The organism is Frankia sp. RB5 (assembly GCF_059816245.1).
Map to the genome: position 1 here is coordinate 1 of NZ_JCBATA010000049.1, position 57,671 is coordinate 57,671.

Sequence of the window (57,671 nt, forward strand, 5' to 3'; positions counted from 1 at the left end):
CGGTGCGGGCACGCCGCGCACGCCGACGTGAACGCGGCCGTCAACATCCTCAGGGCCGGGCTGGCCCTTCAGACCGCGGCAACGTCGTCCTGAGAAGCCGCCGGCCTCAGCCGGTGGAGGAGTCACGGTGGTGGTGTACCCGCCGGGAGGCCAGGCGACGAGGTCAGGCGACGAGGTCAGGCGACGAGGATGCCGGGGTTGAGGATGCCGGCGGGGTCCAGGGCGCGCTTGACCGCGCGCAGCACGTCCTCGCCGAGCGGGCCGACCTCGGCGCCGAGCCAGGGACGGTGCTCGGTGCCGACGGCGTGGTGGTGGGTGATCGTGCCGCCCGCGGCGACGATCGCGTCGCCGGCCGCCACCTTCGCCGCCCGCCAGCTACCGATCGGATCGGCGCCCTGGCCGCACACGACGGTGAAGTAGAGCGACGCGCCCGTCTCGTACAGATGGGAGATGTGGCACATCACCACCGGGGACAGGCCGGCGGCGCCGAGCGTGTCGACCAGCGCCCCGCGGACCCCCGCGTAGAGCGCCGGCAGCGCCGACCAGAAGCCGGCCGTCTCCAGCGTCTCGGCGAAGATGCCCAGGTCGAGCAGGGAGTCGCGCAGGTAGGGCGCGCGGAAGCGGCCCTGTTCCCAGTCGGCGCCGGCGTCGGCGTCGAGGCGGCGGGCGCCGCCGGCCAGCAGGACCTCGGCGACCTCGTTGGCCCGCCGCGCGACCGCCGGGCCGGGCCCCTCGTACCCGGTGATCAGATGGCAGCCGCCCGTGGTCGCGTCACCGCCGGGCCCGTCGTCCTGCGCGGCGCGGTCGCGGGCGGCCGGGCGCCGCCTCGGGGGGCGGGCGAGGCCCGCGATGGTCTCCGTCTCGTCGGACAGGCGGCACACGGTCGGGCGCAGGTCGCGGGCGGCGAGGGTGCGCAGCAGCCGGGTGCCGGTGACGAAGTCGGGCACCGACCAGCCCTCGTGGAGGCGCCGCGCGGGCAGCGGCCGCACCCGGCACACCACCTGGGTGATCACGCCGAACGCGCCCTCCGAGCCGAGCATCAGCTGCCGCAGGTCGGGACCGGCCGCCGAGGCGGGTGCCCGGCCGAGATCCCAGCTGCCCGCGGGCGTGGCCACCCGCAGCCCGACGACAAGGTCGTCGAACCGCCCGTAGCCGCCGGACGCCTGACCACTGGACCGGGTGGCGGCGAAGCCGCCGATGCTCGCGTACTCCCAGGACTGCGGCACGTGGCCCAGGGTCAGCCCGTGCTCGGCGAGCAGCGCCTCGGCGCGCGGCCCGCGCAGCCCGGCACCGAGCTCGGCCGTCCCCGACTCGCGGTCCACCCGGCCGAGGCCGTCGAGGCGGGCCAGGTCGAGGGCGATGCCCGGGCGCCCGGGCTGGCCGGTGGGCGCGAGGCCGCCGACGACGGATGTCCCCCCGCCGAACGGCACGACGACCACCCGTTCCCGGGTCGCCAGCCGCAGCACGGCGAGCACCTCGTCATGGTCGGCGGGCAGGACGACCGCGTCGGGGGCGGCGGAGGCGTCGCCGGCGCGCAGGCGCAGCAGGTCGGTGGTGGAGCGGCCGCGGCAGTGGCGCACCCGGGACTCGTCGTCGCCGCGCACGTGCCGGTCGCCGACGATCGCGGCCAGGGCGTCACGCGCGGCGGCCGGTAGCCGCGCCGGGGGCAGGCGGACCTCGGCGAGCCCGACGGGCGGGGTCGGCCGGGAGGGGATGCCGAGGCGGGCCAGCAGCAGGCGGACGCTCTCGGGCAGCGGATCGTGGGCGACCGCCGGACCCCAGCCCCACCAGACCGGCTCCGTCGAGGTGGTTCCGCGCGCTTCGTCGGTACTCGTCATGGTCACCTCGGCCCGCCGGCTCGATACGGCTCGATAGACTCCGACCTGAGACAGTGTGACAGTAGGCGTAACACTGTCACAAGAGCTCGTCCCACGATGGCACACCCGCGGCCGGCGCGCTGCCGGGGACGGCGTCGGGCGGGAGCCGGGTATCGGGCGCAGGAGGGCGGTCGCATGGAACTCGACATCGACCACCGTCACGCGGAGCCGGCGGGTGAGGTCGTCGCCGGCTGGGCGGGCGAGTCGACCGTGCTGGACGCGGCCAAGGCGTCCCTGCTGGCGGTCGGGGTGCGGCGCACCACCCTGACCGAGGTGGCGCGCCGCGCCGGGATGAGCCGGATGACCCTCTACCGTCGCTGGCCTGACCTGCGCTCCCTCGTCGGCGACGTGATGACCCGGGAGTGGAGCGGCGATCTCGACAGCCTCGTCGGCCACATCGTCGCGACCGTCGACGCGTTCCGGACGAACCCGGTCTACCTGCGCATCATCGAGACGGATCCGGAGATGCTTCTCCCCTATCTGACGGAGCGGCGCGGCGCGACCCAGCAGATGGTCGTCGATCTGCTGACCGACCAGCTCGGCGCCGCCGCCGCCCACGGCGTCGTGCGCGCGGCCGACCCGCAGGCACTGGCCGTCATGATCCTGCTGGTGGTGCAGTCGTTCGTGCTGTCCGCGGACGCTCTCGGCGGCGCGGTCCCGGAGCGGACCAGGACGGCCGAGCTGCGCCACCTTCTTCGCGCCTACCTCGCCCCCGCGGGCGGGCGGGCATGACCGGGCCCGGGCCGTTCGCGGCGTCCACGTCCCTCGACGCCCGTCGGCGGGCGCGGGAGCTCGCCGCGCTGGCGGACGGTGAGCGGGTCGACCTGCTCGTGGTCGGCGGCGGGGTGACGGGCGTCGGCGTGGCCCTGGACGCGGCGTCGCGGGGGTTGACCGTGGCGCTGGCCGAGGCACGGGACCTCGCGTTCGGCACCAGCCGATGGAGTTCCAAGCTCGTGCACGGGGGGCTGCGTTACCTCGCCCACGGTGACGTCGCGGTGGCCTGGGAGAGCGCGGTCGAGCGCGACATCCTCATGCGGTCCACCGCCCCGCATCTCGTCCGGGCGCTGCCGATCGTGACGCCGCTGACCCCGGCGGTGTCACCGCCGTCCGCCGCGGTGGTGCGGGTCGGCCTGCAGGTCGGCGACGTGCTGCGCCGGGCCGCCGGCACCCCGCGCGCCGTGCTGCCGGCGCCGCGGCGGCTGACGGCCGTGGAGACGCTCGGGCTCGCTCCCGCGCTGGGCGAGACGGGCCTGCGCGGCGGCCTGGTCTACTGGGACGGCCAGCTCGTCGACGACGCCCGCCTCGTCGTCGCGCTCGCCCGCACCGCCGCCGGCTTCGGCGCGCGGATCCTCACCCGGCTGCGGGTGACGGGCATCGAGCCGGCCGGCTCCGCGGTCGGCCCGGGCCGGTCGTGGTCACGTCAGGGCGGCTTCGTGGTGGCCGCGCGGGACGTCCTCGGCGGCGGCGACGTGGAGATCCGGGCCCGCGCCGTGATCAACGCGACCGGCGTGTGGGCGCCGGCGCTCGCGCCCGGCATCCGGCTGCGGCCGAGCCGCGGGACGCATCTGGTGGTGCGTTCCGAGGCCTTCGCCGGGGGGCGCGGCGCGCTGTCCGTGCCGATCCCGGGCGAGCGGGGCCGGTTCGCGCTCGTGCTCCCGCAGGGTGACGGCCGGGTCTACATCGGGCTCACGGACGTTCCCGTCGACCGGATCACCGATGTTCCCGAGCCGGACGAGGCCGAGATCACCCAGCTCATCGAGATCGTCTCGACGGTGCTGGCCGCACCGCTGGACCGCGCCGACGTGGTCGGCACGTTCGCCGGACTGCGCCCACTGCTCGACGACGAGCACCATGCGGACGGCGAGCACCTGGGCGGCGGAGGGCGGGCGGGGTCGGCTGGCGCGGCACGATCCGGCCGGCACACCGCCGACCTGTCCCGCCGCCATCTCGTCCACACCGGGGACGACGGCCTGGTCACCGTGGTGGGCGGCAAGCTCACCACCTACCGTCGGATGGCCGCCGACGCGGTGGACGCCGCCGTCGCGGCCGCCGGCCTGCCCGCCGGGCCCTGCCGCACCCGGCACCTCGGCCTCGTCGGCGCGGCGCCGCGCGCCCGGCTCGCCGCGATCGCGGCCGCGCGCCGGCTGGTCGAGCGGTACGGGACGGAGGCGCCCCGGGTGCTGGCACTCGCCGACGGCGAGCCGGGCCTGCTCGCCCCGGTCGCCGCGGGGGTGCCGGTCACGGGGGCGGAGTGGTTGTTCGCGGTATGCCACGAGGGGGCGTTGGATCCGGCGGATCTGCTGGACCGCCGTTCGCGGATCGGCCTGGTCCCGGCGGAGCGCCGCGCTGCGCTCGCCGCGGCCACCCGCCTGTTCGACCACGCCGCGTCCCTCTGACCTGGTCGCCGCCCAGGTCGAGGTCGCGCAGGCCGGTCATCGCCGCGAAGGCGTCCCCGCCCGGGACGACCGGCCGCCGCCCGGCCCCGGGCGGGTCCCCGTCGCCCGCGGCGCCGCCGCGCGGGGCGGGCGTCCCCACGCCCACGGCCTCCACCGAGCTCACAGCCTCCGCCAAGCTGACAGCCTTGGCCGAACTCAGGGCACCGGCCGAGGCGGTGGCGCCGGCCGAGGCGGTGGCGCCGGCCGAGGCGGTGGCGCCGGCGGGACCGGTCCGGCCGGCGGTCCCCGCGGGCACGCTGCCGTCCTCCGCGGCGGACCAGTGCAGCTCCACGCAGACGACGCCGTCCGCGATGCTCCCGCCCGCGCGGACAAGGCCCGACCCGGCCGGCCCGAACTCACCGGTCCGGCCGAAGTCGGCGAGGGTCATCGCGCGGCGTGGCGAGCGCCCGCCGCCCCGTCGCTCGCCACCGCCCCGTCCCGCGCGCACCGGAACGGATCGAGCCGCGGGCATCGCACCCGCGCCCGCCGCGGCGGGAGTCGGAGTCGTGGCGGGGGGCGAGGACGGCTCGACGCTCGGCGCGGGCAGGTCGACGCCCGGTGGCAGGGATTCGGGGTCCGGCAGGGCGCCCTCGGCGCCAGACGCCGGTCGGGCGGGGCCCTGCCCGCGGCCCCCGGCCTCGGGCGCGGCACGGTCGGGCTTCGGCGCGGGCCGGGAAGGATAGGTGAGGTAGATGTCCGCGTGACTGTCGGTGAGGTAGCCGGTGAGCACCACCGGGCCGCGGCGGACGGCGGAGAGCACCGCCGAGACCCGCGCGAGGAACTCCCGCGCCACCGCGTCGGGCACGGAGCTGAACTCGCCGGCGGTCTGCACGGTGACGGCGATGCCGCGGGCCTCGACCTCCTCGATCGGGCCGGCGAGGCCCCGCAGCGCCGCGGGCCCGGCGCCGGTGAGGTCACGCCGCAGCGCCCGGGCCCGGGCCGTGCAGCGGGCGCGGACCAGCGAGTCGGCCGGATCCAGCCGGCCGGCCGAGATGTCGCGCAGCAGCGGCAGGAAGCGGGCGTCCAGTTCGGCGAGGCGTCGCTGCCGGTCGCGGCGCAGGGTGCGGTCCAGCACGCGCCCATTGCGCAGCTCGGCGTCGAGATCGTCGGCGCGCGCCCGTTCCTGCGCGCTGGCCCGCAGCACCGGGCCGAACATGGTGACCAGCAGCTGGAGAAGCACCAGCCCGTGCACGGCGGCCACCAGCCGGGACATCACCAGGTTCTCGTACCAGCCGCCGAGCGCGTAGACGATGGCGGCCATCGCGAGCGCCGAGACGGCGGTGGCGGCGTAGCGCTCACGGCGGGGCCGGGACAGGCCGGCCATCGCCACCAGCAGCGGGTTGACCATCGTGGTCCCCCAGCTCACGACCAGCACGCCGGCGTGTTCGGCGGTGTTGGCACCGCCGGCCACCGCCGAGGCGACCGCGAGCAGCACGACGAGGAAGGACTCGGCGCCGGTGAGCGTCCTGCGGGCGGCCACCCGCGCCGTCACGCCGACGACGACGGCGGTGGCCGCCCAGATCCCCACGCCCGCGAGCAGCGAGCGGGACGTGTCCCGATGCAGCACGACCGGGGTGAGCGCCGCGAGCCAGCCCACGACCATCGCCACCGCGAACGAGCGGCGGGCGGCCGCGGTCAGCGACTCCTCGAGCCGCGCGGCGGCCGAGGCGTCGGCGGTAGCGGGCGGCGGCGGGTCCCAGCGCAGCATGACCCGGGTGCCGCGGCCGGGCTCGGACCAGATGTCGGCGGAACCGCCCACCGACCGCATCCGGGCGGTCACCGAGTTACGTAGTCCCAGCCGAGCGCCGTCGGCGGGCAGGCCGGCCGGCGGGAAGCCGCGCCCCCGGTCGATGACGCTCACCCGCAGATGGCCGGGCCCCAGGTCGAGCACGACCCGGGCGTCCACGGTCCCGGCGTGGAGGCGCACGTTGCGCAGGGCCTCGCCGAGCGCGGCGGCGACGGCGGCCCCCACGTCATCGGGCACCCAGGCCGCAGCCGGATCAACGGCCGTCTCGACGGGCGGCGTGGCGTCCGAGCGCTGGATGGCGTCCGAGGGCGGCGCCGGCCGGGGCGCGGGGGCCGGCGGGGCCTGGTGGGCCAGGTCGGACCCGGGCGAGCCCACCAGGGTGACCCGCAGGCCGTCAGCCCGCGCCCCGGCCACCGCCCGGGCGATCCGCTCGGTCACGGAAGGGCCTGGCTCCGGCCGGCCGGCCAGATGGTCCTCGACGGCCCGGACGCTCTCGGCGCACTGGCGGCGCAGGTCGTCGACGGGCTGGTCCTCGCTCATCCCGAGACCGGTGAGCGTGTTGAGGATCGTGTCGTGCAGCAGGCGCTCCTGCTCCCGGGTGTCCCGCTCGCGCCCCTCGGCGACGACCAGCCGGCGCCGGCGGGCGGCGACCTCCCGGTGGTGCAGGTCGGCCCGGACGGCGACCCGGTGCAGCCGCCGGACGGCCTGATGCACCAGCCCGGCGACGACCAGCACGAGCGCGGACGCGGCGAACACCTGTGGCCGATGGCCCGACGCGGTGGCGAACTGGCTGGCGACGAGCGCCGCGACGGCGGTGGCGAACGCCGGGCGGGGCAGCCCGAACGCCGCCCCCACCGTGGCGGTGAGCGCCGCGACGAAGACGAACGACGACGGGTCACCGCGCGCCGCGTCAGGCGTGATCCAGGTGGCGACCAGCGCGGCGAGCACCGCCACGACGACGTCGGCGACGGCGAGCCAGCGGCTCGGCCGCCGGCGCAGCAGCACGACGAACGCCACGCACCAGGCCAGCAGCACCGCCGGGCCGACCAGCGCGAGCGGATGCGCGCGGTACCACCCGTTCCAGACCGCCAGGAACAGCAGCAGAAACACCATCTGCGTGGCCCGCAGCTGGGCGGAGCACCGAATCATCACCGCTGACAACGCCTGCACGGAGCGTCCGTTCATATCGCATAAGTGTGGAGGATCAGGCTGACGGCCACGGCGGCCGGTGCGGGCGATCCGAGCCCGGTCGCCTCGTTCCCGGCCGGCGGCCGAATGACATTTGCGAAATCCCCCCGGACGGCCTTCGCGCGGCGGCCGCGAGCCGCCGCGCGATACCCGGTCAGCGCACCGGACCGACGGTCAGGTGGGCCACCCTGGCATGGTGCTCGCGGGTGTCGCCGAAAGCACCGATCAGGCGTTTGGCGCGTTTGTAGAAGAAATGAGTGTCGTGTTCCCAGGTGTAGCCGGTTCCGCCGTGGTATTGGATCATCGCGGCGGTGGCGTCGCCGGCGGCCTGGTTCGCCTTGCTCTTCGCCACGGCGGTGGCGAGGTCGGCGTCCGGGGCGTCGGTGTCGATCGCGTGCGCCGCGTACAGCACGGCATGCTCGGCCATGGTGACGGCGACGTGCAGGTCGGCGAGATGGTGGGCGAGCGCCTGGAAGGCACCGACCGGCCGGCCGAACTGGATGCGCTCACGGTCGTAGGCGACGGTGCGCCCGAGTGCGACGCGGGCGACGCCGACGAGGTCCGCGGCGGCGAGCACCGCGCCGCGGCGCAGCAGGTCGGCGAACGCCGCCGCGTCCGAGCCCGGCAGGCGGGTGGCCGGCGCGCCGGTGAACGTCAGCGCCGCGAGCCGGGTGGTGCCGTCGAACCCTGCCCGCGGCTCGACCACGACACCCGGCGCCCCGCCATCCACCAGGTACAGCCCGATTCCCGCGCCGCCCTCGGCGGCGACGACGAGTAGCCGGGCGATGGCGGCGTATTCGACGCCGGACGCGACGCCGTGCAGGTGGCCCGCCTCGTCGGCGCGCACGGCGACGCCGTCCGTCCCGAAGCCGCCGCCCGGGCCCCGCAGGGCGACCGTGGCGACGAGGTCGCCGGCGCCGAGCGGGCCGAGGACCGTCGCTGCCTGCTCCGGGCCGCCGCAGCGCCGCACGGCCTCGCCGGCGAGCACCGTCGCCGCCCACGGCCCCGGCACCACCCCGGCACCGAACTCGCGGGCGACGACCTGGGCGTCGAGCAGGCCGAGGCCCAGCCCGCCGTGCTCGACCGGCACGCACACCGAGAGCCACCCCTGCTCGCCGATGGCCTTCCACAGGTCGGGTGGATGGCCGTCGGCGGCCGGGTCGGTGAAGACCGCCCGCACGGCGCTGAGGTCGAAGCGGTCGGCGAGCAGCTCACGGACGGACGCGGCGAGCGCGCGCTGCTCGTCGGTCAGGGCGAAGAACACGGGCGGCGGCCTCCTGACAGCGAGGACGGCAAAGGCGACGAGGACAGCGAAGACGGCGAAGACGGCGAAGACGAGGACAGCGAAGACAGCGAAGGCGCCGTCAAAGGCGGCAGGCGCCCGAGCGTCGCGGGCGATGCCGACGGATGCACGGCGCTCACGAGCCGCGGGGCAGGCCGAGCACGCGCTCGGCCACGATCGAGCGCTGTACCTGCGACGATCCACCCCAGATCGTCACCGACCGGGTCCAGAAGCTCTCCCGCCGCAGGTCGGTGAGGTCGAGATCGGCGAGCGGCCGGGTCAGCGCGACATCGGCGCCAAGCACCTCGTCGAACGTCTCGAACAGCCCCTGGTAGGCCTGGGACCACTGGAGCTTGGTGACCGACGAGGCGGCGCCGAGGTCGCCGCCCCGCTCGACCTCGGTGAGCACGTGCAGGGCGTGGTAGCGCAGGCACTCCAGCTCCACCAGGCGCGCGGCGAGCCGGTCGCGCAGCACCGGGTCGCCGTCGCGGCCCAGCGCCCGGGCGACGTCGACGATCTGGTCGTAGGCGCGCCGGAAGGCGGTGTACTGGCCCAGAGCCGACCCGCCGCGCTCGAACGAGAGCAGCAGCATCGCCGTCGCCCAGCCGTTGCCCAGACCGCCCACGCAGGCCGACGCGGGCACCCGGACGTCGGTGAAGAACACCTCGCCGAACTCGCTGACCCCGCTGAGCTGGCGGATCGGGCGCACTTCGACGCCGGGCGCGCGCATGTCGACGAGCAGCAGGGACAGCCCGCGATGCCGGCTCGACCCCGGCTCGGTGCGGACCAGGGTGAAGATCCGGTCGCCGCGGCCGGCGAACGTCGTCCACACCTTCTGGCCGTTGACGACGAACACGTCACCGTCGCGCTCGCCGTGGGTGCGCAGCGCAGCGAGGTCGGAGCCCGCATCGGGCTCGGAGAAGCCCTGGCACCAGATGACCTCGTTGCGCAGCATCGGGCCGATGATCTCGGTCTTCTGCGCCGAGGTGCCCACGGCCATCACCGTCGGGGCGAGAAAGGTGAGGCCCAGCGTGTTCACCGAGCGCGGGGCGCGGGCCCGGACCAGCTCCTCGTCGGCGATCGCGGCCATCGCCGGGGTGCCGCCGCGCCCGCCGTACTCGACCGGCCAGTCGATCCCGCCGAAGCCGGCGAGCGCCTTGCCCCGCTCCCAGTCGCGTCGCAGGTCGAACGCCGCGTCCTCGTCGAGCGAGCCCCAGAAGCCAGGCGCCGTCCAGGCCGCGGGGACGGACGCGGCGAGCCAGGCCCGAAGCTCCGCGCGGAACTCCTCCGCCTCCGGGGGGTAGGTCAGGTCCACGCGGTCCACCCCATCTGTCGTCAATCTCATCTGTGGACGTCGTCTCCTCCGGCGGGAGGACGCGGCCAGTCAGACCGTAGTACTCCCACAACCCGGCTGTGTGCTTACCGACAACGACCTGCCAGGCACGGCCGGTCGGCGGGCACCCCGGCGCCGTGGCGTCCGCCATCCGACGCCTGCCGTTCACCCACGCACAGGCGCCCGTCACCGTCAGCCGGCACGATGGACACGTCGCCCCGCAGGAGAAGTCGACCGATGGAGCAGGAGGATCGCCATGACGCCGACCAGGCCCGCCGCGCCAACCGCGAGCCTCGATCCCGCCCGCCGCGCCGACGCGCTGCGCCGGATGCGCACCGAGGTGATGGACGTCGCCGTGATCGGCGGCGGCGTGACCGGCGCCGGGGTGGCGCTCGACGCCGCCACCCGCGGCCTGTCGGTGGCCCTCGTCGAGGCCCGCGACCTCGCCGCCGGCACGTCCAGCCGGTCCAGCAAGCTCATCCACGGCGGCCTGCGCTACCTCGAGCAGCTCAACGCCCCGCTGGTCCGCGAGGCGCTGCGGGAGCGCTCGCTGATGCTCGACACGCTCGCCCCGCACCTCGTGCACACCGTCCCGTTCCTGCTGCCGCTGACCCGCCACGGCTGGGAGCGCGCCTACATCGGCAGCGGGGTGCTGCTCTACGACACCCTCGGCCAGGGGCTGGCCCGCATCGGTCCCGGCGGCGACGGCACGATGCCGCACCACCGGCACCTGACCCGCAGGGCCGCGCTGCGGATCTTCCCGTCGCTGCGCTCCGACGCCCTCGTCGGCGCCATCCAGTACTGGGACGGCCAGGTCGACGACGCCCGTCACACCCTGTTCGTCGCCCGCACCGCGGTGCGCTACGGCGCGGCGCTGGCCACCAGCGCCCGGGTCGTCGGACTGCTGCGGGAGGGCGAGCGGGTCGCCGGCGTCCGGGTACTCGACCTGGAGTCAGGCGGCGAGATCGCGCTGCGCGCCGAGCAGACGATCAACTGTGCCGGGGTGTGGACGGACGAGATCCAGGCCATGGTCGGCGGGCGGGGGAAGCTGTCGGTCCGGGCGTCGAAGGGCGTGCACATCGTCGTCCCCCGCGACCGCGTCCACGGCGAGACCGGGCTGATCCTGCGCACCGAGCGCAGCGTGCTCTTCGTCATCCCGTGGGGCGGCCACTGGATCATCGGCACCACCGACACCGACTGGAACCTCGACCTCGCCCACCCCGCCGCCAGCAGCGCCGACATCGACTACCTGCTCACCACCGTCAACAGGGTGCTGCGCACGCCGCTGACCACCGCCGACATCACCGGCGTCTACGCGGGGCTGCGCCCGCTGCTGGCCGGCGAGTCCGAGGACACCTCGGCGCTGTCCCGCGAGCACGCCGTCGTCTCCCCCGCGCCGGGCCTGACGATGGTCGCCGGCGGGAAGTACACGACCTACCGGGTGATGGCCGCGGACGCGGTGGACGCGGCGGTGGCCGGGATGAACCGGGCGGTGCCGGCGTCGTGCACGGAGAAGATCCCACTGCTTGGCGCGGACGGCTACCCCGCCCTGTGGAACGCCCGGGAGACCCTCGCCCGGCGCTTCGGGCTGCACGTCGGCTGGATCGAGCATCTGCTGCACCGGTACGGCACGCTCGCCGAGGAGGTGCTGGAGCTGGCCGCGTCCCGGGCGGAGCTGGCCCGCCCGCTGACCGGCGCGCCCACGTACCTCGCGGCCGAGGTCGTCTACGCGGTCACCCACGAGGGTGCCCTGCACCTGGAGGACGTGCTGACGCGGCGGACCCGCATCTCGATCGAGACGCCCGACCGCGGTGTCGACGCGGCCCGTGCCGTCGCCGACCTGATCGCCCCCACGCTCGGCTGGGACAGCAACGTGCGCGACCGGGAGGTCGAGCACTACCTGGCCCGGGTGGAGGCGGAGCGCGCCTCGCAGCGTGAGGCCGACGACGCCACGGCGGACGCGGCCCGCCTCGGCGCCCCCGACGTGCGCCGGCTGGGCCACGCGGAGACGCGGACGCCGGCGCCCGCCGCGGGCTGAACTGGGATGCCGACTGTTTTACTGGGGCTAGCGGCGGAATCCCGTTGACATGGAATTCATTCTCTGGTTGATCGCGGTGATCCTCGTCATCGCGGGGATCGTCACGATCGTGCGCGGCGCCCTGCTCTACGGCATCCTGCTCATCATCGTCGGCCTGCTCGTGGGCCCGGGCGGCGTGTCCGTCTTCAGTTGACGCCGACATCCGACATCCGACATCTGACGCCTGACGCCTGACGCCTGATGGCGGCTGCGCGGTGACAGCGCCCGGGCCGTGCCGTTCCCACGGCACGGCCCGGGCCCTGCTGACACCCGCCGCCGAAGGGCCGTCACAGGCCGTATTCCTCCAGCAGGCGCAGCCAGACCTCGCTGACCGTCGGGAACGACGGGACCGCGTGCCACAGCCGCTCCAGCGGCACCTCGCCGACGATCGCGATCGTCGCCGCGTGCACCATCTCCTGGGTGTCGGGGCCGGTGAAGGTCGCCCCGACGACGACCCGACGGGCCTCGTCGACCACCAGCTTCGACGTCCCCGCGGTCGCCTCCCCGCGGACCGACGCACCGGCCACCCCGCTGGTCGGCACGCTGACCGCCCGCACGTCCACGCCCGCCTCCCGGGCCGCCCGCTCGGTCAGCCCGACCGCGCTGACCTGCGGGTCGCTGAACGTCACCCGGGGGATCGCGAGGCCGTCCGCGCGGTCGCGGGCGGGCTGGCCGGCCGCGTCACGGCGCCCGGTGATCACGTCGGCGACGACGCGCGCCTGGTATTTGCCCATGTGGGTGAGCAGCGCCCGGCCGCACACGTCGCCGACGGCGTACAGCCAGCCGCCGTCGACGGCCGTCGCCCGCAGCTCGTCATCCACCTCGATGAACGTGTCCGGCCGCAGCCCGACCGCCTCGACGCCCAGGTCCCGGGTCGCCGGGGTCCGCCCGACCGCCACCAGGATCTCGTCGGCCACCAGGACGTCCCCCGGCGGCGTGCCGCCCGCCGTCTCCTCGCCCGCGGCCTCCCCCGGCCCCTGCCCCGGCCCCGGCCCGTCGCCTGAGCCGGTATCCCGGGACGGCGGCGTCGGGCGCTCGACCCGTACCGTCACCGGCCCGCGCCGCTGGTCGGCGCCAGTGGCGTCGCGGCGCACCTCGACCGCGCGGGTACCCAGCAGGACGGTGATGCCCTCCGCCTCGAACGCCTCGCGCACCTGCTCGCCGGCGAACTCCTCCTCCCGGGCGAGCAGCCGGGGCGAGCCCTCGACGAGCGTGACCGTCTCGCTGCCGAGCCGGCGGAACGCCTGGGCCAGCTCGACGCCGACCGCCCCGCCGCCGAGCACGACGAGCCGCCTGGGCACCGTGCGGGCGCCCGTCGCGGTGCGGTTGTCCCACGGCTCGGCCTGCGCGAGGCCGGGGATCGGCGGAACGGTCGCCCGGGTCCCGGTCGCCACCACCACGGCCCGTGACGCCGTGAGCAGCCGTTCGGTGCCGTCCGCGGCGGTGACCGCCACCTGCCGCGGCTGGCCGGTCAGCCGGCCCACCCCGCGCACGAGCTCGACGCCCCGGTCGGTCAGCCACGGCACCTGGGAGTCGTCCGCGTACCCGGCGACCATGTCGTCACGACGGGCGAACACCGCGGCGCAGTCCACCGTGCCGGTGACCGCCGCGGCGGCGCCGGGCACCCGACGGGCGGCCGCGAGGATCTCCCCCGGGCGGATCAGCGTCTTGCTCGGGATACACCCCCAGTAGCTGCACTCGCCGCCGACGAGCTCCCGTTCGACGATCGCCACGGCGAGCCCCGCCTGGGCGCAGCGCCCGGCCACGTTCTCCCCCGCCGGCCCCGCGCCGATCACGATGACGTCCACGTTCGAGTTCTGGTCCACGTCCTGTGCCTCCCCGTCCGTCCCGCTGGCACACCCGCCGCGCACCGGCCACGTCCATCCCAGCAGACCACGCGCACCCGCCTCGCCGGCACGCCCCGACACCCACCGCGCGTCGCCATCCCGCGTGTCCGGTGGGGGGTGACCAGAAGCACCTCGCCTGATCGGACGGCCTCGGCGCACCACGGCCGGGACGGCCGGGGGCGGCGGGGAAGAATGGCGGGTGCCGAAGCAGGGCCCGGTCGGCCGTCGGCGCGACCGTCGGCCGGCCGGGCCGCCGAGACGAAGCGAGCGGGGAGACGAGATGCAGCTCGGGATGGTCGGACTCGGCCGGATGGGCGCCAACCTGGTGCGCCGGCTGATCCAGGGCGGCCACGAGTGCGTGGTCTACGACGTGAACCCGAAGGCCATCGAGGCGCTGGAGGCCGAGGGCGCGACGGGAGCGCGGACGCTGGCCGAGTTCGCCGCGGCACTGCGCCCGCCCCGGACCGCCTGGATCATGGTCCCGGCCGGCCTGACCGGCCAGACCGTGGACGACCTCGCCACCCACTTCGCGGGCGACGACGTCATCATCGACGGCGGGAACTCGTACTACCGCGACGACATCCACCGCGCCCGCGACCTCGCCGCGGCCGGCATCCACTACGTGGACGTCGGCACCTCCGGCGGCGTGTTCGGCCTGGAGCGCGGCTTCTGCCTGATGATCGGCGGCGAGGCGGAGGTCGTCGGCCGGCTGGAACCGCTGTTCGAGACGATCGCGCCGGGCATCGGCTCGATCCCCCGCACGCCGGGCCGTTCCGGCGAGCCGGCGCAGGCCGAGAAGGGCTACCTGCACTGCGGTCCCAACGGCGCCGGGCACTTCGTGAAGATGGTCCACAACGGCATCGAGTACGGCATGATGGCCGCGTTCGCCGAGGGCCTCGCCGTCCTCGACAAGGCGAACATCGGCCGGGAGGCCGCCGAGCACAACGCCGAGACGGCCCCGCTGGGCGACCCGGAGTACTACCAGTACGACCTCGACACCGCCGCCATCGCCGAGGTCTGGCGCCGTGGCAGCGTCGTCAGCTCCTGGCTGCTCGACCTCACCGCGACCGCCCTGCACGAGGATCCGGCGCTCGCCGAGTTCGGCGGCCGGGTCTCCGACTCGGGCGAGGGCCGCTGGACGGTGCTCGCCGCCGTCGAGGAGGGCGTGCCGGCGCACGTGCTCACCGCCTCGCTGTACGAGCGGTTCAGCTCGCGCGGCGAGGGCCTGTTCGCCGACAAGCTGCTCTCCGCGATGCGCAAGCAGTTCGGCGGCCACGCCGAGCAGCACAAGGCCTGACCGCGCGGGGCCCGGCCGCGGCCGTCAGACGTCGGCGCCGAGGTCGGCGGCGCCCCCCATAATGATCATGGGGTGGGCGGCCGGGTCCAGCCAGCGCATCACCGAGACCAGCTGGTCCTGCAGCAGGGCGACGCAGCCGCGGGTCGGCGACTGGTGGTCGACGTGCAGCCAGATGTCGCCGCCGACGCCGGCGCCGAGCGGGCGGGCCGGGTCGGACGGCGGACGGCCCGCCAGGCGGTTGTAGTCAATGGCGACGACGTAGTTGAACGCGTCGGCCAGCGGCTCCCCCTGCGGCGCCGCGGTCTGGTAGAAGGACGGCCGGTACTCGTACGGCATACCGGTACCTGGGTCCGGCAGCCGCCCGCCGGCGGCCGTCAGCGAGAAGACCCCGATGGGGCTGCGAAGATCGCCCTCGTGGTGGCTGGTGGTCCAGCCGTTGGCGCCGTTGCGGCCCGTCATCGGCGCGCCGAACGCCGCCCAGGGCGCGTCCGGGGTCGCCCGCCGCCACAGAGTCACGGTGTTGGTGTTCGTGTCGCGGTCGCCGCCGGTGACGACGATGGCCTGCAACGCCTCGCGGGGAACCCGCGCCATCATCACGGAGCCGATGCCCGGGATGGCTCCGTCCTCCTCGAGCCCACCGGCGCTGCCGGCCACCCGGTTCGGCCGCACAGGGCTCGGGGCCGCGGTGGCCGGAGAACCGGGGGCGGCGGACGGGCCCGCACCGGCCGCGGGCGTGCCGGCGTCGGGCGTGCCGGCGCCGGACACCGAGGAGGAGGACGAACCGTCACCGCCGGCGCTGGCACTGGTGACATGCAGGGCGCCGGCGGCACCGACGACCAGGGTCACGCCCGCGGCCGCGACACCGACGGCGACCGACCGGCCTGACCGGCCCCGCGCCGAACCCCGGTTCGCGGCCGTGGCGGGTCGTTTCCTGCGGCGGTGATCAGCCATGTCTCCGTTTCCGGGACGGACGCCGCGGGCGGGGCGGCGTCACACTGTCGACGTCGTGGCCTGCCGGTGACCGCCCCCGCACCGCCAGGGTGCGACCATGACGCACCAGGCATCACGATACGTATCTCCCTCTCGGCGGGTGCGGGGTACCCCAGCGCTCCGCCCCCGGCACCGCGACCGAATGTGGACACTCCACGCATCCACCCGGATGCGAGACGCGAGGACTCGGGGCTGTCGGCCCTCACCCAGCACAGCCGATCACATCCGACATATCCGAAATGCCGACCTAGTGGGCACGATCCGCATCGAATGGCGCGCGGAGGGTGATAGGCTCTCGACCGCATTCATCGACGGATGACCTGCCCGGACGAGTGGGGCATGGCGCGCGGGAGGCCGGCGGATCGTGCTTGACGGCTTCCAGTTCCACCGCATCCTGAGCGCGCCCCGGCGTCCCGAGGCGGGCGACCGGCCCGATCCCGTTCCCGCCGCCCTGTTCGCCGCGCTCGTCGGCGCCCACGCGGAGCTGTCCTCGCTCGACGCCGGACCGGCCGCGCCCGGCCTCGGCCCGGCATCGCCCGGCATCGCCGTCGCCTGGCTGCGCGGTCCCGGCGAGCACCACATCCACTTCCTCGCCGGGGGGCGGCCCTACTTCCCCCCGAGCCCGGCCGCCGCCGACGCGCCGCCCGCGTCCCCCGCCCCCACCGTGCTCGCGCGGACCGCCTCGCCGGTTGCCACCGGGTGGCCCTCGCCAGATCCGTGGTCGGCCGGCGGAGCGGGCGGGCTGCCCGTCCTGCCGTCCGCGCCCACGCAGGCCGCCGTCCCAGCGGGCCCCGGCCCGGCGGGTGCGCCGGCGCCGCTGCTGTACCCACCCGGGGCGACGGCGTCGGCGCTGCCGGCGGGCGCCGTCCTCGCGGACCTCGCCCGGTTCCCCTGCTGGCTGCGCTGCGGCGGCGCGGCGGACGCGCTGTGGGCGTCCGGTCCGCCGAGCCGGTCCGGCGACGGCGCCGGCGGCGGTCAGCCGCCCAGCGGCCCGCGGCGCGGCTCGTTCGACGACCACGCGGCCCACCTCGTCGGCCCGTTCGCGTGGCTGGTCCTCGCCTGGCCGGTACTCCCGCGCCAGCTGGCCGCGGAACGCGACGCGCTCGCCCGCGCCATCCCCGCCCTGCGCATGCGCGAGCACGACCAGGACGCCCGTCTCGACCTGGAACGCGCCGAGCAGCGCCACCGCGAGCTCGGCCGCGCGGCGGCGAGCGGGATGTGGGACGTGGAGATCCTCGTCGGCGGGGCGAGCCAGGCCGGCGCGTTCTCCCTGGCCGCGCTGCTGTGCAGCGCCAGTGACCTGGACGAGCTGCCCTACACGCTGCGCCCGCTCGGCCCGGTGACCTCGCTCGCGGGCGTCTGGTCGAGCAGCCCACCGCCGCCCGTCGCGTGGGACGCGGCCCGCAGCCCGTTCCGGGCCGGCGCGGAGCTGCTCGCCGCGCTCGCCCGCCCGCCGGCCCGTGAGCTGCCGGGCATCACGCTCGTCACCCCGCACACGTTCGACGTCACCCCGGAGGGCCCGGCGGGTGCGGGGCCCGCGGACCCGGTCGGCGCGCCGGACGCCATCCGCCTCGGTGACGTGCTCGACGCCGGCTGGTCCGCGGCGGGCGCGCTCACCGTCGCGCGGGCCACGCTCAACCGGCACGCCTTCGTCTGTGGCGCCACCGGATCCGGCAAGTCGCAGACCGTGCGGTCGCTGCTGGAGTCGCTGAGCCGGGCGCGCCGCCCGGTGCCCTGGCTGGTGCTGGAACCGGCGAAGGCCGAGTACGCGCGGATGGCCGGTCGCCTCGCCGACCTGACCGGCGCGGCGCCCGAACCGACCGGCTGGGAGCTGCGCCCGGTCAGCGCGGCGGCCAGGCGGCCGGCCGGAGCGGCGGACCCGGGCGAGGTGCTCGTCATCAGACCGGGCCGGCTCGACGCGCCGCCCGCGTCGCTCAACCCGCTGGAGCCCGAGGCCGGGTTTCCGTTGCAGAGCCACGTCGACCTGGTCCGGGCGCTGTTCCTCGCCGCCTTCGAGGCGCACGAGCCGTTCCCCCAGGTACTCGCCCGGGCGCTGACGGCCTGCTACCGCGACCTGGGCTGGAACCTCGTCCTCGACCGTCCGCAGCCGCCGCACCGGCCCCGGTTCCGCGTCGCCGGGCCGGACGAGGACCCGCTCGTCGAGGCGCCCCGGCGCTATCCCACCCTCGGCGACCTGCAAGGCACCGCCACCCGCGTGGTCGAGGACATCGGCTACGGCGCCGAGCTCGCCGCCGACGTGCGCGGCTTCGTCGACGTCCGCATCGGCAGCCTGCGCGAGGGGAGCCCAGGGCGGTTCTTCGAGGGCGGCCACCCCCTCGACATCGGCGCGCTGCTGACCCGCAACGTGGTCTTCGAGCTGGAGGACATCACCAGCGACCAGGACAAGGCGTTCCTGCTCGGCGCGGTGCTGATCCGCATCGTGGAGCATCTGCGGGTCCGCTTCGGCGCGCGCGGGGCGGGCGGGCTGCGCCACGTCCTCGTCGTCGAGGAGGCCCACCGGCTGCTGAAGAACGTCACCGACGGGCCCGCGGCGGCGGCCGTGGAGCTGTTCGCGTCGCTGCTCGCGGAGATCCGCGCGTACGGCGAGGGGCTCGTGGTGGTGGAGCAGATCCCCGCCAAGATCCTCCCCGACGTCGTCAAGAACACCGCGCTCAAGGTGATGCATCGGCTACCGGCGGCCGACGACCGGGAGGCCGTCGGCGCGACGATGAACCTGCGCCCGGAGCAGTCGGAGGTCGTGGTCGCCCTGCCCCCCGGGGTCGCGGCGGTGAGCGTGGACGGCATGGACCGGCCCGTCCTCGCCCGGATGGTCGCCGGCGACGACCGGGAGTCCTCGGACCTGGCCCGCCACGACCGGGTGCCGCTGGCCGGACGGCGCAGCGCCCGCTGCGGATCGGACTGCACCGCCGCGCGGGCCTGCACCCTGGAGGAGACGGAGACCGCCGCGCTCGCCGCCCGGGTCCCGCTGCTGGTGCTGTGGGTGGAGGCGATCGCCGCACACCAGGTGATGGGCTTCGGCCACCTGCTCGGCGTGGAGCCGTTCGCCCCGTCGCCGGCGCTGCGCGCGATCCTGGCCACTCATCCGCGCCGACGTCTCGACTGCCTGCTCGCGCACGCCGTCGACCGGGCCACCAGCGCGCGCGCCGCCCACCTGCGGGCCGACGTCGACCCCGACGAGTTCGCCGCCGCCCTGCACACCACTGTGCACCGCCTCCTCGCCCTGCCCGGGCCACCGAACGGCGCCGACGCCCAGCCCGGCGTCCGCACTTCCCATACCGGCGCCGACTCCGGTACCCGCACCGGGTCCGGTACCCGCACCGGCACCGGGTCCGAGCCCCACGCCGGTGTCCACACCGGCGCTGGCGCGTACGCCGACTCCGGTGCCCACAGGGCGGGTGAGCCGAGCCGGGACGCACGGCGGTTGACCGCGGGCGTCTACCGCTGGCAGGACGTTCGCAACGCGCTCGGTGAGGCGGTGCGCCGCCGGGGTGCGCACGCCGCGCCGCACCCGTTGACCGCGGCCTGGCAGGACCGCGGCCTGGCCATCACCGGCGACAGCCTCGGCGCGCAGCTGGCCTGGTTGCGCTCCAGCCCGATCTACGCCGACGACGCGGACCGGGTCAGTGTCGGCGACGCCGAGGCGAGCGGACTGGCCGACGCGGTGCGTGCGGTCGCCGGCGGGACGGACGCCCGCCGCGTCCTGACGGCCCTGGAACGCGCCTGCGCCGGCCCCGGGCTACCCGACCTTGCCAGCCAGATCGCCAACCTCGTCGACCAGGCCGCCGCAGCGCCGCCCAGCCCGTCCGGTGCACCCTCACGCACCGCCCGGGAACGAGCACGTGACACCGCATAAGGCGACAGTTCGGACACGACGGGCCATACTCTGTACTGAAAGACTCCATCTCACCACGGCGCGTGCCGGTAGTTGGCTCTGGTGCGGCAGCCATCGCGCGCGGTCCCGGCCCGGCTGGCCGGTCACGACCAGCCCGTGCGCGACCAGCCGGCGCAGTGCGCGGCGCAGTGCGTACGACGCGCGGTGGTGGGCAGGCGGGACTGGCAAGGCGGGGGGCAACGATGGGGGACGCGGCCCTGGCGACGGCGGAGGCCCAGCTCGTGCGGGGCCTCTACGTGGCGCGGGAACGTTGGGGCTGGGAGTTCGTGGACGGAGGTCCGCCGGTTCCCAGTCCCGTCGCCGACAGTCCGCCCGCCTGGTCGGCACCCCCGCTGCCGGATCTCGCGGCGATGACCGAACGGCGCCGGCTCGCCCTGCGGTCGCTGTGGGTACGGATGCTGCTGCCCGTCGTCTTCGTCGTCTTCGGCACCGTGCTGGCATCCGACGGCGGGTTCTTCTTCGTACCGGCGGGGCTCGCGCTCGCCGCGCTGGCGGGCCTGCCGCCGCTGGTGCGCCACGCCCAGCTACGGCGAGCCCGCAGCCGCACGCCGCTGCTGACCGAGCGGGCCCGCCAGCGGCACGAGGCGGCGATGGCGTCCTGGCAGTCCGAGGTCGACATCCACCGGCGGGCCGACGAGCGGCGCCGGGAGGCCGCCAGCCGGTTCTACCCGATCACGATGCCCTCGCTGGCACCCCGCGTCGACGTGTTCGGCGGGGACGGCAACGGCTGGGCGAGCCTGCTCGCGACCGCCGGCAGCTCCGTGCTCGCCGGCGGCACCGGCATCCTGCTCGTCGACCTCAGCGAGCGGACGGTCGGCGGGGGCCTCGCCCGTGTGGTCGGCCAGGCCTCATGCCCGGTCGAGTCATGGGACCTGCCCCGCCAGCTCGACGAGGTCACCCTGCTCGACGGGCTCGGGCCGCGGGAGGCCGGCGAGCTCGTCGCCGACGCCTTCGAGCCCACCGCGGACGGCGCGGCGGATCCGCACCGCCGCGCCCTGCACGCCGATCTGATCACCACCGTCAGCGAGGCGCTCGGCGGGTACCTGACCTTCCGCCGGATCGCCGAGGGCCTGCGCGTCCTGGAGGGGCTCGACGACGGCTCGGCCGCCACGGCGCTGGCGCCGGCCGAGTCCGCGGCGCTCGTCGGCCGGATGAACGCCTTCGGCCGCGGCGAGCGGATCCCCGACGAGCTGCGCTACCTGCGCTCCTCTCTGGAGGCCCTCTGCCCGCCCGCCCCCGCGACCGCCACCGGCCGCGCGGCCGAATCGGCTCCCGGGATGCCCGGCCGCATCGGCCTGACGGGCAACCCGCACGGCATCCCCGGCATCCCCGGCAGGCCTGGCATCCCCGGCACCATGGACATGCCAGGCGCCGCGGGCATGCCAGGAGCCATCGGCGTGCCCAGCGCCGCGCCAGGCGCCGCGGGCGTCGCAATGCCCGGTGGGCGGGCCGGTTGGCCGGGGGTGGGCGAGCCGCGCCGGCTGGCCGCCTGGTGGCCGGTGCGGGGACTGCGGGTGCTCGCGACGTCCAGTCGCGCGTCCGCCACCCACCACAAGGAGCTCGCCGACCGCCTCGTCATGCAGGCCGTGCTCCACCAGTTGCGCCGTCGCCCACCGGGGCCGGCGGCCGGTCGGGACATGCTGGTCGTCGCCGGCGCGGACCAGCTCGGCCGCCCGGTGCTCGGCGGCCTGAGCCGGCACGCCGAGGTCGCCGGGGTGCGTCTCGTCCTGCTGTACGAGCGGCTCGCGGACGACGCGGAGCGGATGCTCGGCACCCAGGGCGGCTCGACGATCTTCATGCGGCTGGGGAACGGCAAGGACGCGACCACCGCCGCCGAATACGTCGGACGTGGCTACCGGTTCGTGATGTCGCAGGTCACCGCCCAGATCGGCCGCAGCTTCACGGTCGGCGACAGCGACAGCGTCGGCTACCAGGACGGCACCTCCGACACCACCGGCACCAGCGGCGGCCGCAGCCGCACCTACGACGGCACCCGCCTGCTGCCCTGGTTGCAGAACACCTCGACGAACACCGGCTGGCAGGAGTCGGTGACGACCTCGCGCTCCCAGACCTGGCAGCGCACGACGAACACGTCCGTCGCCGACTCGACGACCGACGGCACCACCTCCCAACGGGTGTACGAGTTCCTCGTCGAGCCCACCACCCTGCAGACCCTTCCCACGACCGCGTTCCTGCTGGTGAGCCCCGTGGATGGTCCTGGTCGGGTGACGCCCGGCGACTGCAATCCCGGCACGGTGCTGCTGCCGAGGGTCTCCTCGGTCGACCGGTGGACAGCCACCCACGCCCCGCCCTCGGCCGACCTGTCGTCGCCCGCCTCCTCGCTGCCGGCCACCCATCTGTGGGCGCCCGCCGACGCGCCGGTCGTGAGCGGCCCAGCCGTGACAGCCATCTCCCCTGCCACCTGGCCGCCCGGCGTACCGCCGGCGGCTCCCCGGACAGTGGACTCCGGCCTGTTTCCCACGCCGGCGGAGAACGCATGGGCCTGGCAGCCGGATCCCCAGGCAACGGCCGGCTCCGATGACGCGCGGCCTCTCCCGGCAGGCGGCTGGGTGCCGACCATCGCCGCGGCGCCCGTGAACCCGTCCCCCGGGGGCCCGGACGAGTCGGGTGGGCGGCTCCCGGGGGAGTCAGGTGGGCGGCCCTCGGCCGAGGAGCGCCCGCGCCCACGGGGGCGCCGCCGTATCAGCACGCCGCCGCGCGATCCGGGCTGACCACCCGACGCCGTACACCTGGTCTCGAGAGCCGGCGTTGTCCACAGCCATCGAGTTATCCACAATCAACAGAAGACGCTGGATCAACGGTTGGACAACCGTCATCGTCTTCTCATGGCCCATAACCCTGGCCGACTCTCCTGGCAGGAGATCGCCACTACCCAGGCCGGCGTGATCACGATGCGCGACGCGCTCGCCACCGGCCTGACCCGCACCGAGATCCGCGCGCGGCTGGCGGCGGGCGGCTGGCACCAGCCCTTTCGGGGCGTGCTGGTCACCGACGTGTCCGACGCCCGCGGGCCGCAGCACCTGTGGGCGGCCGTGCAGGCGATCGGCCCCGGCGCGGTGCTCGCGGGCGCGAGCGCGGCCTCCCTTGCCGGTCTGGTCGGCTACGAGCGCGAGCCGGTCACGGTGCTGGTCCCCACCCCGCGCCGGGCCACCGCGCCGCCCGGTGTGCTGCTTCGCCACAGCGCGCGCCTGGACCTCACCGAGGTCGATCCGCTGCGCCTGCCCCGGCGCACGACGCCGAGCCGATCGGTGATCGACATGGCCGAGTGGGCACCGTCCCGACCCCTGGCCCAGGCGATCATCGTCGACGCCGTACACCAGGGCGTCGTCACTCTGCGTGGGCTACAGGCGGCGTTGACCCGCCGCGGCCCCATCACCCGCCGGACGCTGGTCGCGGACTGCCTGGACAGGCTGGGCGCCGACGCCCCGCACCTGACCGGCCTCGCGTTCCACCACCTGGCCCGCGCTCATGGCCTGCCGACCGGCAGCGTCGCGGTGGAGGGTCCCGCGGACGAGCCGATGTCCAGGCTGCGGGTCCGTTATGAGTCCTGGCGGGTACAGGTCGAGGTCGCCGCGGGGGTGGCACGGCCAGGCCTGCAGAGGACCTCCGGCGGGGCTCTTCTGGTCCGCCTGCCACCGTCCGCGCTGCGGCAGCAGCCCACCGAGGCGGCCGGGCTCGTCGCCGCCGCGCTGCGCCAGCAGGGCTGGCCGCATCCTCTGCGCGAGATCAGCGCCACCTTAGCGTCGTAACAGACTGTCACCACAGCCCGGTGTTGGCGGCGGTGACACCATGCCTGGCCGAGAGGGCCAGTGGGCTCGAACCGGTTGGCGGTGAGCTGATCGTGCCGTATTTTGTGCGAACGATGCGGGAGCTTCCACCCGAGGAGGCTGAGAGGGCGGCTGGGCACAAGCCCGGCGCCGCCGACCGCCTGAACCTGTCCGGGTAATTCCGGCGTAGGGAGTGATGGCCGTGACGCGTCCGGCGCCAGTCCGTCCCGTAGCCCGGCCGCGGGCCCGCAGCCGGCCCCCGGCAGTCCCAGCCACGGCGTCACCGGCCGACTGACGAGGGGCGGTTCCCACCCGCGCGGCTGACCCGGCTGAACGCAAGCGGGCGACGTCGCCCGTCCTCGAGACGCCCAGCCGGCGGCCGCCTGGCGTCACGGCATCGGACAACGGCCTGGCGCCGGCCGGGGTAAGACGGCGGGATCGCGCCCAGCAGGCGCGGCCCAGCCCTCCACCACGCGGGCTGAGCTCGGCGGCCGAGCAGGCCGGGACTGGGACGGGTGTCACGGGCCCCTCGTCCGGTCGTCGCCGGACAGTCCGGGAGCGGGGCCGCCGCGATCCCCGTCCCCGTGCGGGCTTGGTACAGGATCTGGAGAGGAGGCAGCGTGTTCGCACGTCGCCGTGAGAACGGGCCGGTGCCGGGCGCCACGGCGCCCCCGCGTCCGGTGTCCGGCCCGGGTTCGGGCGGCGGCATCGAACTCGCCGGGGTCGGCCGGCGCTTCGGTGATCTGGTCGCGGTGGACGGTGTCGACCTGTCCGTGCCGGCCGGCACGCGGCTGGGGATCGTCGGTCCGAGCGGATGCGGCAAGTCGACCGTGCTGTCGATGGTCAGTGGGCTGACCGAACCGGATGCCGGCCGGATCGACGTGCTCGGTGCCACCGACGCGAGCGGACGGCTCGCGGCCTGTGCCTGGATGCCCCAGCACGACCTGCTGCTGCCCTGGCGCGGGGTGCTGGCCAACGCGCGCATCCCGCTGGAGAACCAGGGCCTCACCCGGCAGGAGGCGTCCCGGCGGGTGCGGCCGCTGCTGGACCGGTTCGGGCTGGGCGCGTTCGCCGACCACCGGCCGGCCGCGCTGTCCGGCGGGATGCGCCAGCGCGTGTCCTTCCTGCGCACGGTCGTCGCGGGCAAACCGGTGCTGCTGCTGGATGAGCCGTTCGGCGCCCTCGACTCGATCACCCGCGCCGACCTGCAGGACTGGCTGCGCGCGATGCTCGCCGACGAGCCGCGCACCGTCCTGCTGGTCACGCACGACGTCGAGGAGGCGCTGTTGCTGTGTGACCGGGTCGCGGTGATGTCGGACCGGCCCGGTCGGATCGTCGCGACCGTCGACGTCGCGCCGTACGCGGGGACCGGCGCGGCCGCCCGGCGCGCGCGCCTCGCCGACCCCGGCTTCGTCGCGCTGCGGGAGACCGTCCTCGCCCATCTGGAGGCGGCCCGCTCCCCCGAGTCCGCGCTTCCCGCGGCGGCTGACCGATGAGCGCCTCCCGGCCCGGCGGCCCCGTCCCGGCTCCCACACCGGCCACGGCCCCGATCGACGGCGCTCCCGTCGCGCCCCGCCCGGTGGAGCCCGCGGTGGATGCGGCCGTCCCGGTGACGGCGACGCCGCGAGCGCGGGCGGCGGCGGGCGAGAACCCGGTGGGCGAGGGCCGGCGCATGCGCGTCGGTGGTCGGGGGACGCGTCCTGGTGGCCAGCGGCTCTGGCCGAGCGTCCTCGTCGGGCTGGGGCTGCTGGGCTGCTGGGAGTTCGCCACCCGGGTGCTGCGGGTCGAGGAGTACATCCTGCCCGCGCCCGACCAGGTGGCGACAGCGCTGGTGGACCGGTGGGACGGCACGCTGCGCAGCGCGACCTGGGTGACGTTCACCGAGATCATCCTGGGGTTCACCCTCTCGGTCGCCGCCGGGCTCGCCATCGGCGTCGCCCTGCACTTCTCCGCGGTGGCGCGCCGGGCGCTCTACCCGCTGCTCATCGGCTCGCAGACGATCCCGATCGTGGTGATCGCGCCGATCCTCGCGATCGTCTTCGGGTACAGCCTCACCCCCAAGCTCATCCTGGTCGCGCTGATCTGCTTCTTCCCGATCGTCGTCGGCACGCTCGACGGGCTCGCCTCCGTCGACCCGCGGCTCGTCCAGATGATGCGCACGCTGCACGGCCAGCGCCTGGCGATCTTCACCCGGGTGGAGTTCCCGGCGGCGCTGCCGAGCGTGTTCACCGGTCTGCGCCTCGCTGCGGCCTACGCGGCCACGGGCGCCGTGTTCGGCGAGTACTCGGGCGCCGCCGACGGGCTCGGCCACGTCATGCGCCAAGGCGTGCCGCAGCTGCAGTCCGCGCTGGTGTTCGCCGCGATCGTGCTGCTCACCGCCATGTCCGTCGCCCTGTTCGCACTGGTCGGCCTCGCCCAGCGGCTGCTCGTCCCCTGGCATCGCACCAACCAAGAAGGGAACTCTCGATGATCACGCGGCATCCACGCCGGCTGGTCCTGTTCGCGGCGGCGCTGGCGGCCGTCACGCTTGCCGTCACCACGGCCTGCGGATCCGGCGGCTCGTCCGGCGGCGACCGCCGGCCCGCGACGGTGCTGCTCGACTGGGAACCCAACCCGGACCATCTGGCGCTGTACTCGGCACTCGACGGCGGGGACTACGCCGACGCGGGGCTGAATGTGACCCTGCGCTCACCGTCCGACCCGTCGGATCCGCTCAAGCTGGTCAGCACCGGCACCGTCGACCTGGGCATCTCCTACGAACCCGAGGTGATCATCGCCGGTGCGGAGAAGCTCGACGTCGTGGCGGTCGCCGCGCTCGTCCCCACCGCCCTCAACTCGATCATGGCGGTGGGGTCCGCGGGCATCACGAAGCCCGCGGACCTCGCCGGGGCCACCGTCGGCACCTCGGGGCTGCGCACCGACCAGGCGTTCCTCGCCGCCATCGCGAAGGCGAACCACTTCGACAGCGCGTCGGTCCATCAGGTCGACGTCGGCGCGGACCTGCTCCCCGCGATGATCTCGAAGAAGGTCCGGGCGACCCTCGGCGCCTACCGCAACGTCGAGGGCGTCACCCTCGCCAGCCGAGGACTCTCCCCGAAGATCATCCCGGTGACCGAGGCCGGGGTGCCGGAGTACGACGAGCTCGTGGTGGTCGCGCGGCGCAGCCGGCTCGCGAAGGACCCCGCCTACCAGACGCTGGTCCGCGATTTCCTGCGGGCGACGGCCGCCGGGAACGCCCGGGTGCTCGCCGACCCGGCGAAGGCCACCGACGCGCTGTCCGGTGTCGCCGACGGCTACGACCCGAAGCTGCTGCCGACCATGGTCCAGGCCACCGCCCCGCTGCTGCGCAACCCCGACGGATTCGGACGGATGGGCATCGGCGCGTGGACGTCGTTCATCGGCTGGATGCGCACGGAGAACCTGATCACGACCACCGTGCCCGCCGCGGACGTGGTCACCGAGGCCTACCTCCCGAAATCGACGCCGTGACCGGCCCGATCGACGCGACCGGCCCCTTCAGCGACGAGCTGTGGGGATCGACTCGCGAGGTCTACGAGGCGATCCTGCGCCATCCGTTCCTCACCGGCCTCACCGACGGCAGCCTGCCGCGGGCGGCGTTCGGCCATTTCGTCATCCAGGACGCGCACTACCTGCGCGACTACGCCCGGGCACTCGCGGTGTGCGCGGCGAAGGCGCCCACCGAGGCGGACGTGCGCGCGCTCGCGACCGACGCCGCCGAGGCGATCGCCGCCGAGCAGGCCATGCACGCCGACCTGCTCACCGCGCTGACCGCCGACGGCGATGGCGGTGAGGACGGCGATGGCGGTGAGGACGGCGGAGACGGCGGAGACGGCGGCGGACTGGCCGCCGGGGTGGGCACGGCCGCACCGACGACGCGGGCGTACACGAGCTACCTGCTGGCCACCGTCTACGGCGGGTCGTTCCTGGAGGGGCTCGCCGCCGTGCTGCCCTGCTACTGGATCTACGCGTGGGTCGGCGCCGAGCTGCTCGCCGCCTCCTCCCCCGACCCGCTCTACGCCCGCTGGATCGCCGCCTACGGCGACCCGTCGTTCCAGGCGGTGGCGCAGCGGGTCGTCACGCTCACCGACCGCGTCGGCGCCGAGGCCTCGCCGGCCGAACGCGCCCGCGCCGCCGGGCACTTCGCCGTGACGGCCCGGTACGAGTGGATGTTCTGGGACGCCGCCTGGCGCCGCGAACGCTGGCCGATCTGACGCGCACCGGGTGCGGGTGCGTCAGACCTCCTTGCGGGCGATCACGAGGCAGGTTCCGGCGAGCCCGGGCCGGTGAACGTAGCGGCGGGCGAGGCGGTCGAGCACGCGGGCGAGGGCCAGCAGCGGGCTGACCACCGCCATCAGCACCGCCCAGGAGAGCGTCTGGACGGGGCCGGCGGCCTGGCGCAGCCAGGGCATCGGCCGCGGCGCGATGGCCGTGACGACGAGCAGCAGGGCGAGAGTGAGGTCACCGGGGCCGCGGGCGGCGGCGAAGCGGACCAGCACCGGCCGCAGGCCCCGGTCGACCAGCGCGGCGAGCAGGTTCTCCATCGGGATGAAATGGGCCCGTTCCGGCACGGCCCAGCCGGACCAGAAGCGGCCCAGCAGCCGCGCCTGCCGGCAGTCGGCGTTGACCAGCTCGCACATCAGGTGCCCGCCGGGCGGCAGCGCCTTCGCGACGGCGTCGAGTTCGGCCGACGGGTCGTCGCAGCGTTCCAGGTAGCCGAACATGCTGATCACGTCGTACTGTCCGGCCACGGACTCGGCGAGGTCGGGCAGCCGGCCGCGCCACGCGCGGTCGAGCCAGCCGCGGCGAACCCCCTCCTCGACGACGGCGCCGACGTCGATGCCGTCGAACACGGTCGCCGGCCACACCTCGCGGGCGGCGTTCGGGAAATGCCCGTAGCGGCAGCCGACGTCCAGCCAGCTGCGGGGCAGCGCGAACGGCCGCACCGCGGCGGCCTGGCCGCGGCGGTCCCGCGCGATCACCGCCAGGGCCCGCTCGGCGACGTCAGTCCGCAGACCGTCGTAGCGGTCCCGGTCGTAGAACTCATGCCCGGCGCGGCTCAGCGGCGGGTTGAGGAAGACGTGCCCGCAGTGCGCGCAGCCCTCCAGCCGGAACGAGCCGGGCTTGCGCAGGAACATGTCCGGCGAGTCGAGGCGGACCGACAGGTCCGTCGACCCGCACCACGGGCAGTCGTCGCGTTCTCGGCCGAGGAACCGGTCGAGCCCGGCGCGCACGTCCCGGCCGTAGGTGGCCCGGCTCGCCGCGGTGCGCTGCCTGGCGGCGTGCTTGACCGGGTCGGCTGGCAGGCCCGCGGCCTTGGCCTCGGCGGCCCGCGCGGCCTGCGCCCGCCCGGCGCGCACCGTGTCGAGGACGAACAGCGCGCCACCGAGCAGGCGCACGATCGGCGAGCGGATCAGGTCCCGCGGGGCCAGCGGCACCCGGCCGGCGCAGACGAAGAACGGCTGGCACCAGAACAGCGCCGTCGCCGCGAGCCCCCACGGCCGGTTCGTGTGCACGCCGATCGCGGTGCAGATCTGCGGGATGAACGGGAAGAGCTGGTAGCGGCGGGTGAACCGGTAGCAGCGCTGCTGCACCCGCACCCGCATCGCCGCGTCGTCGCGGGCGGCACGCAGCCCGGGCAGCACGGCGAGGTCGGTGGATCCGGCGGCGAACAGCTTGAGCCGCTCGGTGATGTCGACGAGCTCGACCGGATCGAAGCCCTCCCGCCGGTCGATGCCGGCGGCGTCGAGTATTTCCGAGCGGACCAGCAGCGCCTGGAACGCCCCGCGGCCGGGCACGCAACGATCTGCCCGGTAGGTGCGGGTGTCGACCATGCGCGCGACGTCGAGGGCGCGTTCGACCGTCAGGTCGGCGGGGACGAGGTCGAGCAGGTCAAGCCGGTCGCGGCTGGCGTGGTAGCTGGCGGCCCGCCGGCCGCGGTCGGTCAGCTCCACCCCGGCGGCGACGAGGAACTCGTGATCGGGGTCTACCGGGCGGCCGGAGGCGGGCAGCGTCTCCAGCCGGCGCAGCCGCCCGCGCAGCCGCACCCCGTTCACCATCAGCCCGACGCACACCAGAATCGGCAGCCAGCCGAGCACGCGGATCATCGCGTTCCGAGGGTACGCCGCGATCGCGACCAGGGGCGCTGGCAGGCCCCCGCGACGGCGGCCCGCCGGCGCATCAGGTGGCGAGTTTCTCGATGTGGTCGGCGGCGGCGGCGACCCCGCCGGCGGCGGCGAAGGCGTCGCGCAGGCCGGCGGCGGCCTGGCGGTGGGCGGGCTCCGACAGCACCGTGCGCACCGCGCCGGCCACGACCGACGCCCCGGCCCGGCCGAACTTGATCCGCAGCCCGGCGCCGCTGCGGACGACCTGATCGCCGATGACCGGCTGGTCGTCGCGGACGGGGGCGACGACCAGCGGCAGGCCGTGCGCGAGCGCCTCGCAGACGGTGTTGTTCCCGGCGTGGCAGACCACCGCGGCCAGCCGCGGCATCAGGTCGACCTGGGGCACGTACGGCGCGGTGTACAGGTCGGCGGGCGCGTCGAGGTCGTCGACGAGGCCGGGCGGGGCGACGACGATCGCCTGCACCCGCTCGGACAGGGTGAGCAACCCCTCGGCGGCGGCGCGCAGGAACCGCCCGCCGGCCTCCCGGGTCACCGTGCCGAGGGAGACGAGGACCGCCTCGCGGTCCGGGTCGAGCCAGTCCCAGGGGAACGGCCCGCCCGCCGCCCGCCGCCCGCCCGCCGCGCTGCCGACGAACACGGTGTTGGCCGGCGCGTCCGGGGTGCGCGAGCCGCGCAGCAGGTCGCGCACGGAGAAGACGATGACGAGGTCGTCGGAGAAGCGAAGGTCGCCGCGGGCCGCGTCGGCGGCGCTGACGCCCTGGCCGAGCTGGAAGTCCCGGAGCAGGTCGCGGACCCACTGGCCGAGGCCGGCGAGCACCCCGTACGGATCGTCGAGCTCGGCGGACGTCGTCGCGAGCGTCGCCCAGCGCAGCCCGCGGCGCCGGGCGACCAGCGCCGCCCCCAGCGCCTGCTGGTCGGCGATCAGCACGTCGGGGCGGAAGTCGTCGACGACGTCCTCGATCGCCGGCGCGCTGGCCGCGGCGAGCGGCAGCAGGAACTCCTCCCACAGGAACTTCAGCGACGCGGGCCCGCGCAGGGCCCGGGAACGGGCGACGAACGCATCCCGGTCGGCGTCGCTGCCGTGCTCCGGCAGGGCGCGTAACGGAACCTCGGGCGGGACGAGTCCGCCGATCACCCCGGCATGGCCGGCGACGGCGACCTCGTGCCCGCGGGCCAGCAGTTCGCTGGCGACGCCGACGGCCGGGTTGACGTGCCCCGTCAGCGGGGGCACGACGAACAGGACCCGACTCACCGGCGCGAGCCCTCCGCGAGCTCCCCGCGGCGCTCGGCGTTGAGGTCCGGCGGCGGCACCATCTGTGTCACCCACTGCGGGGTCTCGAAGCGCCGCGTCGTGGCCCGCACGTAGGGCGGGGCGGGGGTGGCACGGTCGAACAGCCACCAGCGCAGCAGCTCGCGCAGGTAGCCGGTGGCCTCGCGCAGCACCATGTGGGTGTGGTGCGCCAGCACGATCAGCGTGCAGTCGGGCACGAGCGAGGCGAGCCCGGTGGCCTGCCCGATGATGTCGGAGTTCTCCCCGTAGACGGCGAGCACGGGCACGGACAGGGCGGACAGCGCCGTCGGCGAGAACGGCGGCGTCGCCAGCATGTCGCTGGCGATCGTCGTCTCCTGAAGCAGGCGCCGCGCGGCCCGGGTCGCCCGCCCGGCAACCCGCCCGGCCCCGTTCTCGAGCCACTCCTGGACCTCGTCGTCGGACATCGCGACCAGGATCTGGGTCAGTGACCGGGCCATCTCCTCGCCGAGCCCGTCGATGAGGAACGGCGGCTCGATGAGCGTGAGGCTCGCCACCCGCTCGGCCGACTCCAGCCCGAAGGCCAGGGCCATCGTCGCGCCGTAGCTGTTGCCGACGACGTGCACCGGGCGGTCGACGCCGAGCGCGTCGAGCAGCCCGGCGAGGTCGGCCAGCGAGTCGGCGAGCCGGTAGCCCGCCGGGGTGCGCTCGCTGCGGCCGTGGCCTCGCAGGTCGTAGCAGATCACGTCGCAGCCGGCGTCGGCCAGGCAGGTGCCCAGCGCGAAGTAGAAGCTGGACATGTTGTCCATCACCATGCCGTGCACCATCACGACGACCGGCGCGTCCGGTGACGCCCCGCCCCGAGGCTCGAGACGTTGCACGTGCAACCGGACGTCGTTCGCGAGGACCTCAGCCACTACAACTCTCCTTTGCGGCGGGCGCGCGGGTCAGGCCGAGCCCGCGGTCGCCGGGGTGGGCAGGCTGTCGACGATGAAACGGACGACCTCGCCGACGCGCATGTTGATGACCTGGTCGACGTCCATCGTGGCGAGGAAGCCGACGAAGTCGACGGCCGCGCCGTACCGCTCGCGCAGCCGGTCGGCCAGCGCCACGAACTCGATGCTCTCGAGCTCCAGATCGTGGCTGAACGTCGTCTCCATGGTGATCTCCATGTCGACGGCGTACTCCTCACCGATCACGTCCCGCAGGTCCTCGGAGACCTCGCCGAGCACGCGGGCCTCGATCTCCGCCTGCCGCGCCGCACCTTCACCGGACATGCTCGTTCACTCCCTCTCGCTCTCGCTGGACGGCCGTTTCGCCTCGACCTCGGGGGAGGTCCAGGCGACCACGTAGGTCGCGGCGGCCCGATCGCCCCCGGCGGGGGCCGGCCCCCGCACGGCATCATGGCCAGCTCGGTCGGCGCTGTGCGCCCCGCTGGCCGCGTTCTTTTCATCGGCGCCCCGCGGCCGCGGCCGCCCGGGCGACGTCGCCCCAGCGCCGTCCGGGCGGACCCGGCCGGTGCCGTCCACGGTACGCAACGCCACCCACCGCGATCGCCGTGGGCACGGTCCGTCCGGACCGTCCGCGTGGATGGTGACGCGCAGCATCAACGGCGCCTCGGCGACGTCCCCGCCGCCACCTCCCGCACCGGGCGAAACCGGCGAGCCCGGTCTGCCGTGACGGGGTGCCTCGAGATGGGGCAGGTCGACGACGAAGCGGCGCGGCCGGCCGGCGAGGCCGGTCCCCTCCGCCTTCGCGACCGCCTCCTTCGCCGCCCACAACCGGGTGAACCACAGCGCGCGCCGCTCCTGGGCGTCGTCGCCGCCGCTCGCGTCGCCGCCGTGACCGCTCGCGTCGCCGCCATGGCCGTCGACGTGGCCGTCGACGTGGCCGTCGACGGCGGTGAGCTGGTCGAGCAGGCGCAGCTCGGACGGCGCGAGCGCCGCCTTCTCCACGCCGGGCGCCCGCGACACGATCTGTTCGATGTCGATGCCGACCGGGCCGTCCGCGGACACCAGCGCCACCGCCAGCTCCGGCTTGTGGGCCAGCGAGATCCGCGGTGGGTCGGTCGCCGGGATGCCGGGCCGTGTGGGCAGCGGGCGCACCCGCGGGGCGCCGAGCTCGTCGTGGTCGAGGCCGACCTCGATGCCCCAGACGGGTCCCGCGCCGCGGTCCCACAGCCACTGCCGGACCGCGTCCTGGGCGGCGATGCGTCCCAGCAGGCGGCCCCGGGCGGCCCTCGGATTGAGCGCCGCGAGCCGGGCCCGGTCGGCGGCGTCGGCGTAGTGGCGGACGATCAGTTCGCGCGACGCCGAGTCCCGCCACCGGTCCCGCGCGATCAGCCAGCCCTCACCGGACGGCTGAGCGACGGTGTGCAGCTCCGGGGAACGCACCATCGCCCACAGGACGTCGTCATTGGCGAAGCGGCGATCCGTCCACGCGGAGACCACCGCCCACAGCCGGCCGTCGGCGCGGCGCAGCTCCAGGTCGGCGGTGACGGTGCGCTCGGTGACCTCCCGGATGCGCACCACGCAGTCGACCAGGTCGCCGCGGGCCGGCGCCGGGCCGTGGAAACGCAGGTCGGCGATGGCCTGCGGCAACAGCAGCGAGTCGTGCGCGAGATGGGTCATCGCCCAGTAGCCGAAGAGCTGGCCGGCGTTGTCCAGCAGCGCGCCGGAGGCGGACGGCACCCGCAGCCGGCCGCGGATGCCCGCGGCGCCGAGCGCCTCGATGCGGTGCAGCCCCTGGTAGCCGGGCCCGTGGAACAGGTAGCGTGCCGCGTAGAGATCGGCGCCCTCGTGCCGGGAAGGCCCTTCCCCGGGCAGCGTCGGGCCGCCGGTGGGGCCGGTCGGCAGGTCGGCGGTGACCGCGCTCGCGCGCGGCGGCTCGGGGTAGGCGTCGGCGAACAGCACGGTGCCGCGGGCGTAGCCCTCCATGACCACCCGGACGGCGTCCGGCCCCGCCGGGCTCACCGTGATCGCGACCTCGACGGCCGGTTCGATCGCGAGCCAGCGCAGCGCGCGCACGTCCCGCAGCCCGATCTGCACCCGCCCGGGCATCGTCGCCGCCGCCTCGGCGATCATCAGTTCGAGCACCTCGGTCATGGGAACGACCGGGAACAGGTCGGACATGTCCGTCCAGCCCGGCGGCTGCCGATAGAAGCAGTGGTCGACGATGTGCGGCATCGACGCCAACGACAACCGCCTGCGCACCGTGCGCGCCCCCGCCTGCCGCGGCACCGCCGCGCTCGACGCCGGGGGCGGCGGCGGAGGAGGCGGGGGCGGGGGCGGAGGCGGAGGCGGAGGCGGAGGCGACGCGGAGGGTTCCCGCGGGACGGACGACCCCGGCGTGGCTGACGCCGGCGGCGCACCGGAAGCTGGCGGCGCACCGGAAGCTGGCGGCGCACCGGAAGCTGGCGGCGTGGCACGGGCGGCGGCGAGCTGGGCGGCCCGGGGCGAGAGCCGCCGCACGCGCTGCGATCCACGCGTGGGGACGGCCAACAGGCGTCCGGCTGCACCGGGGTACGGCATCTGCGCCGGGGGAACGGTCTGCGGCGAGGGAGCGGTCGGGGGCGGGGCGGCGGGGCGCGGGCCGAGCAGGCCGGCGGCCGCGGCGCCGAGACGCACCAGGGGGGTGCTCAGGCTCAGCCGGACCGCGCTGCCGCGGCGCTGAGGCAGCTGTACCCGCCGCCCGGAGTCGACCTCCGCCAACGGCGCGGCGACGGGCTCGGGGGGCCGGATCGCCGTCGGCGCGGGGCGGTGGCGGCAGGGCAGCAGGTCGAGTCGGGGCGCGGCGCCCTCGACCCACAGCGCCGCCGCGACCCGGCGCAACTGGTCCAGGCCAGATCGTTTCGGCGTGTTCGAGACGAGCGAGACATGCTCGTCCCCGCGCAGCGTGTCGTCGACAAACCCGGCGACGCTGCCTACCCCGACCTGCACGAACGCCCGTACCCCGGTGTCATGCAGCCGGCGGATGAGGTCCCCGAACCGGACCGGCTCGACCAGGTGGCGCAGGGCGAGCTCGCGCACGGCGCGGTGTTCGCGCGGGTAGGGGGCGGCCGTCGTCGCCGACCAGATCGGCACGGCGGCCTCGAGCAGCGGGGTGGCGTCGAGATTGGTCCGCAGCAGGTCCAGGTAGGGCTCGAGGAACGGCGAGTGGAACCCCGACCGGAAGGGCAGCGTCTGACCGAGCACGCCGTCGCCGCGCAGCCGCTCCAGCGCGACGCGCACGCTGTCCTCACGCCCGCAGACGATCGACTGATGCGGGCAGTTGTCGTGGGAGACGACGATGTCGGGCAGGTCGGCGATGACCTCCGCCGCCCGCCGCGCGCCGCAGCCGAGCGCGCCGAACACGACTCCTGGCACCTCCAGCGCGGACGGGTCGAAGCCGGAGATGAACGAGTCGGCGAACGCGTCCGGGACCAGCCCGCAGGAGATCATCGCGTTCCACTCGCCGATGCTGTGCCCGCCGACGAGGTCCGGGACGATGCCCAGGCGGCGCAGGGCGACGTCGAGCACCCGCCCGACCTCGACGCTGGCGACGCCGTGCTGGCCGAGCATCGCGGTGTCGCCGAGGCCCGGGTCGGCGAGGCCGAAGTGGGCGCAGACGTCGTCGATGCGGGGGACGAACTTGTCCTCCAGCCCGCAGAACAGGAACGCCGTGCTGCCGGCGGCCGTGGCGGGGTCGAGCAGCCCGGCGGGGGTGAACCACAGGTCGTTGCGGCCCCGCCAGGGCGTCTCGCGCTCGACCACGGTGCGGGCGAGGGCCAGCCGGCGCGGCGACGGCGCGACCACCGCGAGCCGCCACGGGCCGCCCACCGGCGGGGTCGCCGCGTCGTCGCGGGCCAGCAGGTCGGCGTCGGGCGCGGCGAGCTGGGCGAGCAGGTCCGCCGGCCCGGAGCCGGCGAGCAGCAGCACCGCCTCGGCGTCCGGATCCGCCACCCGCTCCGTCACGACCGGTACCGTCACGACCGGCACTGGGGCGGCCGAGGCGGCCGGCGCGGGGAAGGTGTGGGCCGGGGTCGCCGCCACGTCCGGGGGTGCTTCCTCGACGACGAGGTGGGCGTTGACGCCACCGAAGCCGAAGGCGTTGACGCCGGCGCGGCGCGGGCCGCCGCCGAGCGGGGTGTCCCAGGGAGTCGCAGCGCGCACCGGCGCGAAGCGGCTGCCGGCGAAGGCGGGGTGCGGCTCGTCGCAGTGCAGCGTCGGCGGCAGCACCCGGTGGTGCAGCGCGAGCGCCGTCTTGATCAGTCCGGCGGCGCCGGCGGCGGGCATCGCGTGGCCGATCATGGACTTGACGGAGCCGATCCCGATGTCGGCCGCACCGCCGTCGAGGTCGCCGGCCCCGGCGGCGCCGAGCGGCCCGCCGCGACCCGCCGTTCCGAAGATCCGTCCGAGGGTGGCCAGTTCGACGGCGTCGCCGGTCGGCGTGGCGGTGCCGTGCGCCTCGACGAGGCCGAGGGCGCCGGGGGCGGTCGGGTCGAGGCCAGCGTCCGCCCATGCCCGCCGCACGGCCAGCGCCTGCCCGTCGGCGGCCGGGGCCAGCAGAGACGCCGACCGCCCGTCGCTCGACGTGCCCGCGCCGCGCAGCACCGCGTAGATCCGGTCGCCGTCGCGGCGGGCGTCGGCGAGGCGGCGCAGCACCAGCATGCCGACGCCCTCGCCGATGAGGATGCCGTCGGCACGCCGGTCGAACGGGCGGATCACCTCGCTCGGCGACAGCGCGCGCAGCAGTGTGAACACGCTCCAGAACGACGCCTCGTGCACCAGGTGCGCGCCGCCGACGATCATCGCGTCGGTCCGGCCGGCACCGAGGTCGCGCATGGCCGACTCGACGGCGATCAGCGACGACGCGCAGGCCGCGTCCACCGTGTAGGCGGGTCCGCGCAGGTCAAGCCGGTTCGCGACCCGGGACGCGGCGAGGTTGGGCACCAGGCCGATCGACGCCTCGGGCCGGGCCGGGCCCAGCCTGTCGACGAACGCCGCCCGGACCCGGTCCACCGCCTCGTCGGGCAGGTCGGGCAGCACCTCGCGCAGCGTCGTGACGAGCTGGCGGGACGTCCGCACCCGCTGTTCGAGCCGCGCGACGCCGGCGCCGACGTACCCGCCGCGGCCGAGCACCACCCCGATCCGCTCGGCGTCCCCGAGGCGCTCGGGTCCGCCGGCGTCGGTGATCGCCTCGGCGGCCAGGCGCAGCGCGAGCAGCTGGTCCGGTTCCGCCCACTCGACGGCGTTCGGGACGACGCCGAACGCCGCCGGGTCGAACGAGGCCAGCTCGTCGACGAAGCCGCCGCGCCGGCAGTAGAACGCGTCGGCCGCGCCGTCGGCGACCGCCGGCGGGAAGTAGTCGTCGACGTCGAAGCGGCCCGGCGAGACCTCCCGGACGGCGTCGACCCCGCCGACGATGTTGCGCCAGTACGTGTCGAGATCGCCGGCGCCGGGGAACAGCGCCGACATCCCCACGACGGCGATCGGCGGCGCGCCCGCCGCCGCGCCGGGATCACGCATCGAACGCGCCCGCGCCGGCGCACATGTAGACGACCTGCGGCGGCCCGTCGGCCGGGCCGGCGAGCTCGCGCAGCAGCGCGTCGACGCCCTCGGCCGGGTCTATCAGGCCGATGCCGCGCCGGGCGTACTCGCGGGCCAGCTCCGGGGAGACCATCCCGGCGCCGGCGGCCGAGGGCGCAGCCCCCCAGGGCCCCCAGTCGACGCTGACGACCCGGCCGGAGAACCGTTCGGCGGCGGCGATGGCCAGGGTGTCGAGGGCGTCGTTCGCCGCGGCGTAGTCGGCCTGGCCGCGGTTGCCGAACACCCCCGCGACGCTGCCGAACAGCGCGACGAAGCCGATGTCGTCGCGGACCGCGGCGAGCAGCGCCCGGGCGCCGTCGGCCTTCGTCCGGAAGACCCGGTCGAACGACTCGGCCGTCTTGTCGCGCAGCAGGCGGTCGGCGAGGATGCCCGCGCCGTGCACGAGGCCGTCCAGCCGGCCGTGGCGGTCGTACACGTCGGCGACGACGGCGGCGACGGCGGCCGCGTCCCGCACGTCCACCGCGTGGTAGCGGACCGAGGCGGCGAGACCCTCCAGCGCGGCGAGGTTCGTCCGGACCTCCCGCTCGGCGAGCAGCCGGGCGAGGCGTGCCTCGATCTCGGCCGGCCGGCGGATGCCCGTCTCGATCAGTGCCCGGCGCAGCGCCGGGGCGTCGGGCGCGCCCGCCGTCGCCGGGTCCTCCGGCGCGGTGGGCGGCGCGGTGCGGCCGACGAGCTCGACGGCGCAGCCGGTGCGGCGGGCGAGTTCCAGTGCGACCGCGGCGGTGATTCCCCGCGCCCCGCCGGTCAGCAGCACCACCGACGACGCGTCGAGCCCCGCGGGGACGTCCGCGGCCTGGCCGAGCGGCGCGGGCGTGACCCGCGGCGTCGCCCGCGCGCCCTCCCGGTAGCCGACGACCACCGGGCCGCCGGGGCCCAGCAGCTCGGTGAACAGGGAGTTGGCGATCTGCCGCGGCTCCTCCTTCACCTCGACGTCGACGACGCGCAGCGCCAGTCCCGGCACCTCCCGCGCGATCGTGCGCACCAGCCCGGCGAGCCCCGCGCCCGGAGCGGACCGACCGGCGTCGCCGCCGCGGACGGTCGACCGGCCGAACCGGCCGCCGTTGCCGGTGACGGCGAGCACCCGGCGGCTGCCGCCGAGCGCCGCCGCCCGCAGCGCGGGGAACGCGCCCGGCAGCACGGCACGCTCGTTCGCGTCCGGGTCGGCGGAGGCGATCCAGGCCAGGCCGTCGGCGCCGGCGCCGGCCCGGATCTGGTCGACGAGACCGGGATCGTCGGCGGCGAGGATCCGCACCTCGGCGCCGGCCTGCTCCAGCCTCGTCGCCAGCGCCAGGCCAACACCGAGACCACCCTCGACCAACAGGAACCGGCAACCGGTCAGATCGGCCGGCGCCACGTCCGCGGGCGCGGCAACCGCCTGCGGCTCCACCACGAAGCGCTGCAGCGGGATCGCCTCGACGTCCTCGTCGGCGCCGCCGGTGACGGGAGGCGCGCTGGCAGCTCCGGTTGCTGTGGTCGCGGCGGCGGCGGTCCACCCGGGCGGCGCCGCCGCGGCGGCCTGGGCCGCTCCGACGAGCGCCGGCTCGCCGCGCCCGGTCCGGGCCGCCGCCGCGCTGCCGCCCGGCTCGTGGCCGGCGGCGCCGTGCCTGTCCCGACCTCGACCCGAACGGTCCTGGTCGCCCCGCGGCGAACCGGGCTGGCCCGGTACGTCGTGGCCCGGTACGTCGTGGCCCGGCCTGGTGCCGCCCGGCCGGGAACCCCCCGGCCCGGCAGGACCACCGGGAGCGGACGGGTACCGCCGGTTCTCTCCGGGCGCGTCCGCCGCGAACTCGGCCGGCCGGCTGGCCGGCTCCCCCGGCGGGGTGTCCGGACCGGTGCGTTCGACGATCCAGTCGACGATCCCCCGCACCGTCTTGATCGCCGCCAGCTCCTCGACCAGCTCCTCGCTCAACTCACCCGACCCCGCGGCCACCAACCCCAACCGCGCCGCCAACTCCCCCAGAATCTCCGTCCGCTTGATCGAGTCGATCGACAGATCCGCCTCAAGATCCAGATCAGGCTCCAGCATCTCCACCGGATAACCCGTCTGCTCCCCGATCACCCCCACCACCGCATCCGACACCGACGCCCGATCCACCCCCACCGAGCCACCAGCAACCGACGCCCCACCAGCCGGCACGGCAGCCGCCGGCACCGACCCGCCAGGCTGGCCGGCGGACGATCCGGACCCGCCGGCCGGACCGGTGCGCTCGACGATCCAGTCGACGATCCCCCGCACCGTCTTGATCGCCGCCAGCTCCTCGACCAGCTCCTCGCTCAACTCACCCGACCCCGCGGCCACCAACCCCAACCGCGCCGCCAACTCCCCCAGAATCTCCGTCCGCTTGATCGAGTCGATCGACAGATCCGCCTCAAGATCCAGATCAGGCTCCAGCATCTCCACCGGATAACCCGTCTGCTCCCCGATCACCCCCACCACCGCATCCGACACCGACGCCCGATCCACCCCCACCGAGCCACCAGCAACCGACGCCCCACCAGCCGGCACGGCAGCCGCCGGCACAGGAGTCGCCGGCGCGGCGGTCGCGGTCGGCACCGGATACGCGGCGGCGGGCTCGGCGGCGTACCCGGGCCGGGGCGCCGGCGGCGCGGGGTGGGCACCCGGCCCCGCCTGCCGCGGCACGACGGACCCTGCACCGAGTCCGGCCTCCGCCGGGTAGGCGGCGGCAGGGTAGGCGGCGGCCGGCTGAGGGCCCGTGTTCGCGGGAGGGACGGGGACCGTGGCCGCGGTCGGGTGGCCGGCGCCGTCGGACGTGGCCGGCCGGGCGACGCCGCCAGGGTCATAGCCCAGGTAGCCGAGCATCACGTCCCGCTGCGCCGCGACCAGCTCCCGGGTCGTCCGCAGAAAGTCCAGCACCACGGCCTCCACCTGGCCGCCACCTCCAAACTCGGGCAGGTCGGCGGGCAGGGCCGCCAGGTCGTCGGTCAGGTCCGCGTGAACGGCCAGGTCCGCGTGGGCACTCGGGTCCGCGGAGACACCGGGATACGCGGGGACAGCGGGGTTCGCGAGGACGCCCGGGTTCGCGAAAACGCCGGGGTTCGCGGGTGAGGTCGGGACGGCGAGGACATCCGATGTCGAGGGCCCGGCCGCCCCGGCGGGCCCGCCCCGGCCGGCGGGGACGGCCGGGCTGCTGGGGACGTCCGCCGAGGCGAGGGCGCTGGGCGGGCCCGGGTCCTGCGGGACGAAGCCACGCACCCCGACGATCTCGGGCAGCTGCGCGCCGGGCGCCCGCGCGGCGGACGGCCGTGATCCGGCTCCTCCCGGCCGAGCCCGTGGCAACGGTGCCTGCCCGCCCGCCGGCGCCGACCGACCGCCGTCGGCGCCGGCCGCGGCCGCGGCCCGGGCGAATCCGGGCGCCGGGCGCAGCCCACCGGGCAGGAAGGCGCCGTCGGCGGTGCGCACGTACGCCCCGTCGACGGTCCAGCCGGGACGGCGCGGGATGTCGGCGGCGCTGACGACGCGGGCGTCACGTCCGGCGAACAGGGGCGACGGGTCGACCGGGACGCCGGCGGCGGCGAGTTCGGCGAGCGCGAGCAGCAGCCGGCGCAGGCCGGGCTCGCCAGCGACGTCGGTGGCGACGACCCGGTGCGGCCGCCCGTCGAGGATCTTGCCGACGAGCTGGGCGAGTACCCGGCCAGGGCCCGCCTCGACGAACGTGCGCACCCCCGCGGCGTACATCGACTCGATCTGTTCGACGAACCGCACCGGCGCCGCCACCTGGGCGGCGAGCGTCACCCGAACCTCGTCCGGCGACGCGGGATAGGGCGCGGCGGTCGTGTTGGCCCACACCGGCAGGCGCGGCGGGTCGATCTCGATGTCCTCGAGCCGAGCGGCCAGCGTGGCGGCCGCGGCGGCGACGACGGGGCTGTGGAACGCGCAGGCGACCGGGATCCGCTTCGCCCGCAGTCCGGCGCGGTCGAGCGCGTCGATCGCCGCGGCCACCGCCTGGGTCGGGCCGGAGATCACGCTCTGCCGGGGGGCGTTGTGGTTGGCGACGACGACGGACGTGGCGGGCCCCAGCTCCGCGAGCGCGGCGCGCACCCGCTCCACCGGAGCGGCGACGGCGGCCATCGTGCCGGGATCGTCACCGGCGGCGTCGAGGATCGCTCCGGCGCGCGCCTCGCTGAGCCCGATCAGGTCGTCCCGGTCCAGCGCGCCGGCGGCGCACAGCGCGACCAGTTCGCCGTACGAGTGGCCGCCGACGTGGTCCGGCCGCACGCCGAGGCTGGTGAGCAGGTCGTGCATGGCGAGGCCGGCGAGGCCGAGGGTCGGCTGGGCGGCGCGGGTGTCGGTGATCGCCGCGGCCTGCGCCCCGCGGGCCTCCCGGGTGAACGCGGCCGGCGGGAACATCGTGTCGACCCACTGGGGGGCCAGCTCCAGCACGCCCCGCAGCCGGGGGAAGGCGACGAACAGATCGGCGAGCATCCCGGGCCGCTGGCTGCCCTGCCCGGGGAACAGGAAGGCGGTCGCGCCCGGCTCGGCGTCGTCGTCGCGGACGAACAGCCCATCCCGCGGGTTCGGCGTGAACGTGCGGGCCGCCTCGATCGCGGTGGGCAGGCCGTCCAGGTCGTCGACGACGAAGGCGAGACGCACCGGCCCGCCGCCGGCGGCACTGGTCGTGCGAGCGAGGTCGCGCAGCCGCAGCGGCCGCCCGGCGGCGTCGTTCGCGGTGACGAGCGCGGCGAGCCGGTCCAGCGCCCGAGTCGCCGCCGCCCGGTCGGCGCCGCGGACGGCGAACAGCTCGGCCGGCCACTGGTCCAGGCCGTGCGCCGGCTCCGGACCGCCGTCGTAGGCGGACAGGACGACGTGGAAGTTCGTTCCGCCGAACCCGAACGCGGACAGGCCGGCGTGGCGCTGCTCGGCCGGCGCCGCCCACGGCTTGGCCGCCTCGTCGAAGTAGAACGGGCTGGTCTCGGCGTCCCAGTAGGCGTTCGGGGTGTCGATGTGCAGGGTGGGCGGGCGCACGCCGGTCTCGACCGCCTTCGCGACCTTGATCAGCCCGGCCAGGCCGGCGGCGCACTTGGTGTGCCCGATCTGCGACTTCACCGAGCCGACGGCGCAGCCACCGGGCGTGGCGCCGTTGTCGGTGAACATCTCGGTGAGGGTGGCGAGTTCGGTGCGGTCGCCGACGACGGTGCCGGTGGCGTGCGCCTCCAGCAGACCGATCTCTCCCGGCGAGACACCCGCCCGCGCGTAGGCGCGTTCCAGGGCGAGCACCTGACCGGCCTGGCGCGGCGCGGTCAGGCCGAGTGCCCGCCCGTCGGAGGAGCCCGCGACGGCGCGGATGACGGCGCGGATGCGGTCGCCGTCGCGCTCGGCGTCGGCGAGCCGCTTGAGGACGACGACGGCGACACCCTCGCCGAGGCCGGTGCCGTCGGCGCCGGCGTCGAAGCTGCGGCAGCGCCCGCCCGGCGACAGCGCGTGCACCGAGGAGAACAGCAGGAAGTCGTGCGCGCCGGCGTGCGTGTCGACCCCGCCGACGAGCACCAGGTCGGAGCTGCCGGCGACGAGTTCCTTGCAGCCCGCGTCGAGGGCGGCCAGCGACGACGCGCAGGCCGCGTCGACGGTGAAGTTCACCCCGCCAAGGTCGAGCCGGTTCGCGACCCGCCCGGCGATGACGTTCGCGAGCATGCCGGGGAACGAGTCCTCGTCGAGCTCGGGCAGGAACTCCTCAAGCTCGGGCGGCAGCGCGCCGAACAGGCCCGGCCACATCGAGCGCATGCCGTACGCGCCGGACAGTTCGGTGCCGGCCTCGGCGCCGAACACCACGGACGCGCGGGACCTGTCGAACGGCCGTCCCTCACCGGCGGCCCCCCGCGCGCCGTCCTTCTGCGCGGTGTCGTAGCCGGCGTGGCGCAGCGCCCTGGCGGCGACCTCCAGGGCGAGCAGCTGGCTGGTCTCGATGCTGCGCAGCGACCGCGGCGGAATGCCGTACGCCAACGCGTCGAACGGGACGGGCGGCAGGAAGCCGCCCCACTTCGACGGGGTGTGCCGCCCGGCGTCCTTCACCAGGGCGTCGGAGCGGTAGTAGACCTCGGGGTCCCAGCGGTCGGCGGGCACCTCGCGGATCGAGTCGACGCCGGCGATGATGTTCGCCCAGAACGTGTCGAGGTCCGGCGCGTCCGGGAAGATCGCGGACATGCCGACGATGGCGATATCCAGCGGACGCCCGCTCGCCGCCGCCGCGGCGGCCGGATCCGGTCGCGCCGTGGCCGTCGCCCGCGGCGCCACGCTGCCCACCGCCCTCTCGGTGTCACGGGCGGAAGCGGCGTCGGCGGCGGGGGTGAGGCCGAGGTCGGTCGCGCGGGCGTCGAGGGCGTCGGTGGCGGCGGTGGTGACCTCGTCGTGCAGCGCGGCGATCGTCGTGCGCACGGACCGCAGCGCCGCGACCTGCCCGATCATGAACATGCCCTCCAGCGCCTGGGTCTCGGCGTCGACGGTGACGACCCGCCCGCCGTCGCGGCGCAGCCCCTTGCTGGCCACCCGCAGCCGGCCCAGGTTGAGCCCCTCCAGCTCCTCCCACATCCGCTGGCGGGGGGTGCCGGCGGCGGCGAGCTCCCGGCGGCGCTCCAGGAAGGTGCGCACGTACGGCGACTCGACGCAGCGGGTGGCGTGGCCGGGCGAGGTCTCCAGCAGCACCGTGCGCTCGCAGTCGAGCGCCGCCTGCTGGAAGCCCGCCTGGATCGCGCCCGCGTCGACCGCCTCGGCGGTGAACAGGTAGGCGGTGCCCATCAGCACGCCGACGCGGGCGCCCCGCTCGGCGAGCGGTCCCGCCGCGGCGGCGACCATCGCGGCGGACCGGGCGTCGTGGATCCCGCCGGCGAACAGCAGGTGCAGCTCGGTGAAGAAGTCGGGCCCGGCCGCCGCGGACTCGCCGTAGGCGAGCAGGCCGGCGATCTGCGCCTCCCACAGCGGGAAGCTGGAGCGCGGCCCGACGTGGCCGCCGCACTCCCGGCCCTCGAAGACGAACCTGCGGGCACCGTCGGCGAGGAACCGCCCGAGCAGGCCGGGCGAGGGCACGTGCAGATAGGTGTCGATGCCGGCTTCCTCCAGCGGCGCCGCCTGCGCGGGCCGGCCGCCGGCGATGATCGCGCACGGGGGCCGGGCCTCGCGCACCGCCGCGAGCTGGGCGGCCCGCAGCTCCGGCGGGGCGAACCCGAGGATGCCGACTCCCCAGGGCGCGTCGCCCAGCAGCGCACGGGTGCGGGTCAGCAGCTCGCGGGTGTCGTCGCCGCCCAGCAGGGCGAGGGCCAGGAACGGCAGGCCGCCGCCGTCAGCCACGGCACGGGCGAACTCCGCCCGGTCACTGACCCGGGTCATCGGCCCCTGCGCGACGGGATGACGCAGGCCGTGGGCCGCGGCCAGCGGCGAGCCGGCGGCCAGCGGCCGGGCCCGCGCGGCGGCGGCGATGCCGTCCCGGATCCCCTGCCGGACGGCGCGGACGACACCACCGGCGGTGACGTGGCGGTCGGCGAGGGCGGCGGCGAAGGCCCCGTCCTGCCCGATCGGGAGGAACTGCCCGACCAGGTCGCGCCCGCCCAGTCGCGCCGCCACCTGCCCCGCCGTGTCCGCGCCGGCGGGCGTGGACGCCGCGGCGGGACTGGACCCGGCTGCCGGGGCGAGGGCGCCGTCGGAGGCGAGTTCGCCGCCGGTGTCGCGCAGCTCACCCTCACCGGGACGGTCGGTGCGCCCGGCGAGGGCGGCGATGGGCAGGTCGGGCCGGGTGTAGAGCCGATGGCCGGCGTACAGGACGGTTTCGCTGCCGTCCATTGCCCGCACGGCGGCGGCGACCGGCTCGGGCAGCTCCATCTCCCGGACGAGCGCAAGCTGCGAGTCGAGGACGACGCCCGCGGCGCCGCCGGCCACCGCGGCGGCCGCGGTCGCGGGACCGATCCCGCCGGCGGCGAACACGGGCACGGCCTGTCCCGCGGCGGTGCACGGCCGGTCCGCGAGCAGGTGCTGCAGCAGGGTGAACGTCGTCAGCTCGCCGACGGCCCCGCCGGACTCGTTGCCGCGGGCGATGAGCCCGGTGGCGCCGGCGGCGACGGCCGCGCGCGCCTGGCCGACCGAGGTGACCTCCGCCCAGACCCGACGCCCGCCGCGGACGAGCTCGGCGACGGACCACCGCGCCCCTGCGGCTTCCCCCGTGGTGACCGGCTCGGGGCCGTCGGCCGGACCGGCGCCGCCCGCGCCGTCCCCGGCGTCCGGGCTGGCGGTGAGCACGACCAGGTCGACGGACTCGGGCAGCGCGTCGAGGTCGAGGGGGCAGCCGGCGGCGACCCGCACCCCGAAGCGTCCCGGCGCCCAGCGGGCCGTGTCCCGCAGGGCCTGGCGGGCCTGGCGCGCGCAGCGGCCCAGGTCCAGCACGCCGAGGCCGCCCGCCCGCGTCACGGCGGCGACGAGCGCGGCGCTGGGCTGGGCGAACGGAGTGATCACGACGACGAGCTCGCGTGCGGCGAGCGGGTCGGACGCGGTGGGTCCGGCGGGGATACGGGCGGGTGGTGGGCGGAGCCTGGTGGTCATCGGCAGGTCCTCCTGGCAGGTCGCGACCTGGGGAAGGGCGGCGAGGGCGATGTACTAGTCCGGTTCAGGGGGCCCGCCATGGTCCTTCGGTCGCGCGACCGGCCCGGCACCCACACCGCGCGGCCCGCCAGCACGGCGGCGCACGGCCAGATCCCGAACAAGAGGTTCACCCACCAAACCAACGTGAGGGACACGTTCCCAACGACAGGATGGCCCACATCATCGGCGACCTCCTGGCCGGCGCCACTGGGCGACAGACGTCCCGGGGAAGCTGTATCTGTCCTGACTACGCGGAAAACGAACGGACCCCCAACAACTCTCGTGGAACTGGCGCGCCCGGCCCTCCGGGGCGCCGTCGTGCTTAGCCGACTCGGCATCGTCAACGTGCGCGGAATACTAGTCGGCTCGGTGCGGATCACTGCATGGTGGCAGAGCACAGACGTGATCGCATACTCCTCGGAGCCCTGCGATGGCTGTCATGACCTGGTCGGCTGGCCATCCCGCCAACGCTTCGCCCAGGCCGGACATCGTCGCCGATGTCACCGATGGGATTACGCAGAGCCCGCATGGATGTGCACCGGGCGACGTCATCAATCCCGGCGGCGCCGCCGGAGGTTACGAATTGGTATCACGCCGGCCGGTATCCCGACCTCCCGATCAGATGGTTTTCGTTCGGCTTCTGCTCGCTAACGTGGCGGTCAGCGCGGCGAGCCAATATTCGGCACTCCCACGCCCACTCGATCGACACCAGCGGAAATCGGCAGTGACACCCGTGCCCCGGCCGTTATCCGCCATTGGGCGGCCAGGGCGCCTGGAAATCGATCGCGTGTCGTCGGCGGGTCAGTCACCGACGACCGGGCCGGCCGCGTTCACCACCCGGCCGCCCGGCAGAGACGCAAGCCAACCTAGTCACAGTGTGCCATCGATCGCAAGCGCGACCGACCCGTCAAGGGAGGCAACCCTGCCCCGAACCACCTAGCCGGATCGGCCCGCTACGACGCGCCACAGCGAGCATGACACAGGCCCCATATGCGGCGCATTCGGTATGAAACCACCAAAGTGGAAGTTCCGGGTCCCGACCCAGGAGAGATCATGGCGCCTGGGCGCCCGGCGGCGGCGGCTCGGGCGCGCCCATGCCTGGGATCATCCCAGTTGACCAAGTGTGACCAGGGCGGTCTCGATGACCAACCCTCCGCTGCCACAGCGGTGTCGCCGCGCCGGCCATGATCGATGACGGGTTCCGGAGGGCACACCGGCCCAGGATGCCGGGCCATCCCGCAGAGAGCCCGAACTGGGCGGGACCGCACCGCGCACCCGCCGCCGGACACCGCCGTGATCCGCGGGCGGCGACGTTGCGGTGGCCGGCGCGCCGCCGTCAGCCAGGAAAAGGCGCGACGAAGATCGGTCACACACGGTGAGAGACAGACGGGCCGCGACCGGCGGCCGCGGCCCGCACGCCTTCCCCCGGGCCGCATCCCGGGCACGCGAAGAGGCCGCCGAACAATGGCATGGAAGGCCGGCGAGGGCGGAACACATCGACCGGCTGACTCAACCGGGGCGCGGACGCCACGAAGAGCGCTGCGCAACCAGGAGCGAGGCGGCACCCGCGGATAGGGGAAATGATCGCATGGTCGATCACCCGCGCGCGAGGAATCGCGCCAATTCATACGGCATGAGGGGGCGGCCGTCTCGGCGGACCGCGGAAGGCGGTCGGCGGCGCCTGCCACCCAGGGTGGACGTCCACTCAGACGAGGATCATCCGGCGCCCAACCGCTTGCTCACCGGCAGGGGATCACGGACATCACGGCACCGATCACCCACTGTCTGCCCGGCGCCCATGATATGGGCGCCGGCCGCGCGGCACGGGGAGCACGCGGGCGCGGCTCGACCGCGGGTGGCGAGGTTCGAAGGTGCCCGCCACCCGCGGTGGATCTCGCGGAGCAGCGGTGGGGTCGACGACGCGTCGGCGCTGACCGGCCGTCGGCGCGAGCCGGGCGCCAGGGCCGGCGGCGCGGACGAACCATGCGAGCCGAAGGACGCGCGGGCCGGAAAGCCGAGCGGGCCGGAAGGCCGAGCGCACCCGAAGTGCGTGCGCGCCCGCAGGCCGTGCGGTCGGCAGGCCGTCAGCGCCGACCATCCGTCAGGTTGTCAGTGTCGGGTTCTCGGGCCGGGCGGGCGCCCGGCTCAGGGCCGCGGCGGACTCGGCGGCGCGAAGGCGCTGGTCTCCCGCTGCCAGGCGATGGCGAGCTGGGTCCGGTTCGTGCAGCCCGTCGCGACCAGGGCGTGGGTGAGGTGGTGTTTGACCGTGTCGATGCTGATGCACAGCGCCTCGGCGACCTGCCGGTTCGACCGGCCCTCGGCGACGAGCCGCACGACGTCGCGCTCGCGGGCGGACAGCCGTCCCGCGACGGACGGACCGGGGTCGGTGCGGATGTAGAAGCGCAGCAGGTTGCCGAGGTGCCGTCCCAGCACCGCGCCCACCGCGCGATCGCGGGGGCCGAAGGCGCCCGGACGCGAGTCCAGCAGGGAGATCAGCGCGCCCACGTTGGACGGGCCGAACAGCCGCACGAGCAGCTTCGCGTGGATCCCGTGCGCGCGCAGGAAGCGCTCCAGCCGCATCCGCACCTCGGGCCGCTCCGGGACGCCGAGGTCGTCGAGGGTCGCCAGGCCCCGCTCGCGGACCGAGCGAAGGCTCTCCGGGTTGCTCAGTGCCTCCAGTTCCCGGTACCGCTCCATGTACGGGCCGGCCAGGCGTAGCGCGAGACCGCGGCCGGTGGGCCGGGCGTCCTGGAAGGCCGTCTCGATGGAGGAGCCGAGGAAGAAGGCCGAATGCCGGTAGCCGAGGTGACGCGCCATGCCGTCGAGCGCCAGCTCCCGGAACGAGGCGAGCGACGACGCCCGCTCGCAGTCCTCGACGACACGCAGGATGCCCCGCAGCTCGGCGGCGCCGAGGGCGAGGTCGCGAGGCATCGGCGCCGCGCCGCCGGCGCGGGCGGCGGCGACACTGGGGCGCAGCTGCGTTCCGGGCGCCACCCGCGGGGCGGCGCCGGGCATCTCACCGCGGCCCATCGCGGGACCCGCCATCGGCGGCGTGGCCCGGGTGTGAGACAGTGGCCGCGCAGCAGCGCCTCCCGCGCCCGTGGCCGGTGCGGGATGCCGCGGAGCCGCGGAACGGTGTGGCGCGGTCGGCGGTACGGGCGAGTTCATCGAGGTTCGCCTGGCAAGCCGGCTCGCGACGCCTATGTCAGTGGATGTGTCGACGGTCACGCCGATTCGCGGCCGATGGGGTACGTCCTCGCCGATAGCATCGGTCGAGCGGGGAACTCGGTCGGTCACGCGTGCCTCCGGGGGGTCAGACTCAGAATCGCACCGGGCGGTGGCCCGGCTGTGGCTTTTTCCACCGGGGTGAATTCCGGTGAAGCTGGACATGTTCGGCAAGCGTAGGGCCCGCCTCCCTCGCTACGCCAGCAGTAGCCCACACCCCTCGTTTACCAACCAGTCAAACCCACCCCACAAGTGGGAGAAACACGCCCCCAACCGGCCATATCTCGCCGCATTCGCCACCCAGGCGCGCCGCGCCGACACCTCGGGTGACTTTCCCCGCACGGCCACCTCCCCCTAATGGGCTACCCCCACGGTGGAGACGAGTGGTCCGGCCCGCCGTCGACGGCGCCGCGGCACGCCTTCCGGGCGAGTGCCCCGCCCGTCCGGCCGTCGTCCGTACCGCGAGGCCCCCTCCACGGGGGGTGATTAAGCGGCGACCACCTGCGCCATCCGCATGGTCAACAGCACCGAGGGTAGGGAGAGGTGAGGCTCTCCGTAGTCGGAGAGACGCCACGGCCGGCCGGAGGAGGGCCGCGCACCCGTCTGGAGCCGTACCTGCCCAATGTCTCTCACTGTGGGCCGTCCGTGCCCGCGCCGCGTTTCCTCCGCCGGATTCGCGCGGACCTCACCCGGTCCCGCGCCACCGATTCCGCCTTCCGCCACCGACGGCCGACCGCCGCGGGCGCGCGGGACGAACGAGGTGAAGAGCGATGACCCTCGGCCTGTCCGTCTTCCTTATTGTGGTCGGCGCCGCCCTCCGATACGCGCTCACCTGGCGGCTGGCCGGAATCGACCTCCCGGTTCTGGGCCTGATCCTGATGGTCGCCGGAATCGTCATCGCCGCCATCTGTGTGCTGCGGGCGGTGCTTCCCCTGCCCGGGCCGGGAACGGCTCGCGACCGTCCGCCAGCCCCCACGATTCCGCCGACCCGGCCGGAGGCTACCGACGAGGCCGCCACCACTCCCCGGCCGCCCGACTGTCCGGACCGGTCGCCCTACCTCGATCTGGAACGCCGCACCTTCGGCAACTGACCGATCACCGGGGCTCCCGGCCGGCCCACCGCGACCGGTCAGAGCAGATGCAGCTCGCGGGCCCGGTGGACGGCGTCGCGGCGCCGGGGGACGTCGAGCTTGCGGTAGATGCTCTTCAGATGCGTCTTCACCGTGTTCACGGAGACGTAGAGCTCGGCCGCGATCTCCGCGGTCGTCAGCATCGTCGGCAGATAGCTGAGCACCGCCAGCTCGCGCTCGCTGAGCCGGTCCCCGGCGGCCGGCCCGGCCGTCCGGCGCCGCCCGGAATCCGCCGCCCAGGCTCGCGGCACGGCTGTCATCCGCTGGTCGGCGCCGGCGCGGCCCGGCATCGGCGGCGCCCGATGGCCGCGGTCGGCGGGAACCGAAGGCCCATGCACGCGCGGCGGGCTGGCCGGCACCGCGCCGCCGGCAGCGCCCGGGGCCCCCGGACCGTGCGGCGCCTGCCGCCCCGGCCGTGCCATCCCCGGCGGCCCCCCGATCCGACCGCCTGTTGTCCCCGGGTTCCAGGCAGGCGGAGGGTTCCAGGCAGGCGGACCGCCGAGCGACGCGGCACGCGGACCGACGAGCGGTCCGGTACGCGGATCGACGGGCGAGGAGGTGCGCGCGGGGGCGGCGGTGCGCGGGGCGGCGGAACGGGGCGACGCCGCGCCCGCGACCCGCGCCGCGTGCGATTCGGCGCTCACGACGGACGGCGTCCCGCCCACCTCGCCGGCCTCGGCGGCCGCCCGCAGGCCCACGACGAAGTCCGGATGCGCGGCGGCCAGGCCCGGGTGCGCCGCGAGCATCGCCGCCACCTCCGTCCCGGCGTCGAGGAAGGGACTGGTCAGGCCCTCGTCCTCGGCGAGGGCGAGGGCGCGGGCCAGCAGCCCGGTCGCTCGCGCCTGATCGCCCCGCCGAGCGGCGACGATCGCCGCGAGAACGCAGGCCGAGACCACGGGACCGCCTCCCCCACCGTCGGCACGCAGCAGCGCCGACACCGCCTCCTCGGCCGCGTCGAGGTCGGCGCAGGCAAGGTCGGCCCGCGCGGTGGCCAGGGCCATGATCTGGTCCGACCGCCGGTTCTCGGCGGGCCGGCCCAACGCCTGCCGGGCGGCCTGCGCGTTCCCGGCGGCGAGCAGCAGATCGACCTCCACCGACCGCCACAGTGACAGGCACAGCGGTGGTCCCGTTGGCCGCCCACGCCCGCCGAGCAGCCGGCGGCCGGCCCGCACCTGCTCGGTCCGCCCCGGCTGGCACCACACCCGCGCCCGTGCCACGGCGACGAGATCGAGCAGGTGCGCGGGCAGGCCTGGGCCGCACCCGGCGTGGGCGGCGTCCAGGTGTCGCGCCGCCCCGCCCCGATCAGAGCGGTCCAGGGCCACCAGGGCGAGGGCGAGCCGCGCCTCGACCACGCCCGCCGAGGTCGGGTCCGCACCGGTCGCCTCCGCGGCGCCGCTGAGCGCGCCGGCCGCGCTCGACTCCGCCAGCCGCAACCGGCCCCGCAGTGCCAGCGCCAGTGCCAGCGCCCCGGCCGCGGATGTCTCGATCGTCCGGGCGCCGACGAGGCGGGCCGCGTCAAGCGCCACCGTGAGGGCCTCGATCGCCGCCTCGGGCCGGCCCATCCACAGCTCCCCACGCCCCCGCCCGCACCAGGCCAGCGCCGCCACCACCTCCCCGGCTCGCCCGTCGCCCCGGTCGACGTCCTGGTCCCCGGGCCGCAGCAGCCGCCGAGCCACGCTCAGCATCTCCTCGGCGTCGCCGACGAGCTCCGCGCGGTGCAGGTCGACGAGATCCGCCTGCGCGGCCAGCGCCCGGCGGCGCGGCGAGGCGGGTTCGCCCGCGATCGCGCGACGGGACGTCTCCAGGCAGCCCACCGCCTTGGCCACCCGCCCCTGCGCCAGATGGCCGGCGGCGACGACGAGCGCGCATTCCGGTGACCAGCTCGCGACCGACGCCGGGATCCCGGCCAGCGCGGCCTCACGCTCGGCGCGGGCCCCGACGATCCCCTCCGTCCTCGCCGCGCACTCGATGAACAGGCAGGAGGCGTACCACCAGTCGCCCGCTCGCGCCGCGTGGCGGACCGCCTGGGCCGGCCGGCGGTGCGCGGCGAACCACAGCGCGGCCCGCAGATGCAGCTCGTCGACGTCCTCGGTGCGGTCCCGCCGCAGGTCCGCGCGCAACAGCGCGGCGAACAGGCGGTGGTAGCGAAACCAGTCGCCGTCCGCGTCGACCGGGAGGACGAATCCGCCGTCCTCGGCGAGCGCGACCAGCGGCTCGATGCCGGCCACCGCCTCCGGCGACGGCGACGGCGACGGCGACGGTCCGGGTCCTGTCCCCGCGGCGAGGCTCGGCGCGATCCCGGGCCCGGGGATCGTTGCGAATGCCCGGGCCTGGGCGTCGTCGGGCCGGTGCGACCCCGCCGCCAGGACCGGCGCGGCGGCCGGCCCGGGCGCGCGGGCCGGCTCCGGGACGGCGCCCGGTGCCCACGCCGCCCCGGCGGCCGGGGACTGCGGCGGGACCGCGTCGTGGCCGGCCAGCGGCGCGACGCGGACCCGCTCGCCGACGACGGCGTCGGCCAGGGGGGTGCTGACCTGGTCGAGCAGGCTGGTGCGCAGCAGGAACCGGCGCACGGCGGGGGGATGGCGGGCCAGCAGCTCGGCGCGCAGGAACTCGGCGACCTCGGGTACGTCGGCCAGCGACGGCAGCACGGGCATGGATGCCGCCCTCGACGTGGGGCCCGGCGGCGCCACCGGGATCTCGCCCGTACCGGGCCGCGGGCCGCGGGCCGCGACGGCGGCCATGGCCAGGCGCAGTCCCGCCGGCCAGCCCTCGGTCAGATGCAGGAGATCGGCGAGGGCCGGCTCCGTCGTGCTCACCCCGTGCGCCCGCAGCAGGTCGACGTTCTCCGGCTCGGTGAAGGCGAGGTCGTGCGGGCCGATCTCGGTGATGCGCCCGGCCGCGCGCAACCGGTGCAGCGCCAGGGGCACCACCCGCCCGCACAGAATCGTGCGCAGTTGGTCGCCGGCCTCGTTCACCAGGAGTTCCAGACCGTGGCGATCGTCCGGCCGGCGCAGGACCTGGACGTCGTCCAGGATCAGCACGACAGGGCCCGGCAGCCCGACCAGCAGGTTCGCGAGCCGCCGGTAGTCGCGGCCACCGGGGCCACCGGCGGCGTCCCCGCCGAGATCGTCCGGAGCGGTCAGATCGTGGCCGACCGGCAGGACGCCGCCACGGTCGAACCCGTGCAGCAGCTGCGGCCACAGGGGCAGGGTCACGCCGTGGCCCGCGTCCGTGGCCGTCGCCGGATCCAGCCTGATCCACACGAGCGGCGTCTGGTTCGATCGCGCGGCGGCCCACGCCGCCAGCAGGGCGGTCTTTCCCCAGCCGGCCGGGGCGCGCACGACGGTGAGCACGCTGGTGACGGCGTCGTCGAGCAGCGTCCGCAGCCGGGGCCGGTCGAGGAAGCCGGACGGCAGCGGTGGGGCGACGAAGTGGCCGTGCACGAGGGGCAGACGGGTGCCGGTCCCGCCTGGCGTTGTGTCCGCAACGCCGCGGGCGCTGGTCTCGATGCCGTCGTCGGTGGGCTGATGGGCCTGCATCGAGATCAGGCCGTCGGTGCGGGGGCCGGGCGCCAGTGATCGGGACGGGACAGTACCGGGTCCCGGTGACTGTTCGTCGAGCACTCCACACCACCCCCACGACAACACTGCCCTGGGTAGTGGTACAGGTACTTGGACGCGGGAGCAACCCGCGGTGACGGCTACGTGACCCTGAGAAGCTGGCCGCCGCGTGGTCACCGAGGGCGGCTCCGGACGACTCGCCACACACGTCCGTCGATCGCGGGACACCCCGGCCGGGATCCGGGCCGCACGCGCCGACGTCCCGCGCGGTGGGCGGTCAGGCCGGCGAGCGCGGGCCGGTGGCCCGCAGGACCGACCCGGCCGTGGCGACGAACAACACGTCGAAGCCCATCTGGAGGGTGACGACGACCCTGGCGGTCTGGCCCACGGCCCGGATGTCGCCGAATCCGACCGTCGTCAGCACCGTCACCGTGAAGTAGAGGGCATCGGTCCGGGTGCGGATTCCCGCCATCTCCTGGCCGTAATACGCGAGGGAGTAATAGGTGGTGGCGAACAGCACCACCGTCACGCAGATCCCGGCGAACAGCCAGGCGGAGCGAGAGCGCGCGGACGTCTCCCGCCGCCCGGCCGCCACCTGGCGAACGAACAGCCAGCCCAGCAGGGCAAGCCCGGCCACCAGACCGAAGATCCGCAGGCCGAGCGCGAAGCCCCCCGGCGCGTGGCGCAACGGCAGGCAGTAGTACACGACCAGCACGGCGGCGAGCGTTGCCAGCGCGGCGGCGACGCGCCGTCCCGTACTCGCCCTCGAGCGGGCCTCGCCCACAGCCACGGGCTCCGGGCCGGGCGGCGGGGCGCCTGTCACGGGGCCCGCCCGGTCAGACCGACCCGGCCGCGCGCCGCCGACACCCCGGCCGCCGATCGCCCGTGCCCGTCAGGCCGCGCAGTCCGAGCAGACCACGCGGCGCGGGTCCGCGAGCTGGCTGCGGTGCTGCACCAGGAAGCAGCTGGTGCAGGTGAACTCGTCGGCCTGCCGTGGCAGGACGCGCAGCGAGAGCTCCTCGTCGCGCACATCCGCGTCGGGCAGGTCGAGCTCGGCCTCGAGGGCGTCCATGTCGTCCCCGAGATCGGCCGCCGCACCGGCACGCTGCGCCTTCAGGTTCTCCAGGCTCTGCTCCTGAAGCTCGTCCTCCTCGACATCCGCGTTTCGCCGAGCGTCGAAGTCACGCGCCATGCGTCCCCTTCCCCTTCCCTTTCCCTACCGTCGCTCGCCCACTGGCTGACTCCACCGATGGGTACCGGGTACCACCGAACACGGGGGGCCATTCAACACGGCACCCCAGGACATCGGTCGGCCACGGTACGCAAGAACCCCGAAAATAGGGGATGCCGCGCCTTATGTCCGCATTTCCTGGCGCCTCCGCCACAGCCAAGGGTCCCGGCCGAACGCGGATCACCAAAGCCGAGCAGAGGATACGGGCCACAACCGCGTCAGGCCAGACAGGTGACCGGTCGGCGCGGTGTCTCTCCCACCACATTCACGACCGGACGCCACGACCCGGGCGGGTCGCCCGTTTGTCGATCGATGCGGCACCGTACACCATTCGGCCACGGGGGTGGCACCGGGTGGTCAGGTGAGCGGTGCCCCAGGCACCGGGCGGGTCAGAGGTAGAGGCCGGTGAGGCCGTCGTCGAGCCGCTCGGCCGCGACGGCGTGCACGTCCCGCTCGCGCAGCAGGACGTAGGTCGTCGAATGCAGCTCCACCTCGGCCCGGTCCTCCGGGTCGAACAGCACCCGGTCACCCACCTGGATGGTGCGCACCGCGGTGCCGACCGCCACGACGTCGGCCCAGGACAGCCGCTTGCCCATGTGCGCGGTCGGCGGAATGACGATGCCCGCCTTGGAGCGGCGATCCACCGCGTCCTCACGGGGTTCGACCAGCACACGGTCGTGCAGAAGCCGGATCGGCAGGCCGCCAGCCTGGGTCACGCCTACCGCCGTGCCCATGCCGCTGACCCCACTGCCGTTGACACCGCCGGACACAACGCTCACAGGATCGGACACTACCCGCCCGGACCGGGGCCCGGGGCACCCCCTCGCCCGCCGCTCGTCTCCCGTCCCGGCCCACCCCGACGGCGTGGTCCGGCCAGCCGGATGCCGAGCCCCCCGGGCACCGTCACCCACACGGCCGACCATGGCCGCATGTCAGGGGAACGTCACCCGACACAGCGGATCCACCCGCACGGGCCGCTCGCCTGACGGCCCGTCATGAGCCGGTACCGAATCCGCCAACCGCCACATAACCAGCAGAGCTCGCAGAGTGCACTCAACCTCCCCGGAGGGGGAATGCTGTCCCAACGGGGTATAAGCTGCCGCCCATCGCTGCCCGGGCTGGCGCTGACGGGTGGCGTGCCGTGGCACCTCTCGATCGTCCGTTGGCGCCCAGGTAACCGTCGGCACGTAACGAACCTCAGGGATGGGGCACCACCATGGCATTGCGCATCAGTGTCGATCTGGATGGTCTGCGCTGGGCCGATCTGTTCCGCTTCGTCGACCTCGCCCGCAACGGCGGGATCAGCGCCGAGGACCAGGTCGACGTCATCACCTACGGCAGCGATCCGATGTCGGTCAGCCTCTCGGCGCGTATCTACCCGGCGTCGGAGGGCTTTCTGTCCACGGATCAGTCGGAGGCGGCGGGTGAGGCCATGCGCAGTGCCCCCCTGTCCATCGCACCGGGCGCGACCAGCCCGAACGGCTCCTCCTTCGGGTACGACAGCGGCGCGCCCGAGCGCCCGCCATCCCCGAACGGCAGTCACTACCCGGCGTTCGACAGCGGCCAGGAGCGTCCCGCCGCGCCAGTAGCCCCCAGCATGCCGCCCTACGGACCGGGCTATGACGCGCCGGGCGACCGAGGTCTCCCGCCGAACGGCGCCGGGCACTACCCCGCCTTCGACGGGCAGCAGGACCGGATGCCGCCGGGCGCCGGCGGCCAGTTCGCGGGCTTCGAGCCGTTCGACCGCTCTGCGACAGGCAAGGAGCCGCAAGGTGCCCCCGGAGGGGTCGAAAGTCCCTACATCGAGGAGTTCGCGCGCCTGCAGGAGGGGCTCATGCGCCAGGTGCGCCGCACCGACGAGGTCCGGCCGGACCGCTCCTGATCAGCGGTTGGCACTCGACCGTCCCCACCGCGGCCGCCGCCAGTCCGCCGGCGTGGCGACGCGGTCGGCGCGCGCCCGATCCGGCCCCACCCTCACCACAGGTGAGGAATGCGGGACCCTGAGCCTCGTTGACATCCCGCGCACGGACGCGGAACGTGAGAAGGCCGTGACGGCTCCCTCCTTGGTTCTACGCCGTTCGCACCCCGTCGCCCGCTATGGTGCATGCTGCCTGTGATGGACGATCCGCGCCTTGCTGACGTCGAGCAATATCACGGGCGACTACGCTCGGAGCTCGACGTCATTGCGCGT

30 protein-coding genes and 1 pseudogene are annotated in these 57,671 nt (G+C 75.5%); 14 read left to right on the plus strand and 17 right to left on the minus strand.

Going from position 1 to position 57,671, the window contains the following annotated elements; genetic code table 11:
- Nucleotides 1-176: 176 nt before the first annotated feature.
- The gene (locus tag AC6EXY_RS23140; protein WP_499818989.1) at nt 177-1,838 is read right to left on the minus strand and encodes an FAD-binding oxidoreductase; all 1,662 of its coding nucleotides are present in this window, start codon (nt 1,836-1,838) and stop codon (nt 177-179) included.
- 174 nt (nt 1,839-2,012) lie between these two features.
- Here AC6EXY_RS23140 and AC6EXY_RS23145 point away from each other — a divergent pair, with 174 nt between their 5' ends.
- The gene (locus AC6EXY_RS23145) at nt 2,013-2,609 is read left to right on the plus strand and encodes a TetR/AcrR family transcriptional regulator (protein WP_499842404.1); all 597 of its coding nucleotides are present in this window, start codon (nt 2,013-2,015) and stop codon (nt 2,607-2,609) included.
- A complete protein-coding gene (locus tag AC6EXY_RS23150; protein ID WP_499842405.1) occupies nt 2,606-4,273 on the plus strand; it encodes a glycerol-3-phosphate dehydrogenase/oxidase in 1,668 nt (555 codons plus the stop codon). Before AC6EXY_RS23145 ends, AC6EXY_RS23150 begins: the two co-directional genes overlap by 4 nt.
- A 1,741-nt stretch (nt 4,274-6,014) precedes the next feature.
- On the opposite strand, the pseudogene AC6EXY_RS23155 reads toward AC6EXY_RS23150, so the two are convergent.
- From AC6EXY_RS23155 to AC6EXY_RS23165, 3 genes and pseudogenes are all read right to left on the minus strand, one after another.
- Nucleotides 6,015-7,244 (minus strand): annotated as a pseudogene (locus AC6EXY_RS23155) (sensor histidine kinase); the annotation flags it as partial.
- 157 nt (nt 7,245-7,401) lie between these two features.
- Entirely contained in the window at nt 7,402-8,511 is a 1,110-nt protein-coding gene (locus AC6EXY_RS23160) for an acyl-CoA dehydrogenase family protein (RefSeq protein WP_101831344.1), read from the minus strand.
- Nucleotides 8,512-8,665: 154 nt separating this feature from the next.
- The gene (locus AC6EXY_RS23165; protein ID WP_101831345.1) at nt 8,666-9,844 is read right to left on the minus strand and encodes an acyl-CoA dehydrogenase family protein; all 1,179 of its coding nucleotides are present in this window, start codon (nt 9,842-9,844) and stop codon (nt 8,666-8,668) included.
- A gap of 274 nt (nt 9,845-10,118) precedes the next feature.
- On the opposite strand from AC6EXY_RS23165, the gene AC6EXY_RS23170 reads away from it, so the two are divergent.
- Together AC6EXY_RS23170 and AC6EXY_RS23175 are read left to right on the plus strand one after the other, a co-directional pair.
- Entirely contained in the window at nt 10,119-11,900 is a 1,782-nt protein-coding gene (locus tag AC6EXY_RS23170; protein ID WP_101831343.1) for a glycerol-3-phosphate dehydrogenase/oxidase, read from the plus strand.
- A gap of 49 nt (nt 11,901-11,949) precedes the next feature.
- Nucleotides 11,950-12,093 carry a GPGG-motif small membrane protein gene (locus AC6EXY_RS23175; RefSeq protein WP_165818325.1) on the plus strand — a complete coding sequence of 48 codons (144 nt, stop codon included), beginning with the start codon at nt 11,950-11,952 and terminating at the stop codon, nt 12,091-12,093.
- Between the two features lie 133 nt (nt 12,094-12,226).
- On the opposite strand, the gene AC6EXY_RS23180 is transcribed toward AC6EXY_RS23175, so the two are convergent.
- The gene (locus AC6EXY_RS23180; protein ID WP_499818571.1) at nt 12,227-13,765 is read right to left on the minus strand and encodes a dihydrolipoyl dehydrogenase family protein; all 1,539 of its coding nucleotides are present in this window, start codon (nt 13,763-13,765) and stop codon (nt 12,227-12,229) included.
- Nucleotides 13,766-14,066: 301 nt separating this feature from the next.
- On the opposite strand from AC6EXY_RS23180, the gene gnd reads away from it, so the two are divergent.
- Nucleotides 14,067-15,083, plus strand: a complete 1,017-nt coding sequence (gene gnd / locus AC6EXY_RS23185; RefSeq protein WP_101833269.1) for a phosphogluconate dehydrogenase (NAD(+)-dependent, decarboxylating) — start codon at nt 14,067-14,069, stop codon at nt 15,081-15,083.
- Between the two features lie 24 nt (nt 15,084-15,107).
- On the opposite strand, the gene AC6EXY_RS23190 is transcribed toward gnd, so the two are convergent.
- Nucleotides 15,108-16,034, minus strand: coding sequence for a hypothetical protein (locus AC6EXY_RS23190; RefSeq protein ID WP_243407811.1), 927 nt, complete (start codon nt 16,032-16,034; stop codon nt 15,108-15,110).
- Nucleotides 16,035-16,437: 403 nt separating this feature from the next.
- Here AC6EXY_RS23190 and AC6EXY_RS23195 point away from each other — a divergent pair, with 403 nt between their 5' ends.
- The 7 genes from AC6EXY_RS23195 to AC6EXY_RS23225 all read left to right on the plus strand — a co-directional run bounded on the left by AC6EXY_RS23195 (nt 16,438) and on the right by AC6EXY_RS23225 (nt 28,006).
- On the plus strand, nt 16,438-19,947 hold the full coding sequence (locus AC6EXY_RS23195; RefSeq protein WP_499818572.1) for a helicase HerA domain-containing protein: 3,510 nt from the start codon (nt 16,438-16,440) through the stop codon (nt 19,945-19,947).
- A gap of 221 nt (nt 19,948-20,168) precedes the next feature.
- On the plus strand, nt 20,169-22,718 hold the full coding sequence (locus AC6EXY_RS23200; protein WP_499818573.1) for a hypothetical protein: 2,550 nt from the start codon (nt 20,169-20,171) through the stop codon (nt 22,716-22,718).
- A gap of 114 nt (nt 22,719-22,832) precedes the next feature.
- Complete coding sequence (locus tag AC6EXY_RS23205) at nt 22,833-23,756, plus strand: hypothetical protein (protein WP_243407541.1); 924 nt, start codon at nt 22,833-22,835, stop codon at nt 23,754-23,756.
- Between the two features lie 638 nt (nt 23,757-24,394).
- Nucleotides 24,395-25,270, plus strand: a complete 876-nt coding sequence (locus AC6EXY_RS23210; protein WP_499818574.1) for an ABC transporter ATP-binding protein — start codon at nt 24,395-24,397, stop codon at nt 25,268-25,270.
- A 95-nt stretch (nt 25,271-25,365) separates the two neighbouring features.
- Nucleotides 25,366-26,244: an ABC transporter permease gene (locus AC6EXY_RS23215; protein WP_499818575.1), complete on the plus strand. Its 879-nt coding sequence runs from the start codon at nt 25,366-25,368 to the stop codon at nt 26,242-26,244.
- Nucleotides 26,241-27,263 carry an ABC transporter substrate-binding protein gene (locus AC6EXY_RS23220; RefSeq protein WP_499818576.1) on the plus strand — a complete coding sequence of 341 codons (1,023 nt, stop codon included), beginning with the start codon at nt 26,241-26,243 and terminating at the stop codon, nt 27,261-27,263. The genes AC6EXY_RS23215 and AC6EXY_RS23220 overlap by 4 nt, the downstream gene beginning before the upstream one ends.
- Entirely contained in the window at nt 27,260-28,006 is a 747-nt protein-coding gene (locus tag AC6EXY_RS23225) for a TenA family protein (protein WP_499818577.1), read from the plus strand. Before AC6EXY_RS23220 ends, AC6EXY_RS23225 begins: the two co-directional genes overlap by 4 nt.
- A gap of 21 nt (nt 28,007-28,027) precedes the next feature.
- On the opposite strand, the gene AC6EXY_RS23230 is transcribed toward AC6EXY_RS23225, so the two are convergent.
- From AC6EXY_RS23230 to AC6EXY_RS23260, 7 genes are all read right to left on the minus strand, one after another.
- Nucleotides 28,028-29,899 carry a class I SAM-dependent methyltransferase gene (locus AC6EXY_RS23230; protein ID WP_499818578.1) on the minus strand — a complete coding sequence of 624 codons (1,872 nt, stop codon included), beginning with the start codon at nt 29,897-29,899 and terminating at the stop codon, nt 28,028-28,030.
- A 73-nt stretch (nt 29,900-29,972) separates the two neighbouring features.
- On the minus strand, nt 29,973-31,169 hold the full coding sequence (locus AC6EXY_RS23235; RefSeq protein WP_499818579.1) for a glycosyltransferase: 1,197 nt from the start codon (nt 31,167-31,169) through the stop codon (nt 29,973-29,975).
- Nucleotides 31,166-32,083, minus strand: coding sequence for an alpha/beta fold hydrolase (locus tag AC6EXY_RS23240; protein ID WP_101833222.1), 918 nt, complete (start codon nt 32,081-32,083; stop codon nt 31,166-31,168). The genes AC6EXY_RS23235 and AC6EXY_RS23240 overlap by 4 nt, the downstream gene beginning before the upstream one ends.
- Before the next feature lie 30 nt (nt 32,084-32,113).
- Nucleotides 32,114-32,443 carry a phosphopantetheine-binding protein gene (locus AC6EXY_RS23245; RefSeq protein WP_101833221.1) on the minus strand — a complete coding sequence of 110 codons (330 nt, stop codon included), beginning with the start codon at nt 32,441-32,443 and terminating at the stop codon, nt 32,114-32,116.
- A 6-nt stretch (nt 32,444-32,449) separates the two neighbouring features.
- Nucleotides 32,450-37,672: a type I polyketide synthase gene (locus AC6EXY_RS23250; protein ID WP_499818580.1), complete on the minus strand. Its 5,223-nt coding sequence runs from the start codon at nt 37,670-37,672 to the stop codon at nt 32,450-32,452.
- Nucleotides 37,665-46,295, minus strand: coding sequence for an SDR family NAD(P)-dependent oxidoreductase (locus AC6EXY_RS23255; RefSeq protein ID WP_499842406.1), 8,631 nt, complete (start codon nt 46,293-46,295; stop codon nt 37,665-37,667). The genes AC6EXY_RS23250 and AC6EXY_RS23255 overlap by 8 nt, the downstream gene beginning before the upstream one ends.
- A gap of 2,184 nt (nt 46,296-48,479) precedes the next feature.
- Nucleotides 48,480-49,364: a helix-turn-helix transcriptional regulator gene (locus AC6EXY_RS23260; protein WP_101834178.1), complete on the minus strand. Its 885-nt coding sequence runs from the start codon at nt 49,362-49,364 to the stop codon at nt 48,480-48,482.
- A 965-nt stretch (nt 49,365-50,329) separates the two neighbouring features.
- Between AC6EXY_RS23260 and AC6EXY_RS23265 the strand changes: the two genes are divergently transcribed.
- Entirely contained in the window at nt 50,330-50,650 is a 321-nt protein-coding gene (locus AC6EXY_RS23265; protein ID WP_101834180.1) for a hypothetical protein, read from the plus strand.
- A gap of 38 nt (nt 50,651-50,688) precedes the next feature.
- Here AC6EXY_RS23265 and AC6EXY_RS23270 read toward each other — a convergent pair whose 3' ends face one another.
- From AC6EXY_RS23270 to AC6EXY_RS23285, 4 genes are all read right to left on the minus strand, one after another.
- On the minus strand, nt 50,689-54,312 hold the full coding sequence (locus tag AC6EXY_RS23270) for a winged helix-turn-helix domain-containing protein (protein ID WP_499842407.1): 3,624 nt from the start codon (nt 54,310-54,312) through the stop codon (nt 50,689-50,691).
- Nucleotides 54,313-54,526: 214 nt separating this feature from the next.
- A complete protein-coding gene (locus AC6EXY_RS23275; RefSeq protein WP_243407961.1) occupies nt 54,527-55,039 on the minus strand; it encodes a potassium channel family protein in 513 nt (170 codons plus the stop codon).
- Nucleotides 55,040-55,141: 102 nt separating this feature from the next.
- A complete protein-coding gene (locus tag AC6EXY_RS23280) occupies nt 55,142-55,441 on the minus strand; it encodes a DUF4193 family protein (protein WP_101834184.1) in 300 nt (99 codons plus the stop codon).
- Nucleotides 55,442-55,869: 428 nt separating this feature from the next.
- Nucleotides 55,870-56,259, minus strand: a complete 390-nt coding sequence (locus AC6EXY_RS23285; protein ID WP_101834186.1) for a GroES family chaperonin — start codon at nt 56,257-56,259, stop codon at nt 55,870-55,872.
- A gap of 437 nt (nt 56,260-56,696) precedes the next feature.
- Between AC6EXY_RS23285 and AC6EXY_RS23290 the strand changes: the two genes are divergently transcribed.
- Nucleotides 56,697-57,362, plus strand: a complete 666-nt coding sequence (locus tag AC6EXY_RS23290; RefSeq protein ID WP_499818979.1) for a hypothetical protein — start codon at nt 56,697-56,699, stop codon at nt 57,360-57,362.
- The last annotated feature ends 309 nt before the right edge of the window (nt 57,363-57,671 follow it).

What these genes read in the sequence shown, in the direction of transcription:
- AC6EXY_RS23140 (WP_499818989.1), bottom strand. Translation starts at nt 1,838, where the DNA reads ATGACGAGTACCGACGAAGCGCGCGGAACCACCTCGACGGAGCCGGTC.
- AC6EXY_RS23145 (WP_499842404.1), top strand. Translation starts at nt 2,013, where the DNA reads ATGGAACTCGACATCGACCACCGTCACGCGGAGCCGGCGGGTGAGGTC.
- AC6EXY_RS23150 (WP_499842405.1), top strand. Translation starts at nt 2,606, where the DNA reads ATGACCGGGCCCGGGCCGTTCGCGGCGTCCACGTCCCTCGACGCCCGT.
- AC6EXY_RS23170 (WP_101831343.1), top strand. Translation starts at nt 10,119, where the DNA reads ATGACGCCGACCAGGCCCGCCGCGCCAACCGCGAGCCTCGATCCCGCC.
- AC6EXY_RS23175 (WP_165818325.1), top strand. Translation starts at nt 11,950, where the DNA reads ATGGAATTCATTCTCTGGTTGATCGCGGTGATCCTCGTCATCGCGGGG.
- gnd (WP_101833269.1), top strand. Translation starts at nt 14,067, where the DNA reads ATGCAGCTCGGGATGGTCGGACTCGGCCGGATGGGCGCCAACCTGGTG.
- AC6EXY_RS23190 (WP_243407811.1), bottom strand. Translation starts at nt 16,034, where the DNA reads ATGGCTGATCACCGCCGCAGGAAACGACCCGCCACGGCCGCGAACCGG.
- AC6EXY_RS23200 (WP_499818573.1), top strand. Translation starts at nt 20,169, where the DNA reads ATGGGGGACGCGGCCCTGGCGACGGCGGAGGCCCAGCTCGTGCGGGGC.
- AC6EXY_RS23205 (WP_243407541.1), top strand. Translation starts at nt 22,833, where the DNA reads ATGGCCCATAACCCTGGCCGACTCTCCTGGCAGGAGATCGCCACTACC.
- AC6EXY_RS23220 (WP_499818576.1), top strand. Translation starts at nt 26,241, where the DNA reads ATGATCACGCGGCATCCACGCCGGCTGGTCCTGTTCGCGGCGGCGCTG.
- AC6EXY_RS23230 (WP_499818578.1), bottom strand. Translation starts at nt 29,899, where the DNA reads ATGATCCGCGTGCTCGGCTGGCTGCCGATTCTGGTGTGCGTCGGGCTG.
- AC6EXY_RS23245 (WP_101833221.1), bottom strand. Translation starts at nt 32,443, where the DNA reads ATGTCCGGTGAAGGTGCGGCGCGGCAGGCGGAGATCGAGGCCCGCGTG.
- AC6EXY_RS23250 (WP_499818580.1), bottom strand. Translation starts at nt 37,672, where the DNA reads ATGCGTGATCCCGGCGCGGCGGCGGGCGCGCCGCCGATCGCCGTCGTG.
- AC6EXY_RS23255 (WP_499842406.1), bottom strand. Translation starts at nt 46,295, where the DNA reads ATGACCACCAGGCTCCGCCCACCACCCGCCCGTATCCCCGCCGGACCC.
- AC6EXY_RS23260 (WP_101834178.1), bottom strand. Translation starts at nt 49,364, where the DNA reads ATGGGCCGCGGTGAGATGCCCGGCGCCGCCCCGCGGGTGGCGCCCGGA.
- AC6EXY_RS23265 (WP_101834180.1), top strand. Translation starts at nt 50,330, where the DNA reads ATGACCCTCGGCCTGTCCGTCTTCCTTATTGTGGTCGGCGCCGCCCTC.
- AC6EXY_RS23280 (WP_101834184.1), bottom strand. Translation starts at nt 55,441, where the DNA reads ATGGCGCGTGACTTCGACGCTCGGCGAAACGCGGATGTCGAGGAGGAC.
- AC6EXY_RS23290 (WP_499818979.1), top strand. Translation starts at nt 56,697, where the DNA reads ATGGCATTGCGCATCAGTGTCGATCTGGATGGTCTGCGCTGGGCCGAT.